Source organism: Paenibacillus sp. PvR098, assembly GCF_017833255.1.
Taxonomy (GTDB): Bacteria; Bacillota; Bacilli; order Paenibacillales; family NBRC-103111; genus Paenibacillus_G.
In genome coordinates, this window is sequence record NZ_JAFIBU010000001.1 from 3,548,357 (window position 1) to 3,606,027 (window position 57,671).

The 57,671-nt window shown below is 49.5% G+C and carries 53 protein-coding genes and 1 riboswitch (2 of these 54 running past the window's edge); of the genes, 36 read left to right on the forward strand and 17 right to left on the reverse strand.

Features of this window, described 5'->3' with window-relative positions; genetic code table 11:
• Together JOE45_RS17615 and JOE45_RS17620 are read right to left on the reverse strand one after the other, a co-directional pair.
• A protein-coding gene (locus JOE45_RS17615; RefSeq protein WP_210023072.1) for a spore germination protein crosses the window boundary here: on the reverse strand, nt 1–11 show its 5' portion. Its footprint begins 232 nt before the window's first position; the window shows 11 of its 243 coding nt (coding positions 1–11); its start codon is at nt 9–11; its stop codon lies off the left edge, out of view.
• Nucleotides 12–24: 13 nt separating this feature from the next.
• The gene (locus tag JOE45_RS17620; protein ID WP_461479682.1) at nt 25–267 is read right to left on the reverse strand and encodes a spore germination protein; all 243 of its coding nucleotides are present in this window, start codon (nt 265–267) and stop codon (nt 25–27) included.
• Between the two features lie 139 nt (nt 268–406).
• Between JOE45_RS17620 and JOE45_RS17625 the strand changes: the two genes are divergently transcribed.
• From JOE45_RS17625 to hprK, 11 genes are all read left to right on the forward strand, one after another.
• Nucleotides 407–1,918, forward strand: coding sequence for an ATP-binding protein (locus JOE45_RS17625; protein ID WP_210023070.1), 1,512 nt, complete (start codon nt 407–409; stop codon nt 1,916–1,918).
• 175 nt (nt 1,919–2,093) lie between these two features.
• Nucleotides 2,094–3,854: a LytS/YhcK type 5TM receptor domain-containing protein gene (locus JOE45_RS17630; RefSeq protein ID WP_245247054.1), complete on the forward strand. Its 1,761-nt coding sequence runs from the start codon at nt 2,094–2,096 to the stop codon at nt 3,852–3,854.
• On the forward strand, nt 3,851–4,612 hold the full coding sequence (locus tag JOE45_RS17635) for a LytR/AlgR family response regulator transcription factor (RefSeq protein ID WP_210023068.1): 762 nt from the start codon (nt 3,851–3,853) through the stop codon (nt 4,610–4,612). The genes JOE45_RS17630 and JOE45_RS17635 overlap by 4 nt, the downstream gene beginning before the upstream one ends.
• Nucleotides 4,613–4,799: 187 nt before the next feature.
• Nucleotides 4,800–5,123, forward strand: a complete 324-nt coding sequence (locus JOE45_RS17640; protein ID WP_210023067.1) for a DUF485 domain-containing protein — start codon at nt 4,800–4,802, stop codon at nt 5,121–5,123.
• 3 nt (nt 5,124–5,126) lie between these two features.
• The gene (locus tag JOE45_RS17645; protein WP_210023066.1) at nt 5,127–6,671 is read left to right on the forward strand and encodes a solute symporter family protein; all 1,545 of its coding nucleotides are present in this window, start codon (nt 5,127–5,129) and stop codon (nt 6,669–6,671) included.
• A 264-nt stretch (nt 6,672–6,935) separates the two neighbouring features.
• Nucleotides 6,936–7,328 (forward strand): S-layer homology domain-containing protein, encoded by a 393-nt coding sequence (locus tag JOE45_RS17650; protein ID WP_210023065.1) that lies wholly within the window; start codon nt 6,936–6,938, stop codon nt 7,326–7,328.
• 129 nt (nt 7,329–7,457) lie between these two features.
• Nucleotides 7,458–7,541, forward strand: a riboswitch (cyclic di-GMP riboswitch).
• 92 nt (nt 7,542–7,633) lie between these two features.
• Entirely contained in the window at nt 7,634–9,409 is a 1,776-nt protein-coding gene (locus JOE45_RS17655; RefSeq protein ID WP_210023064.1) for an S-layer homology domain-containing protein, read from the forward strand.
• A gap of 230 nt (nt 9,410–9,639) precedes the next feature.
• A complete protein-coding gene (locus JOE45_RS17660) occupies nt 9,640–10,683 on the forward strand; it encodes an inorganic phosphate transporter (RefSeq protein ID WP_245247368.1) in 1,044 nt (347 codons plus the stop codon).
• Between the two features lie 167 nt (nt 10,684–10,850).
• Entirely contained in the window at nt 10,851–11,837 is a 987-nt protein-coding gene (locus JOE45_RS17665) for an oxidoreductase (RefSeq protein WP_210023594.1), read from the forward strand.
• Between the two features lie 215 nt (nt 11,838–12,052).
• Complete coding sequence (locus JOE45_RS17670) at nt 12,053–16,267, forward strand: AAA family ATPase (RefSeq protein WP_210023063.1); 4,215 nt, start codon at nt 12,053–12,055, stop codon at nt 16,265–16,267.
• Between the two features lie 452 nt (nt 16,268–16,719).
• Nucleotides 16,720–17,628 (forward strand): HPr(Ser) kinase/phosphatase, encoded by a 909-nt coding sequence (gene hprK / locus JOE45_RS17675; protein WP_210023062.1) that lies wholly within the window; start codon nt 16,720–16,722, stop codon nt 17,626–17,628.
• A 65-nt stretch (nt 17,629–17,693) separates the two neighbouring features.
• Here hprK and JOE45_RS17680 read toward each other — a convergent pair whose 3' ends face one another.
• Entirely contained in the window at nt 17,694–17,891 is a 198-nt protein-coding gene (locus tag JOE45_RS17680; protein WP_210023061.1) for a cold-shock protein, read from the reverse strand.
• Nucleotides 17,892–18,160: 269 nt separating this feature from the next.
• Here JOE45_RS17680 and JOE45_RS17685 point away from each other — a divergent pair, with 269 nt between their 5' ends.
• Nucleotides 18,161–19,072, forward strand: coding sequence for an acyl-ACP desaturase (locus tag JOE45_RS17685; RefSeq protein WP_210023060.1), 912 nt, complete (start codon nt 18,161–18,163; stop codon nt 19,070–19,072).
• Between the two features lie 72 nt (nt 19,073–19,144).
• Here the strand turns inward: JOE45_RS17685 and JOE45_RS17690 are convergent, their stop codons facing one another.
• Nucleotides 19,145–20,206, reverse strand: coding sequence for an FUSC family protein (locus JOE45_RS17690; protein ID WP_210023059.1), 1,062 nt, complete (start codon nt 20,204–20,206; stop codon nt 19,145–19,147).
• Between the two features lie 134 nt (nt 20,207–20,340).
• On the opposite strand from JOE45_RS17690, the gene JOE45_RS17695 reads away from it, so the two are divergent.
• The gene (locus JOE45_RS17695) at nt 20,341–21,012 is read left to right on the forward strand and encodes a GTP pyrophosphokinase (RefSeq protein WP_210023058.1); all 672 of its coding nucleotides are present in this window, start codon (nt 20,341–20,343) and stop codon (nt 21,010–21,012) included.
• A gap of 27 nt (nt 21,013–21,039) precedes the next feature.
• Here the strand turns inward: JOE45_RS17695 and JOE45_RS17700 are convergent, their stop codons facing one another.
• The gene (locus tag JOE45_RS17700) at nt 21,040–21,855 is read right to left on the reverse strand and encodes a phosphatase PAP2 family protein (RefSeq protein WP_210023057.1); all 816 of its coding nucleotides are present in this window, start codon (nt 21,853–21,855) and stop codon (nt 21,040–21,042) included.
• Between the two features lie 172 nt (nt 21,856–22,027).
• Between JOE45_RS17700 and JOE45_RS17705 the strand changes: the two genes are divergently transcribed.
• The 8 genes from JOE45_RS17705 (at nt 22,028) to JOE45_RS17740 (ending at nt 31,830) form a co-directional block, all read left to right on the forward strand.
• Nucleotides 22,028–22,201 (forward strand): hypothetical protein, encoded by a 174-nt coding sequence (locus JOE45_RS17705; protein WP_210023056.1) that lies wholly within the window; start codon nt 22,028–22,030, stop codon nt 22,199–22,201.
• Nucleotides 22,202–22,377: 176 nt separating this feature from the next.
• Complete coding sequence (locus JOE45_RS17710; protein WP_210023055.1) at nt 22,378–23,313, forward strand: TRM11 family SAM-dependent methyltransferase; 936 nt, start codon at nt 22,378–22,380, stop codon at nt 23,311–23,313.
• Between the two features lie 81 nt (nt 23,314–23,394).
• Nucleotides 23,395–24,201: a serine/threonine protein kinase gene (locus JOE45_RS17715; protein WP_210023054.1), complete on the forward strand. Its 807-nt coding sequence runs from the start codon at nt 23,395–23,397 to the stop codon at nt 24,199–24,201.
• Between the two features lie 454 nt (nt 24,202–24,655).
• Nucleotides 24,656–26,611 (forward strand): LTA synthase family protein, encoded by a 1,956-nt coding sequence (locus JOE45_RS17720; RefSeq protein ID WP_210023053.1) that lies wholly within the window; start codon nt 24,656–24,658, stop codon nt 26,609–26,611.
• Between the two features lie 172 nt (nt 26,612–26,783).
• Entirely contained in the window at nt 26,784–28,103 is a 1,320-nt protein-coding gene (locus JOE45_RS17725; RefSeq protein WP_210023052.1) for a deoxyguanosinetriphosphate triphosphohydrolase family protein, read from the forward strand.
• Between the two features lie 84 nt (nt 28,104–28,187).
• Nucleotides 28,188–29,066 (forward strand): protein-glutamine gamma-glutamyltransferase, encoded by an 879-nt coding sequence (locus JOE45_RS17730; protein ID WP_210023051.1) that lies wholly within the window; start codon nt 28,188–28,190, stop codon nt 29,064–29,066.
• Nucleotides 29,067–29,235: 169 nt separating this feature from the next.
• Nucleotides 29,236–30,486, forward strand: a complete 1,251-nt coding sequence (gene nagZ, locus JOE45_RS17735; protein WP_210023050.1) for a beta-N-acetylhexosaminidase — start codon at nt 29,236–29,238, stop codon at nt 30,484–30,486.
• A 129-nt stretch (nt 30,487–30,615) separates the two neighbouring features.
• On the forward strand, nt 30,616–31,830 hold the full coding sequence (locus JOE45_RS17740; protein WP_210023049.1) for an MGDG synthase family glycosyltransferase: 1,215 nt from the start codon (nt 30,616–30,618) through the stop codon (nt 31,828–31,830).
• A gap of 49 nt (nt 31,831–31,879) precedes the next feature.
• On the opposite strand, the gene yhfH is transcribed toward JOE45_RS17740, so the two are convergent.
• Complete coding sequence (yhfH, locus tag JOE45_RS23885; RefSeq protein ID WP_210023048.1) at nt 31,880–32,068, reverse strand: protein YhfH; 189 nt, start codon at nt 32,066–32,068, stop codon at nt 31,880–31,882.
• 207 nt (nt 32,069–32,275) lie between these two features.
• Here yhfH and JOE45_RS17750 point away from each other — a divergent pair, with 207 nt between their 5' ends.
• From JOE45_RS17750 to JOE45_RS17760, 3 genes are all read left to right on the forward strand, one after another.
• Complete coding sequence (locus tag JOE45_RS17750) at nt 32,276–33,694, forward strand: ATP-binding protein (protein WP_210023047.1); 1,419 nt, start codon at nt 32,276–32,278, stop codon at nt 33,692–33,694.
• Between the two features lie 203 nt (nt 33,695–33,897).
• Nucleotides 33,898–34,515, forward strand: coding sequence for a nitroreductase family protein (locus JOE45_RS17755; RefSeq protein ID WP_210023593.1), 618 nt, complete (start codon nt 33,898–33,900; stop codon nt 34,513–34,515).
• A gap of 230 nt (nt 34,516–34,745) precedes the next feature.
• A complete protein-coding gene (locus JOE45_RS17760) occupies nt 34,746–35,420 on the forward strand; it encodes a GNAT family N-acetyltransferase (protein WP_210023046.1) in 675 nt (224 codons plus the stop codon).
• Between the two features lie 64 nt (nt 35,421–35,484).
• Here the strand turns inward: JOE45_RS17760 and JOE45_RS23615 are convergent, their stop codons facing one another.
• The 4 genes from JOE45_RS23615 to JOE45_RS17780 form a co-directional block, all read right to left on the reverse strand.
• On the reverse strand, nt 35,485–36,027 hold the full coding sequence (locus JOE45_RS23615) for a hypothetical protein (RefSeq protein ID WP_245247056.1): 543 nt from the start codon (nt 36,025–36,027) through the stop codon (nt 35,485–35,487).
• 119 nt (nt 36,028–36,146) lie between these two features.
• Nucleotides 36,147–36,710, reverse strand: a complete 564-nt coding sequence (locus JOE45_RS17770; protein ID WP_210023045.1) for a small multi-drug export protein — start codon at nt 36,708–36,710, stop codon at nt 36,147–36,149.
• Between the two features lie 26 nt (nt 36,711–36,736).
• Nucleotides 36,737–37,078: a hypothetical protein gene (locus JOE45_RS17775; RefSeq protein WP_210023044.1), complete on the reverse strand. Its 342-nt coding sequence runs from the start codon at nt 37,076–37,078 to the stop codon at nt 36,737–36,739.
• A gap of 103 nt (nt 37,079–37,181) precedes the next feature.
• Nucleotides 37,182–37,421 (reverse strand): helix-turn-helix transcriptional regulator, encoded by a 240-nt coding sequence (locus tag JOE45_RS17780; RefSeq protein ID WP_210023043.1) that lies wholly within the window; start codon nt 37,419–37,421, stop codon nt 37,182–37,184.
• 178 nt (nt 37,422–37,599) lie between these two features.
• Here JOE45_RS17780 and JOE45_RS17785 point away from each other — a divergent pair, with 178 nt between their 5' ends.
• From JOE45_RS17785 to rnhA, 3 genes are read left to right on the forward strand one after another with little or no spacing between them, the layout of a single operon-like run.
• Nucleotides 37,600–38,430 (forward strand): glycosyltransferase family 2 protein, encoded by an 831-nt coding sequence (locus tag JOE45_RS17785; protein WP_210023042.1) that lies wholly within the window; start codon nt 37,600–37,602, stop codon nt 38,428–38,430.
• 6 nt (nt 38,431–38,436) lie between these two features.
• A complete protein-coding gene (gene recQ / locus JOE45_RS17790; protein WP_245247057.1) occupies nt 38,437–40,260 on the forward strand; it encodes a DNA helicase RecQ in 1,824 nt (607 codons plus the stop codon).
• Nucleotides 40,261–40,315: 55 nt separating this feature from the next.
• Nucleotides 40,316–40,972 carry a ribonuclease H gene (gene rnhA, locus JOE45_RS17795; protein WP_210023041.1) on the forward strand — a complete coding sequence of 219 codons (657 nt, stop codon included), beginning with the start codon at nt 40,316–40,318 and terminating at the stop codon, nt 40,970–40,972.
• Nucleotides 40,973–41,042: 70 nt separating this feature from the next.
• Here the strand turns inward: rnhA and JOE45_RS17800 are convergent, their stop codons facing one another.
• Entirely contained in the window at nt 41,043–41,288 is a 246-nt protein-coding gene (locus JOE45_RS17800) for a hypothetical protein (RefSeq protein ID WP_210023040.1), read from the reverse strand.
• A gap of 175 nt (nt 41,289–41,463) precedes the next feature.
• On the opposite strand from JOE45_RS17800, the gene JOE45_RS17805 reads away from it, so the two are divergent.
• Together JOE45_RS17805 and JOE45_RS17810 are read left to right on the forward strand one after the other, a co-directional pair.
• Entirely contained in the window at nt 41,464–43,215 is a 1,752-nt protein-coding gene (locus JOE45_RS17805; protein WP_210023039.1) for an ABC transporter ATP-binding protein, read from the forward strand.
• Between the two features lie 31 nt (nt 43,216–43,246).
• The gene (locus tag JOE45_RS17810; RefSeq protein ID WP_210023038.1) at nt 43,247–45,325 is read left to right on the forward strand and encodes an ABC transporter ATP-binding protein; all 2,079 of its coding nucleotides are present in this window, start codon (nt 43,247–43,249) and stop codon (nt 45,323–45,325) included.
• A 115-nt stretch (nt 45,326–45,440) separates the two neighbouring features.
• Here the strand turns inward: JOE45_RS17810 and JOE45_RS17815 are convergent, their stop codons facing one another.
• On the reverse strand, nt 45,441–45,602 hold the full coding sequence (locus tag JOE45_RS17815) for a hypothetical protein (protein ID WP_210023037.1): 162 nt from the start codon (nt 45,600–45,602) through the stop codon (nt 45,441–45,443).
• 201 nt (nt 45,603–45,803) lie between these two features.
• On the opposite strand from JOE45_RS17815, the gene JOE45_RS17820 reads away from it, so the two are divergent.
• Nucleotides 45,804–46,748: an MBL fold metallo-hydrolase gene (locus tag JOE45_RS17820; protein WP_210023036.1), complete on the forward strand. Its 945-nt coding sequence runs from the start codon at nt 45,804–45,806 to the stop codon at nt 46,746–46,748.
• A gap of 18 nt (nt 46,749–46,766) precedes the next feature.
• On the opposite strand, the gene JOE45_RS17825 is transcribed toward JOE45_RS17820, so the two are convergent.
• The 4 genes from JOE45_RS17825 to JOE45_RS17840 all read right to left on the reverse strand — a co-directional run bounded on the left by JOE45_RS17825 (nt 46,767) and on the right by JOE45_RS17840 (nt 51,528).
• Nucleotides 46,767–47,960, reverse strand: a complete 1,194-nt coding sequence (locus JOE45_RS17825) for a conserved virulence factor C family protein (protein WP_210023035.1) — start codon at nt 47,958–47,960, stop codon at nt 46,767–46,769.
• Nucleotides 47,961–48,067: 107 nt separating this feature from the next.
• Nucleotides 48,068–48,658, reverse strand: a complete 591-nt coding sequence (locus JOE45_RS17830) for a guanylate kinase (RefSeq protein WP_210023034.1) — start codon at nt 48,656–48,658, stop codon at nt 48,068–48,070.
• A 115-nt stretch (nt 48,659–48,773) separates the two neighbouring features.
• Nucleotides 48,774–50,423: a DEAD/DEAH box helicase gene (locus JOE45_RS17835; RefSeq protein ID WP_210023033.1), complete on the reverse strand. Its 1,650-nt coding sequence runs from the start codon at nt 50,421–50,423 to the stop codon at nt 48,774–48,776.
• A 391-nt stretch (nt 50,424–50,814) separates the two neighbouring features.
• Entirely contained in the window at nt 50,815–51,528 is a 714-nt protein-coding gene (locus JOE45_RS17840) for a hypothetical protein (protein WP_210023032.1), read from the reverse strand.
• Between the two features lie 335 nt (nt 51,529–51,863).
• On the opposite strand from JOE45_RS17840, the gene coxB reads away from it, so the two are divergent.
• The 6 genes from coxB (at nt 51,864) to JOE45_RS17870 (ending at nt 57,224) form a co-directional block, all read left to right on the forward strand.
• Nucleotides 51,864–52,892: a cytochrome c oxidase subunit II gene (coxB, locus tag JOE45_RS17845; RefSeq protein ID WP_210023031.1), complete on the forward strand. Its 1,029-nt coding sequence runs from the start codon at nt 51,864–51,866 to the stop codon at nt 52,890–52,892.
• 70 nt (nt 52,893–52,962) lie between these two features.
• Complete coding sequence (gene ctaD, locus JOE45_RS17850) at nt 52,963–54,774, forward strand: cytochrome c oxidase subunit I (protein ID WP_210023591.1); 1,812 nt, start codon at nt 52,963–52,965, stop codon at nt 54,772–54,774.
• Complete coding sequence (locus JOE45_RS17855; protein ID WP_210023030.1) at nt 54,771–55,394, forward strand: cytochrome (ubi)quinol oxidase subunit III; 624 nt, start codon at nt 54,771–54,773, stop codon at nt 55,392–55,394. The genes ctaD and JOE45_RS17855 overlap by 4 nt, the downstream gene beginning before the upstream one ends.
• Nucleotide 55,395: 1 nt before the next feature.
• Entirely contained in the window at nt 55,396–55,710 is a 315-nt protein-coding gene (locus JOE45_RS17860; RefSeq protein ID WP_210023029.1) for a cytochrome C oxidase subunit IV family protein, read from the forward strand.
• A 123-nt stretch (nt 55,711–55,833) separates the two neighbouring features.
• Entirely contained in the window at nt 55,834–56,709 is an 876-nt protein-coding gene (locus JOE45_RS17865; protein ID WP_210023028.1) for a cytochrome c oxidase assembly protein, read from the forward strand.
• 53 nt (nt 56,710–56,762) lie between these two features.
• On the forward strand, nt 56,763–57,224 hold the full coding sequence (locus JOE45_RS17870; protein ID WP_210023027.1) for a DUF420 domain-containing protein: 462 nt from the start codon (nt 56,763–56,765) through the stop codon (nt 57,222–57,224).
• 82 nt (nt 57,225–57,306) lie between these two features.
• On the opposite strand, the gene JOE45_RS17875 is transcribed toward JOE45_RS17870, so the two are convergent.
• Nucleotides 57,307–57,671 carry the 3' portion of a C40 family peptidase gene (locus tag JOE45_RS17875; RefSeq protein ID WP_210023026.1) on the reverse strand. Its footprint extends 409 nt past the window's final position, so only the last 365 of its 774 coding nucleotides appear in the window; its start codon lies beyond the right edge, outside the window — the gene reads right to left on this strand; it ends in the stop codon at nt 57,307–57,309.

Here is a 57,671-nt window from a genome sequence, read left to right on the forward strand (position 1 = left end):
AGAAAAGGCATGCATAAAATCCTCCTAAATTTGATTGGCGTTCACATTATCTACGTTCCCGACTTCATTCTGGTCATTGACATCGGGATCAATATAAATATTTTTCATCGTCGCAGTGGGCGGTGCATGGTCTCCATACGAGGAATTTTCGCCTGTTGTTTTTGAGTTGGCCGTATGGCTGTTGTGGAACGACTCACCGATATTGACGGATCCGTTGTTGGAGATGCTGTTGATTTTCATGGAGAAAATGTTAATGACCGTAGACAATGGCATCCCCCTCCCCGTCACCCGACTTGAGTTCCTTAACATTATATGCGGGTGTTGGCCCAGAGATTAAGATTTTTTCGAGAACGTCAGTATGCTATGATTATGAAATAAAACGTACCAGTTTAAGGAGCCGCTTTGGATGAATAAGAAATTTAAAGTGCCTGTGAATAAGAAGACTCTCTTCTTATATACTTTGATCGTGGTTCTGCCCTTGTGCATATATAGTTTGATTTATTTGCATTTTAAATCTAAGCAAGCTTACTCACTCCTGGAGGAAACGGCTCATAGGTACTCAAGCTTCCATGCCTTGTACATCGAAAATTTTATCGGAGAAACGATTGGCAGATTAGGGAGTTTGGCTGTGGTTCTGAACCAGCAGGAGGATCATGATGATTTGCTCCAAAATGTGTTAATGGAAACGCATGAAAAAGATCGTCGTTTCTCAGGGTTTTATTGGGTAAATACGAATGGGGAAATTATCAATGCTTCTAATCCGCTTACAGATCCGGTCAACGTATCGGATAGAAGCTATTTTCAACAGGCCATACGTACAGGGAAGACTCAAATTTCTGAAGCGCATATGGGAAGGGTTACGGCAAGATATGTTTTTTCTATTGCTACACCAGTTATTAATCATGCCGGTCAAATAAAGGGTGTCTTGGTTGGAAGTATTCAACTGCATGTCATGGAAGAGATTATCCGAGAATTGGTCAGGGATGAGACGATCCAGCTTCTAGATAAGAACGGACAAATCTTATTTCAGACCGGGGATTTTCCTGCCGGCAATCATTGGGTAGATTCTTCCATCAATCTTGAAGTGGTACCTTGGAAAGTCAATTCGATGATGGAGCTGGATTACAAAAATTCGATCTTGAAACCGTTTTTGCATAATCTGATTATGGCCTTCTTAGTGGCCCATGTCTTTTTTATGCTGGTTCAGTCGTTTCTGTTAAAGCGGCAAATGGCAAGAGAGCTAAGCCAGAATGAAGCGGATAAGCTTAAATTAATAGGAACCATCGCAGCAAGCACGGCACATGAGATTCGCAATCCTCTTACAGGGATTAAGGGGTTTATCTCATTACTTAGCAGGAAGTATACGGACGAGCAGGATCAATACTATCTCTCATTAATCCAAACCGAAGTGGACCGAATAAATACGATTGTAAGCGAACTGCTCATTGTTGGAAAACCGACGATAGCTTCGAAGGAGGTCAATCATGTCAATGAAATCCTTACGGAAATCATCCCTCTGATTGAATCAGAAGCGCATTTGCACAATGTTCAGTTATTCATTAACCTGACGAATGAACCGATTCATATTATGGTTTCTAAGGACCATCTTAAACAAATTGTACTGAATCTGACCAAAAATGCTTTAGAGTCCATGGAATCAGGTGGTCAGCTGTTCATTTCTTCAGGAAGGACAGAGGAGCATGTGTGGGTGAAGATTAAGGATACAGGCAAAGGGATGCCGCCAGAGGTTCTAAAAAATATATTTGTCCCTTTCTTTACGATGAAGGAGGATGGGACGGGGCTTGGACTCGTTGTGTGCAAGCGGATTCTGGATAGCTACGGAGGCACCCTGCTGTTAGACAGTCATGAAGGTGAAGGTACGGAGGCAACGATTCAGCTCCCGCTGGTCAATAAATAAAGGAAAGACACGGCATGGGGGTGTATGAATGGAAAAGGGGCAGTAGAGAGCTTGGCGCGAGCATCAAAATTGGATATACCGACTGCGTGAATGAAAACAAAAGATGATCCTCAAGGTGTGAGATCGATTGTTAACGCTTAACATAAAGGGGCTTTCTGTCTGAGCAACGGGAGGAATGCTTTTGGAACAGCTCTTACTGGTATTGTTCGAACGAATGGGGATGCTTCTGATCCTGATGTTTACCTTGACCCGAATTCCCCTCTTTCGGAATATACTGGATCGGGATATCGATGTACGAACGGGTACTGTGTTTGCTCTACTGTTTGGCTTGATCGGCATTGCGGGGACGTATTCGGGAGTCGTGGTGAGCCCGGGGGTGATCGATTCAACGTTTTGGGTGTCCGCGCTCGCATCAGATGAGATCATGGCTCATTCCGCGCTCATCGGCGTTGTGATGGCCGGCTTACTTGGAGGTGCTTACGTTGGTGCCGGAGCAGGACTGCTGGCTGGCCTCCATGCTTATTTGCTTGGAGGTCTTGCGGGTCCTTCCTATGCGGTTTCTACCCCTTTGATCGGGCTTCTGGCTGGCCTTGTTGCCCGGTTCTTTCATGAAGAGAGAATCATCGCTCCCATTAAGGCGATGTTTATCGGGGTGTTTGCCCCCATTCTGCAGATGGGTATTCTGTTGGTGTTTACCACCTCCTCACAAACCGCTATTGAGCTTGTCAATCAGATCGGCGTTCCGATGGTGATCGCCAATAGTATTGGGATCGCTATTTTCGTCGCGATGATCCAGGTCGCGCTCAATGAGGAGGAACGCGCGGCAGCGTTTGAGACGCAGCGGGCATTGACCATTGCGGAGATGGTTCTTCCCCATCTGAAGGAAGGTTTGACCTACACAACGGCAGAGGCGACTGCATCCATACTGATGCGGGAATTGCAAGCCGATGCGGTTGCCGTGACGGATACGCAGCGGATCCTTGCTCACGCGGGTATCGGCACATCCCGGCACGTTCCCGGGGAACCCTTGGCAACCGAGCTGTCCAAACGGGCTATCCGAACCGGTGAAATTCAAATGGCGATGCATCGGGATGAACTTCAGCCTCATCATGAAGCTTTGGGGGCGGCCCTCATCGTGCCGTTCAACCAATCGGGCCAGACGGCGGGATTGATCAAAATATATTTTCGCAGCTCCAAGCAGATTCGCAAGGTGGAGGAGGAGTTTGCGCACGGTTTTAGCAGGCTGATCTCCAGTCAGCTCACGATCGCGCTGGCGGAGAAGCTCGAGGCGCTGATGAAGGATGCTGAGCTGAGGGCTTTGCAGGCGCAAATTAATCCGCATTTTCTGTTCAACACGCTGAATTCGATCGTGACGCTCATCCGGATCGATCCGGACAATGCACGCCACGTCACAGTGCAGCTAGGGCAGTTTATGCGGACGAGCCTCAAGATTACCCAGTCGCCGCTCATTCCGCTCTATCAGGAAGTGGAGCATTTGAACACGTATTTGGCAATCATTCGGATTCGATTTGCCGATCAGCTCAAGGTGGAATGCTCAGCGGAACCGGGTCTGGAAATGGTGCAGATCCCGCCGTCAACGCTGCAGCCGCTCGTGGAGAACAGTATCCAGCACGGACTGAAGAAGAAGGCCAGCGGCGGCTGGGTAAGGATTGAACTGAAACGGGAAGGGGAAATGGTGCGGATCGTTGTCGAGGACAACGGCTCAGGGATTCGGGAGGATTTCCTGGACAAGCTGGGTACAGCGCCGATGAGCGGGAGTGGAAGCACCGGTCTTGGCGTGCACAATGTGAATCAACGTTTAATCAGCTTGCTCGGCCCTGACTCTTCGCTTACGTTTGGGAACCGGTCGGAGGGCGGGGTGCGAGTCACGTTAGCGATACCTTATCGGAACGGGAAAGGAGGGACACACGAATGAAGCTTCGCATCATGATCGCGGAAGATGAACGGCTGGCAAGAGAAGAACTCATCTATTTGCTGTCCAAAGAGCCGGACATTGCGCTGCTCCCATCGGCCGCAAGCGGAGTCGAGGCCGTGGAGATGGCACAAAAGCATAAACCAGACGCTGTCTTTCTGGATATCGAAATGCCGGAAATGAATGGCATCCAAGCGGCTCATCTTCTGCATGAGATGGACCCGCGTCCGTTTATTATATTTACGACGGCCTATGATCAATACGCGCTGGAGGCGTTTCAGCTGGAGGCGGTGGATTATCTGCTCAAGCCTTATGATGAGGAGCGTTTTAGGCGGACGCTGGACCGCGTCCGTGCGAGAAATGCTGAATCCGGGGGCAATTCGGGAGTCCATAAGCAGACAGAAGCGCCGGCAGCTCCAGCTCATAAAAAGAACAAGCTTCTGGTAGATGACGGCGACCGTATGGTCGTGCTGGAGGCGGACCTTTTCCTGTATGCGGTTAAGGAAGAGAAGGTAACCCACATTCATATGGCGGACGGCCGCTCCTATGCAACGAAGCAGACGCTGCAGGAGCTTGAGGAGAGGCTTGGGGCCATGTTCTTTCGGCCTCACCGGAGCTATCTGGTGAATCTGGATTATATTCAAGAAATCGAGCCTTGGTTTAACGGCGCCTACAACGTCATTCTGAAGGATACAAACCGAACGAATGTTCCGGTTTCCCGGACTGCGGCGAAAGATTTGCTTCGGCTATTGCAGGGGTAATAAGAGCATCAACCTGATGAACAGTCCGCTCAGGACTGTTTTTCTGCAATTAAGGAGCGGATTTCGACGTTTCACACCGAAATCGGACTGGATCTAAGAAGAGACGCTATAATAGAATTGAAGCGCTTACAAAAACTTGCTGTACCTGATTTCATTAGGTGCGGCGCATAATGTGGAGGGATTCGCGATGAAAAAGAACCAGTTAACGTACAGCGATATTGCCCGTTCTGAGCTTTTTCGCAAGCTGATGAATAAGAAGAAACGGTTTATCATTCCGATGACGCTCTTCTTTCTTGCTTTTTATTTTACCCTTCCGGTTCTTACCTCTTTCTCCAACGTGTTGAATACACCTGCCGTCGGCTCGATTACTTGGGCGTGGGTGTTTGCTTTTGCCCAGTTCATTATGACGTGGGTTTTGTGCTCCCTCTATTCCAAGCAATCTGTAACCTTCGACGCGATTTGTGAAGAAATTAAAAAGCAAGTGCATTCTGTGGAAAGAAGGGCGGGATAATCCATGAATACAGCCTTCTTGCTGTTTCTCGTTATCGTTCTCGGCACGCTCGTGATTACTTATTACGCCTCCAAAAAAACAAAAACAACAAGCGAGTTTTATACGGCCGGCGGAGGCTTGACCGGCTGGCAGAACGGGCTTGCCATAGCGGGTGACTACATGTCCGCCGCCTCCTTCCTGGGTATTGCGGGAATGGTTGCGCTGTTCGGCTTTGACGGATTTTTCTACAGCATCGGGTTCCTGGTTGCTTATCTGGTTGTGCTGTATCTCGTAGCCGAGCCGCTTCGAAATTTAGGGAAGTATACGATGGCCGATATGATTGCCGCCCGTTTCGATCATAAGAAGATTCGTGGCGTAGCTGCGATCAATTCCATCGTCATTTCCATCTTCTACATGATCGCACAGCTGGTCGGTGCCGGCGGCCTTATCGCTCTTCTGATCCCAAGCCTCGATTACACAACCTCAGTGCTCATCGTGGGTGTCCTCATGACCGTGTATGTTGTTTTCGGCGGTATGACGGCAACGAGCTGGGTGCAAATTATCAAATGCGTATTGCTTGTCGCCGGTACGTTTATTATTTCGCTCATTGTTTTCGCCAAATTCAATTTCAGCATCGGGCATATGTTCGACGAGATGCGAAATGCTACCGCGCTGAAAGAAGCTTTTTTGAATCCCGGCAACAAATTCGGGAATGGACTCGATACGATTTCTCTAAACCTTGCCCTCGTGTTGGGGACGGCCGGACTGCCGCATATATTGATCCGTTTCTTCACGGTTAAAGACGCGCCTACGGCACGCAAATCGGTAGTCGTCGCCACTTGGGTTATAGGCCTGTTCTACGTGATGACCGTGTTCCTCGGCTTCGGCGCAGCGGCTTTCGTAGGTAAGGATGCCATTGTGAGCGCAAATGCCGCAGGCAATATGGCTGCTCCTCTCCTGGCTAGAGCCCTTGGCGGAGAATTTTTGTTCGCCTTTGTATCGGCCGTAGCTTTTGCAACGATTCTGGCTGTTGTCGCTGGTCTTGTGCTTTCTGCCGCTTCCGCCTTCGCCCACGATTTCTACAATCATATTGTTCGCAATGGAAAGGCGAACGAGAAGGAGCAAATCAAAGCGGCGAAACTAGCTTCCGTCGGCGTAGCGATCATATCGATCATTCTTGCACTGTTTGCGCAGAAGCTGAATGTCGCGTTCCTTGTAGCCTTAGCTTTTGCTGTGGCAGCCAGTGCCAATCTGCCGGTTCTTTTGTTCACGGTATACTGGAAAAGGTTCAATACAGCGGGAGCGGTTACAGGCATGATTGTCGGCGTACTCAGCGCACTCATTCTGGTAGGCATCAGTCCTAACGTCTGGGATCCGGTAGAAGGTAAAGCGATTTTCGTCGGCACACCGCTCATTTCGCTTACGAATCCGGGGATCATCTCGATTCCGCTAGGTTTTTTGGCCGCTTTCCTCGGAACCTTCCTTTCCGCGAAGCGGGATGATGTGAAGTACGATGAGATATTGGTCAAAGCGAATACGGGAATACAGGATTTGGCTCAGGCCAAATAAGGGTTGAGTTTTAGCAAGTTCTGTTCAAATACAGCAGCTTTGAGCAGCCATTGCCGTTCGATTGAACGGTGATGGCTGCTTTTTCTTTTCTTATCTTCAGTAACCTATGAGAGAGCCCCGACTCCCTGTTCCAACCTTGACTATTTTTCAAAAGAAAAAATATAGGACAACGGACGGGTATCGAATTTTAACGGCGTATTTACTAATTATATGGATATATAAAGTTAGTCCTATATTCCTGTTTTTATGATGGGGGGCAATGATATGCTGTCAAAGATTAAGGAGTGGATAGGTAATAAGGATCATCGAGAGACAAGGGGAATCCGGAAATATGTCCTGCCGCAAATCGACAAGCATGTTCAATGGATTCAACATACAAGCGATTTGAATAAAGTAAGCAGCGAACTGCAGATGAGGGTTCAGCAAGGCCAGGATGATACGATGATGATTGCCGTACTTCAAATGGAATTGGTTGCAGATGGCGAGGTCTATAGTGATAACTCGGACATTTCTGAATGGGCAAAGGCTGTAGTTTCTACCGCTACTTCAGCAGGACTAATGAATGGTTATGAGGACGGTACACTAAAGCCAAAAGGGAATACAACCCGTGCCGAAACCGTAACCGTAATGCTTAGAGCATTGAAGTTTAAAATATAGTGTAAAATCAGCCGGCCCCTCTAGGTCGGCTTTTTGCATAACCGCCTAATCGACATTTCAAAAAAATGTCGACACTTGTCAGATAACGGAAAACTGTTATAATGAGCTTGAAGCTATTTTTATAAAAAAACTTGATAAAGGCAAAATCATTGAAAGGTGATGACGCAAAGCTACAGGGGCTAAGGTTTTGAACTATGCCAGCCAGTTGCCGAGAAAGCTAGTAAAACACACAAGCTTATCTTTGCGCAGCGCAGATAAGCTTTTTTTGTGTTTTATAAGAGGTGTTTAGTCCAAGGAGGCGTATGATGAGAAAGCTTCGTTATGTAATGCAGGTATTCATGATTTCATTATTGGTGTTGAGTTTGGCAGGACAAAGCTTTGCGGCTGAACCGGAAACAACGGATTCAAGTGCAAATCGTAGTGCATTAAACCTTGGTTTTAATGACTCGGCAGAAGCAGCCTGGGCAGCGGAATCTATTGGGAAGATGAAATCCAAGAATGTATTGTCCGGTTATGAAGACGGCACTTTTCGTCCTAATCAGCCTGTTAGTCGTATTGAAGCCGTAGTTACGGCTGTTCGGCTCATGGGACTGGAAGAGCAGGCCAAAGCAAAGCCGGGTGATAGCAAGCTCCACTTCAAAGATGCTTCGATCATCGATAGCAATTACAGCTGGGCCAAAGGATACGTTATCATCGCTTTGGAGCAAGGCCTTTTCGATACTTCAGAAGAAAGGCTTCAACCGAATACACCAGCAAGCCGGGTTTGGGTAGCGGGCCTACTAGTAAAAGCTCTGGGGCTACAAAAAGAGGCGCTTAGTCAAATGACGGCCGTTCCGGATTTTAAAGATGCTGGAGATATTCCGGCCGGAGCGGTTGGATATGTAAACATAGCTGTTCAACAAGGCATTGTTAGCGGTTATCCTGATGAGACGTTCAAGCCCAATAATAACGTTACACGCGCTGAGATGGCTGCACTGCTCGTAAGAACCAATGACAACTTACTTGAGCAATCCGGAGCGGTCACCATCAAAGGAACAATAACTGCGTTGAATTTTGACCGTAATGTGACGGACAGTGTCTATTCCAGTACGTATGGTTCCATCGCAGTTCAAAGCTTTAATCAAGATTCATTTACCTATAAAATTTCGCCGGACCTTGCAGTTCCGTACAATCAGCGGTTTATTCCGGCATCCCAGCTCCTTGTAGGCGATGTGGTGTCACTGACCGTTGAGAATGATGTCGTGCTGGAAGCAAGCTTCATCAATAAAGAGACGGTTGATGAGAAGACAGCCGGAATCAACGAATTTAAAACGGATATCGAATTAACGTCAGGCAGTGAGATTGAATTAAAGTATAAGAATAACGATGGAAAGATACGTGCCGAGGTTGAAAAGAAAACCAAAGGTGAAAAAGGCAAGGAAAAACTGAAGGGAGACGAAGCGGTTCAAGCCGTAGAAGATTTCCTTAAACAGGCTGCGTTTACACCTCAAATGACGAAGCAAGAGATCGTCAATCAAATCTTAACAGCGCTGGAAGCGGAGATTAGCGAGGTTAAAGAGCTGGAAATCGAAATCAAGTTCTCGAACGGCAGTAAAGTTGAAATTGAATGGGAAAATGAAGACGAGAAGTCTGAAGAAAAGTCTCGCAAAGACAACAGAGATAACAGAGATAACAGAGATAATAGAGACAATAGAGACAATAGAGACAAGGAGCAACGGCCAGAAAAAGAAGCCAATGCTCACGGGATCGAAAAGTTTGAGTTAGAGATCGAGCTGTCCGATAAGCAGAAATTAAAACTCGAATATAAAGATGATGATGGAAAAGTCGAAGCTAAAGTGGAAAAAGATAAAGAGAAAGTATCCGGAGATAAAGCAATCCAAGCAGTAAATGAGCTTTTCGAACAAATGAAACTGTCTGAAACTATGGACAGAAGCGAAATTCAAAAAAGCATATTCACTTACCTTCAAACAGAGGAAAGTGATGTGGAAAAATTCGAATTGGAAATCGAGTTTTCAAGCGGTAAAAAAGTTAAAGTAGAATTTGAAAACGACAATGACGATGACGACAACGACGAAGATTAAGAACGATTCTCCCTAATACAAAGCACCTTAATCCATTTTGGTGGGTTGAGGTGCTTTTTTATTTGTATCCCATTCTTTGGTTAAATTTGATTGACGGATATACCAGGTTGAGCTAAAATGAGCACATAACCTATAAAACATACCAAAATAGTTGGATATAATTCAGGGAGAAATGTGGGATTACCTTGTCGATTTTAATTGTGGCTATAGCGATTGCATTGTTTTTTGCAATGAACATTGGGGCAAGTGGTGCGGCGGCTACGATGGGAGTAGCTTACGGCAGTGGCGCGATCAAGCGGAAATACCTCGCGCTTAGTTTGGTTGCCGTCGGCGTATTCCTCGGTGCGTATCTCGGCGGTGGAGAAGTCGTGAAGACGTTGGGCTCGGGAATTATTCCATCGGATTTACTGAATGTACATTTGGTCATTATCATTTTACTGGCAGCTACCGTTACTTTATTTAGCGCAAACCTGATGGGGATTCCGTTATCTACAAGCGAGGTAACCGTGGGTTCGGTCGTAGGAGTGGGTGTTGCCTACGAGGTCTTGTATGTTAAGAACATTTTAGTCATTGTTTCGTTCTGGATCATTATTCCGATTGTAGCCTTTCTCTTGGCCTGGGGCCTGGGGTATGTCATTCGGGGACTGGAGCGCCGCGATGCCAGGTGGAAAGGCGAAGGGGATGGCTGGTGGAGGAAGGGCCTGATAGTGCTTGTTCTAGCCGCCGGATTCATTGAGGCTTTTTCTGCCGGTATGAACAATGTCGCGAATGCGGTAGGTCCTCTTGTAGGCGCAGGCTTGATGAGCGTAGGTAATGGGGTATTCTGGGGAGGCCTATTCGTTGCGGCAGGAGCGCTTCTTCTCGGAGGAAAAGTGCTGGAAACCAACGGGAAAAAGATCACGAAGATGTCCTTGCTTCAAGGAACGGTCATTTCTGGAACGGGTGGCACGCTGGTTATTATCGCATCTCTTTTTGGCCTTCCCGTACCGCTCACACAAATTACAACAACGGCCATTCTGGGCATTGGTACGGCTGATCATGGCTTTAGTTTGTGGCAGAAGGGCATTGTCGTAAAAATATTAAAGGTATGGCTGGTCTCTCCGCTCCTTTCCCTAGTGGTCTCCTTTACTTTGGTAAAGTTGTTTATGGAGCCGGAACCGTTTTTGTTAGTGGTCATGGTTGCCGTATTTATTTCCATGCTGGGAATCAAAAGCCTTTACGATACCATGCAGGCCGAAAGACGTGCGATGAATGATGAAGGCGGAGGCATTTAATAACGAGTCATAGGAAAGGAGCCTGGCCGATGTGGCAGGGCTCCTTTCTGCATAGGGTCTGCTCTTTAACCGTTACTCCCTGCCTTCAATAGGCTAAAAGTTTAGTTTTTCTCTTAAGGCGATAGGATTATAATAAAGGTACATTCGTCGTCTAAGGAGTGATTACTATTAAAGCGTTCAAGGCATTGGTTGTGGATCAATCGGGCAACGATGTAATAAGCGGCATACGTGAACTGACTTTTGAGGATTTGCCGTCAGGCGAACTATTGATTCAAGTCGTCTACTCCAGTGTAAACTATAAGGATGCATTGGCCTGCATTCCGAATGGAAACGTTATTAAAAGCTACCCCTTTATTCCCGGTATCGACCTTGCCGGGATTGTTAAGGCCAGCACAGATGATCAGTTTCAAGAGGGAGACGAGGTATTGATCACGGGATATGAGCTTGGCGTGAGCCATTTTGGCGGTTTTAGCGAATATGCCAGAGTCTCCTCCAAGTGGGCGGTCAAATTACCGCAGGGTCTTTCTGCAAAAGAAGCGATGATATTCGGGACCGCAGGATTTACGGCGGCTTTATCGGTGCAGGAATTACAAGACGGTAATGTGTCCGCTGATCAAGGGCCGATTCTGGTGACAGGAGCTACAGGAGGAGTGGGAAGTATGGCTGTGGCTATGCTTGCCAAATTGGGTTACGAAGTCGTGGCCAGTACAGGGAAAGCCGATCAGAAGGAACATTTGATGAAATTGGGAGCCGCGCGGGTTATTTCCCGGGAAGAGCTTGTCCCTGAGAAGATCAGGTCTTTGGACAAACAACTATGGGCTGGCGCCATCGATTGTGTTGGCGGGAAATCGCTATCGTATATTCTAAGCAGCACACGTTATGGCGGGGCGGTAGCCGTCAGCGGCTTAACGGGAGGCACAGAACTGGCTACGACCGTGTTTCCCTTTATTCTCCGCGGAATACGACTGGTAGGAATCGATTCTGTCATGGCTTCTATGGAAAAGCGGGTCCGGATATGGGGCCGGTTGGCCTCGGAATTAAAGCCTGTTATGTTAGACAGCATGTACACGGAAATCGCTTTGGAGCAAATTCCTGACGTCGTTCAGAGCATCCTCAAAGGCCAGTCTCAAGGCAGAACACTAGTTAAGATATAGTCTAGTGAGGATGCTAAAATCTACAACTATGTAAAGCAGTGATCGCAGAAAACGCTCTGTGATGACTGCTTTTTTCTTTTGCAGCTGAACCTATTTTTGGATCAAGTGTTAACTTAAATAAATAATAAGTAATACGATGAAATATTAATTTCAATTTATGTTATTTAAGAGTATGATATGGGTAGAAATGATTTTGTTTTGGGGGATCTGCTGCTATGACTAATATGCAACTGAGACACTACCTAACATTAAACGAAATCGATACTCGGTTTTTTTTAAAAGCAGCCATAAGGTTGACTACGCTGATAGGTGAACTCCATCAACAAGGGATCAATCAACTCAACGTAAGTCCTGACAATATATCTTATGATCCTGAAAGCGGCCAGCTGGATTTCATCGATTTGAGTTCAACAAGCTCAGATGCTTATATGTCGCCAGAGCAGACGGGAAGGATCGGTCGTAACGTCGATCACCGGAGCGGGTTGTATAGATTAGGTATCACTTTCTATGAGATGCTCGCAGGACATCTCCCTTTTGAAGCTGAGAACAATAATGAATGGGTATATTTTCATTTAGCCGTTCGCCCTAAGCCGCTGTGGGAACTGCGTCCTGAAATTCCGCGGGCAGTGTGTGAATTGGTGATGAAATTACTTTCCAAGAATGCGGAGGAGCGTTATCAGAGCGCATATAGTCTCCAATTTGATCTAGAACGATGCAGTAAGGAATGGGAAGAGTCTGAAGCCATTGGTCTTTTCACGCTAGGAGAATGGGACAAGAAAAGTCGGTTTCAACTGCCGCCGGCTTTGTACGAAAGGGAGAAGGAGCTGAGGGTGCTTCTTGCCATGTTTGAGAGGACCTCCAACGGTTCTAAGGAATTGTTTTATATCAGCGGTCGATCCGGCAGCGGAAAAACGGCACTTATCAAGGAATTTCAATCTAGAATTGTCCATCATAAGGGCTATTTCATATCGGGCAAATTCGATCAGATGAAAAAAGAGATTCCATATACTCCAATTATTCAAGTGTTACGTGAATTGGTGCGGCACGTGTTAAGTGAAGATCCGAGACGGATCTCCATATGGAGAATGAAGCTGATAGAGACGCTGGGTCGAAGTGGAAGGGTCATTACAGAGGTTATTCCTGAAGCAGCTTTCCTGCTAGGCGAACAAAAACCGTTAGAGGCCTTGCCGTCCGCGGATGCGATTAACCGGTTTAAATTTCTCTTTATGAGGTTTATCAAAGTATTCGTGGATAAGGAACGTCCGTTGGTGCTTTTCTTTGACGACGTTCAGTGGGCGGATCAAGCGTCGCTCGATTTCATTAAACTGCTGGCGGCAGACCCGACTAACCATTATATGGCCATTATTGGAGCTGGTCGGCTCAACGCTTGGGAAGAAGGTCCTCCAATAGAGGAAGCGATATCCAAGTTTCAAAAGGAAATTCATTCCGATATTCAAACGCTGCATCTTGAACCGCTGCACTTATCCAGTATTGCCCAAATTTTGGCCGATAGCTTGCAGGAAAGCCGGGAAAGGGTAAAAGCTCTGGCGGAAATTATTTTTCAAAAAACGGGTGGAAACCCATTTTATATAAAGCAATATCTCCATTCGATTCATAGCGAAAAGCTTCTTCGTTTCCATATGGAAACAGGGGAATGGGAATGGGATCTCGATCAGATTAAGGGACGGGAAGTGAGGAATGATGTCATTGGGCTGATCTTGGAGAGGCTCAATAAACTGCCGGAAGACACGCTCTATGTGTTGAATGTGGCGGGAACGATAGGGAATACATTTGATTTGAAAACGCTATCTATCGTGACTGCTCAAAAAACTGCACAGATAGCAGGTAATGTATTGCCGGCATTAAGGGAAGGATTGCTCTTGGCGTGCAAGGATCCCGGTCCATCCGGGCAAGAAACGGATAATCAAGCATGGGAAGAACCTGTCGAAACGTATACATTTCTGCACGATAAGGTACATGAGGCTGTGTATAACCTGATGCCTGAGGAGCAGCAAAAACAACTCCATTTGCATATCGGCCGCACGTTGTTGGAAAACTGGAGCACAGAGCAGAAAGCGGAGCGAATTTTCGAACTCGTGTATCATCTAAATAAGGGGAGCGGACTCATCCGCGATCCGGCGGAACAAGTTGATCTTGCGAAGCTCAACCTTCAGGCCGGCATCAAGGCCAAAGCCTCCATCGCCTTTGCTTCAGCGCTAGGTTATTTCAATATGGGCATTGAACTTATTCAAAGAGAATCTGTTTTATCCGACGATGCCTTATTTTTCCGGCTGTTGATTGAAAGACCGGAATGCGAATACTTTTGCGGGTATTTGGAACAGGCGGATGCGACGATTGCCGAGCTTTTTGAACGGGCAGACGATCCTTTGGATCGGGCTAGAATAGCTCTGATTCAAGTCGAAATGTATGCGTACCTGAAGAATAAAAAAGCCTTATCGGTGGGCTTGAAAGCGATGAGGGAGCTTGGACTGCATATTCCAACCCGAGTGACCAAGCCCACTATGCTTTGGAAGGTCGTGCAATCGAATTTTATATTGAACAAGACATTGGACCAACTGCCTCACTTACATGAAAGCAGGGACCCCTATGAGCAAGTATTAGCTGACATCACCATGGCTGTAGCAGCGTCAGCAGTGATTGAAGATCCAGAGTTGTCCGTCATGTTGTTTGCAACTTATGTCATGCATGGATTAAAATACGGCAAAACACAAGCGTTCCCTTTTATCCTCGGCTCTTATGCTACCGTGCTCTGTCTTGGATTCGGGAGATATCGAACGGGCTTCCGGTTGGCGCAGATTGCGCTTCAGCTTGCCGAAAACTATGATAACCCTAAGATGAAAGGCAGAATTCATTTTATTTTCGGTCTGATTTTACAATATCAACACCCGAATGATTCTGTCGCCCATTTTCAGAAGTCCAGCCAATTCGGCTTACAGTCCGGTGATATGAATTATGTCGGGTTCTCCATGGCACTTCTAGCTAATAACTCTACTGGAGATTTGAATCAATTAGATGTATTATGTAACGAATATTTTGAGGCGGCATCTCGGTTTCTGGATTCCATGATCATGAGGCATCTTCAAATCGTAGCCCAGTATATCGCGGCGCTGCGGGGGTTAACCCTGCATCGAGCGAGCTTTAGCAACGAAAACTTCGATGAAACGTCGTTATTTAAGGAAACGGAAAGCGTAACCCAAAAAAAGCAGTATTTTTATTACTATGCTTGCAAGATTGAGGTTTGCTATTTATTTGGCTATTACGAGGAAGCGCTGGCATGGGCCAAGGAAACGGAGACCAAGAGTGAACGAACGTATTCTCCCGTCATGGTTCATAAACACAGGCTCTATCATTACCTGAGTATCGTAGCTAAGTATCCTTCTGCTTCATTAAAAGATAAACGTATTTATTTAAAGCTGCTTACAAAGCAGCTTCGTGAGATGAAACGATGGGCCCGCAGCTGCCCCCAAAGCGCATTGCACAAATATTATTTGATGGATGCGGAAATGCAGCGCTTAAAAGGAAATGAGCCTAAGGCGCTTAATCAGTACAACCTTGCGATAGCCTCTGCCAAGGAGGAAAGCCTGATTCAATATGAAGCGCTGGGCAATGAGCTCACGGCTGCGTATTATTTGGCGGCGGGCAATCCTACGCTTGCTAAAGCCTACATGATGGATGCTGCCCAGAAATACCGTCTATGGGGTGCCACAGAGAAGGTTAAGGCTTTATGTGAAGCGTATCCTGATTTAGTGCCGGGAGCATACCTGGAGGATGAACCCGCTGAGCAAGTCATCCCCGCGGGAAGTGCCGCAGCTCCTTCTTTGAAGGAGCTCATCGAAACCAATGAATTAAGCGATACCTCCATCATGAATCGAAATTTCGATTTAAACACGATTCTTCAAGCAAGAAATATTGCTCCGAATGCAAAGATCAGCATTCTGGAACAATTTTTGAATTTAGCTATCGTTCATGCGGGTGCTGAAAGAGGATATATTGTTCAGGAAATCAACGGGGAAATGATCGTGGAGGCGGAGCTGGATAAGAAATTGGACAGGGAGGGACGAGCCCATGTTGTTACGGACTTTGACAAGGGGCGTCATTATTCCAAAGCCGTTGTTCAATATGTGATCCGAACACAAGAATCCGTGGTTCTCGGCGAATCGTCGTATGGTTTGTTTACGGCTGACCCATATGTGGAAAGAAAACAACCGAAGTCCATACTGTGCATGCCTATCCATTATCCTGGAAATTTTAGGGGGGCGCTCTATTTGGAGAATAATTTGATTTCGGATGTTTTCACTGCCGACCAAACCGAAATATTAGATATTGTGCTAACCAGGATGCTCTATTTGAACACCGTCCGCATAGAAGCGGAGCATCAAGCACCGAAAGCAGGCAGAAGAGAGCGCTGACGATCGCGTGTTTTCATGATGTAATTACTTTTCAAGAAGGTCCCCTTTCACTCTTCCTTCATCAGTGTCAAATTGAACCTTAACCACGTCAAAGATCTCCTCCCAGCGATCTTTGACGCGGTTCCACTCCTGTAACGGCTCTGGTCGCCTGGTATTGATATGCCCGATAAATTTTAGACTATAGCGTTTGCAGGCTCCGATAGAAGTCCGATGAGAGTACCACCTGCGGGTCATAAAATCGTTTTTTCCTTGAATAAATCCATAACCGGTCTCCCGTAATTTAGTCCAAGTTATGTTTACCAAATCCGTCACTTCTATACCTTCATTGGCAGCTGTTATCAGAAGGGAAACGAGTCATCATGTAGAATTAATATGGCATAGCCTCAAATATCGAAGAGTTCAGCTGCTAACCGGGTAAAGTAGAAGTAGGGGTTGAGAGGAGAGATTCAAGGATGAAGTCTGTAACAGTAAAAGATTTGGTGGATCGCTTCTCATTAGAAGTTCTTGCTGGGGAGTCACACATGCATCGGACGATACCCAAACCGCGGGCATACCGTCCGGGACTTGAATTTGTTGGATACTTCGAATTCTTTTCTCATGCCCACGTGCAGGTACTGGGTAGAAAAGAAATCAATTATTTACATACGCTGAGTGAAGAAGAACGAAACCATCGCATCGGAAACATCGTGAAATACCATCCGCCTTGCTTTGTGGTCACCCGCAATCAGGAAGGGCTGAAGTATTTGCTGAAATATTGTGAGGAAGAGGGAATCCCTCTGCTGCGAACGCATGAACCCACCTTCAAATTTCTGGAGCTGGTGGACACTTATTTGGCCAAAGCCATGGCCCCGCAAATCGCTGTGCATGGGGTTTGTGTCAATGTATCCGGCATTGGGGTTTTGCTTCGCGGTAAATCCGGCGTCGGCAAAAGCGAGACCGCTCATACGCTGATTCGACGCGGGCACCGGCTGGTGGCCGATGACATCGTGGTTTTGCAAAAAATCGGTCCAGAGACCATACTGGGAACCCATGATGGCAAAACGAGAGAGCTTCTAGCGCTTCGGAGCATCGGACTGATCAATGTTTCACGTCTTTACGGCAGGAAAGCGTTTCAGGATGAAACTCGTATTGTTCTTGATATCGAACTAACCAAATGGCAGGAGCATGCTTTGAATAATGAGCTGGAGCTGGAGCCGAAATTTACCGAGTATATGGACATTAAAATTCCGCATATTGAAATTCAACTTCAGCCCGGAAGAGATGTGGCGGGACTGGTGGAGGCGGCAGCCAATAACTGGTACCTCCGTCAACAGGGGTACAGCGCGGCGGAGGAATTCATTAAACGGCTGGAAAAAGGATAGGAAAGTTAAGTGTACCCAGAAAAAAACAGCTTCCAGGTTGTTCTCCTGGGAGCTGTTTTTTATTCTTACTTTTTATAGGTATTGACGAGGACCGGAAGCATCCTGGTATCGCGAACCATAGAGGAAGCGCAAATTGGGCAAGCGGGCTGCTCCTCGAAGGAGAAATCATCTCTCATCCAACAACTGCAATCTTCTTTGCTGCAGGTCCAAACCGCCGTTTCATCCTGTTGTGGAGGCTCAGAGCCCCGTTTGGAAAAATACATGATCGTTCCTCCTTAGTTTTTCGGGCTTGAACTGAAAAGAACTGCCCTGCAGGACAGTTCTCTATGAAGGGAATTCGTTTACACATATTTCACAAGTGAGGTTGCAGGATGGTCCTCGTTTCCTTTATTATAATATGAGATATAAAGTCATTTTATATACGAATATTTATTATATCATAAAAAAAGTGATGATAATAGAGGGTAGGACATCGTTGACAATGACTTTATAAGCAATTGCACGTCCATTTACGGATGCATAGGAGGTTATTATGCCAGCAGAAAACTATACACTGAATGTGTTCGATCCAAAATTAGAACCTTATTTGTTGGACTTATACAAGCAGCATCGAGAGCGTGCAGCGTCTATCGATTGGAGCTATCACGAATATATTCCCTGGGAGCAAGGCCGCAGCTTCAAAGAGCTGCCGTGGTCCATTGAGCAAAGGAAGCTGCCAGACCCCATCTACACAGCAGTGGAGACCTCGCTTTTGACAGAAGTAAATCTGCCTTTTTTCTACCACCATCTGGCGGTTACATTTAGGGGCTCTTTACAGGTACTGCAGGATTTTGTACACACTTGGGTTTCGGAGGAAGACCAGCACTCATCCTTATTAGAAACCTATTTGATCATTACAAGAAACGCAGATCCGAACGAACTGCACCGTTTGCGCAAAATGGTTGTTGAAGGCGGTTTCGTGCCTGATTTTGATACGGCTATGGAAACCATGGTCTATACGGCGGTTCAAGAGCTCGCAACGATGGTCTTTTATTATAATGTGGCCAAGGCGGCAAGCCCTTACGATAAGGATTTGGCTAGGCTTCTCCGAAGGATAGCTAAGGATGAGACACTTCATTTTGCTTTTTATCGCGATGTGGTGAAAGCCTATTTGGGCGTAGACCATAACTTTGTGTATTATATCCATAAGGCGATGACCAGCTTTGCCATGCCGGGCAAGCATATGCCCTTATTTAAGGACCGGATGGATACGATTGCCCAGGACGCGGGTTATGGCCCCGTAGCTTACTTCAATCAAGTGTTCGATCATTTGATCCAAGTGTGGGGGATCGATCAACTGCAGCCAAGCCGAAGCGATGCGGAGAGAGCCAGGCAGGATTTGCTGGGATATCACGTGAAATTGAAACGAATCAGCGAACGATTGGCGGCCAAAGGTTTTAATTAAGCTGGTAACACATGAAAAGACACCCTGATGACAGGGTGTCTTTTTTGAACGATCAGGGCAAAGCTTGTAGTGCTACCTTTTGATCCAGCCGGTTAATGCCTCCAAAGGCTCCTTATCGTCCGTCCCCCGGTTATACTGCTCTACCAGCTTATTCAGCCTTCCCGTCTGATAGCCATAATCGTACATAGCTCCTGCCACAACGAACAATCGCAGCTTACCTTCCCAATGCTCCACGTAGCGCTCCAACAGCACATTCATAAAGCTATCGTTTTCTTCCTCGAACAGGCAGCCCTCAGAGCTTTCGGGCTTCAGCTTATCGTCGAACTTCAGCAGCACGTGCTCATGATATTTAGTCAGACGTTCCATATGCTGATCGAAGGCTTGGTCGGTCTCCGCCGTGCGGGTAGCTGGAAAATAGTGCACTTCTACGGCATTCAATACTTCCATACCTTTATGTAGGGTATACAGCATCTGTTTGTAAATAACCAGATTGCGAGTCTGACTGTATTTTGCGCGCCGCAGTTTCTTCAGCTCTTCCTCAAACAGCTGATACTTGTCCGATAACGATTTCATGGCTTTTTCCAGCTCTTGTTTCTCATCGCGGAACACATTCTCCTTGATCTCATCGGAGATGGCGGTTCGCAGAAGAAGCGACATTTTCGTAAATACAGATTGAATTTGATTCAGGAACTGCTCTTTGGGCTTGGGCGGAAAAAACATGATATTGATCAATGAAGCCGAGCCGATTCCGATTAAGATAAGCAAGAACCGGTTGAGAGCGAAGTTCCACTGTCCTGAAGCCTCCATGACTGCGACGACGGTGACCAGGGTCAGCCCGATGGTTTCTTCCATTTTCATTTTTAAGCAAATCATGATGACCAGGATGCAGACGAGTCCGATAGCAATCGGCTCGCTGGAGAAGAACATCCCTGCCATTAGGGCTAGTGCCGCTCCGAGCGTATTGGTCTGGAGCTGCTCCAATAAGTGGCGCCATGACCGATAGATAGAGGGCTGCATGGCAAAAATAGCCGCTACTGCGGCAATGACCGAAGGTGTAATTTCAAACAGACCGCTAAGAAATAAAGATAGGGTAACGGCGATACCCGTTTTTAAGACTCGAGCGCCGAAGGCCACAGCAACCCCTCCAACAAGTAATGTACGTTCAAGATACTCTCCCATTTGAAGTTTATTCTGCCTTAACAAACTATGCTATACTGTAACCGGAAAGAATCGACTCGAAACTTTAAATGCTGACGGGGGACACCGTAATGGAACAAAGATTAAAGCTGATAAACCAATTCAAAGAATTGTTCTTACCCTATAAATTTGCACTAGATTATTTAAGCACGACGATCGAGCACATTAATGAAGAGGCCATGCACGTTTATGATTATAATCCCATCGAACATATCAAGACAAGATTGAAGTCGCCGGAGAGCGTCATAAGCAAGCTGCAGCGCAAAGGACTGCCGATTGAATTCGCCTCGGCCAAGCAGCATTTATCCGATATCGTAGGGGTTCGCATTATCTGTTCCTTTGTGAGCGATATTTATGATCTTTATGAGATCCTCCGATCTCGCCATGATATCAAGATTATAGAATGCAAGGATTATATAAAAAGTCCCAAGCCCAACGGATATCAAAGCCTGCATCTGATCGTCGAGGTTCCCATTCTGCTGTCGAAGGGGACCGAGCGCGTGCTTGCGGAGATTCAGCTTCGCACATTGGGGATGGATTTTTGGGCCAGCCTGGAACATAAAATATTTTATAAGTATAACAAGGATATTCCCGAGAGGCTGAAGCGTGAATTATATGAAGCCGCTAATATGACAGTGCAGCTGGATGCCAAAATGAAAGCCATCAGCGATGAAGTCGGACACTTGTCGTCACCGTATGCCATGCGCACGGTGTCCATGAAACAGAATGTGAACAGGGGATAGCGGCAAGCCGGCCGGGCACATCGTGCCTTAGGCCGGCTTGTTCTGCTGTGATGGAGAGTACAACCACCGGTGCAAAATATAAAACAGGCTGAGGGTTAAACAGCTTCCAAAGAGGACGTCGGAAGCATAATGAGCCCCGATCACGATCCGGCTGTAGGCGGTCAGAACTCCCCAGGCTATCGCAAAAGTCAGCACGGCAGCCCTCCAACGCTTTTGATGCAGCGGAACAAAGAATAGGAGGGACAGCATAACCCATCCGTTGGCGGCATGCCCCGAGGGGAACGACCGGTGTCCCTCAGCGCCTTGCGGAGCATACCATGCCATGAAGTTCGAATAATCAGGGAGTAAATCCCGGAACCGGATTCGGCCCCACGAGAGCTTCAGCGTATGAACGAGAAGCAGCTCACATGCGATGAGCGCCAGGGTAACCCAGACGGCTTTGTGATGCTTCAGCAGTATTTGGTGCGGTACTTGCCGGAGCAGAAGCTGAATGACGGCAGCTATCAGACTGACAATAAGCAGAATCGTCAAGGATGAAAAAAAGGAGAGCTCCATTTCCATCCATCGATGAGCCGTCAAATAGGCGATCAGGTAACCCGCCAAGATGGCGGCTGCCACGCTGAAGCCCCGCAGAACGAACCGGATCGCAGGTGAATATATTCGGGCCGTTTGACATAAAACATTTGCTCCTATAAATACGAAGAACAGGGCGGGATGCTCACCGAACGCTTCGAAAAAATAAGCCCAGCCTGATCGCGGATCTACTAACGCTTTTGAAATCTCCAGATCGGTATAAGCGAACACGATCGCGAAAAGTCCCCAGCCCACAATAAACAGACTCACATATAACATTTCTCTTGAGGTCATGGTATTCCTACTTTCAATAGCAATCTCCCATTCATTGTACACTATACGGCCATTCGGATGTATAGAGGAAAGGAAAGTAACCTCTCATAGTTCATGCAATAGAAGGAAATAGTAAAATCAATCAACCGGAGGGGAGGGGAGAGGCATCATGTCTTCAAGCCGAAATCATCAAGGTGCACACGGCATTGGGCAGACCGAAGAACAATTGAATAACCAGGCACAAGCGGCCGAGGCCATGCAGGGGCCAAGCGAATTGGATCGCAGCATCATCGAAGCGGCGAATAGGGAAGATTCCGAATTGGATGAAATCATCGAGTCTTGATAAGCTCGGGCAAGCCAAAACACTGACTTCGGTCGGTGTTTTTTCTATGGGGGAACACATTGCTTAGCGAAGCCAATCTTTTAAGAATCTGCTATAATTAGCTCCAACGGATAACCTGTAGGATTCTACGGGCGATGACAATAACAACTCCATTGTGGATTTGGGGAGCTTGAGGAATGATAAGCAGGGTGATAGCGAAGCACTTATATACGTATGCATGCCATGAAGACGAACGGACGCTGTGCCGGATGGAGCTGAGTGCGCTGTTTGGTACGGAACTGCGGGAGGGGTGGCTTGAGAGTCCGCTAGACATTAACGTCAGCCGGAGCCCATTCGTCAAAGTGCGCATAAACATCCTTTACGAAGGTCACAGCCCCCAAGAGATTGCGGAGCGGGTAGGGGAGCTGGAGCTGAACGGAGCCACGTTCAAGATCATATTCGTCGAAACCGACGGTCGTTTGGAATACAGCGGGCGGCGTGCAGTGGAGCGGGAGGTAGGCGCAAGGGTTCGCGGTAGGGCTGATGTGCGCAACCCGGAGGTCGTGTTCGCTCTGGCGAATCCGGGCGGCCGCTGGCTGTTCGGGATATATGCCAAGAATGAAGCGGTTTGGCTTAAGCACAACGACAAGCCGCAGCATTACTCCACCGCGCTTAGCACCCGCGTAGCCAGAGCGGTTGCCAACATTGCGGTCCCGCATCCGGAAGGACGGAAGGCCATTGACCCTTGCTGCGGCATTGGAACGGTGCTGGTTGAGGCCCTATCGATGGGAATCGATATTGTTGGGTTCGATATCAACCCGCTTGCCGTCAGAGGCGCTCGTGTGAATCTAGCCCACTTCGGGATGCCGAATATTGTAGGGCTGAGCGGCATTGGCGACGTGAGTGGCAGCTACGACGCGGCCATTGTCGATCTTCCTTATAATCTGTGCTCCCGCATCTCGGAGGAGGAGCAGCTTGCCCTGCTTGGGCATGCCCGAAGGCTTGCGGGCACAGCGGTGCTGATCACTACGGAGACAGTAGATCATCTGATCGGACAAGCAGGGTTTACGATCGCAGACCGGTGCTTCATAAAGAAAGGCTCCTTCGTAAGGCAGGTTATGGTGTGCCGTTGATGGGGTAAGAACGGATAGACCGGGAAGAGAAGACGCATTTCGTATGAACGGTATCATTCGGAATCGTGGAAGGAGTACATCATGCTGGGGCTGGGCTACGTGAAACAGGTGTACCAAGCTTGGATTGATTATCCGTGGAAGGAAGGCCTGCTGCTGGCGGATAGGTATAAAATTATTCACTATCTTGGGGAAGGAAGCTATGGGTTGACCTATCTGTGCTTGGATACTGCCTGCGGTGATAAAGTGGTTGTGAAGCAGGCGAAGCCGAGTAAAGGAAGGCTGAGCAGACGGCTCCTTGAGCGGGAGATGAATATACTGGAGCAGCTCCGTCATCCGAATATCCCGGGCTGCCGCGGCTCGTTTTTCCAACATAAGCACTTATGTATGGCTATCGATTGGGTGGAAGGTCATACGGTGGAGGACTTGATCTTTGAGCAGCATCGCGGATTTTCCGAAAGGGAAAGTCTGGGGTGGATTCTTCGCTTGATGAAGATCGTCAGCTTTGTCCATGAACAGGGCTTCGTTCATCTGGACCTTCGGATACCGAATGTGATCATCCGAAGCGGTGAGCCCGTATTGATCGATTTTGGTTTGGCGAGACGAATTGGAGATGTGGAAGGCGCGGATGCGGCCTTGGATGAAGAAACCAGACTGTGGAGAACCCCGGAAGTAACCAGCGATCTGTATTCGGCTGGTCATTTCCTGCTGTTTCTGTTGTACTCGTCTTACGAAGAGCAGCCCGGCAAGCCGGAGAAGGACTGGCAGGAGGAGCTCGCCATGTCTTTACATACGAGAAATATATTACGGCGGCTGCTGCAGATCGAGCCGCCGTACGAAGATTCGTCATCGTGTATTCGGGACTTGAACCAAGCGCTTCAGGCATTATGAGCTGGAGCGGCGTTTGTTTTTGTAGTACTTATGCCCGTATCGAGAATTGCTGTAGCCGGAACGGGATGGCGATGAAGAGTATTTGCGAGGACGATGATATGGGTCTGAGTTGTTTCGATAGCCGTATCCGCCGCGCTTCGGCTTTTGGAACGAGTAAAGGATTTTCCTCAGTAAATTTTTGAACATAGTGGATACCTCCCTTGGTTTAGTGGGTATTACGGAAAAGTATACAGAAGGTTTCGTGAGGTTATAAAGAGTAAGGGGATCGATTCATGATCTCTTTAGTCTTTTTTTGTCGTTATCAAGGGTTTTTGAATGCGGCCAAGGTTCCAGTTAATGACTTTCATGTTTTTTTCATATTAAATTAAGGTTTCCTCTTTACAATAGCTTAATACTAAACCATGAGATGCCGCTGTAGAGAAAAAGAAGCGGGCTGATAGGAGTGTGAGAAACGATGCGTCCCTTGGCAACTAGAGGGCAGCCGAAGTCATCACGGTCAGCGCAAGCCCGCGCGGTACAAAAAAGAGTGATCGTATTCACTTTACTGATCGTCCCTTTCCTGCTTGTGTTTGGAATGGAACTCATCCAGAGAGGTACCGTGCAAGATACTTGGACTTGGCTCACGGCCAATCCAATGCTATTCGCTGTGAATGCTTTGCTTACCTTTTTCGTGTTTTTGTTCATCTACTGTTTGATTGGATCGCTTATTATTTCGATTGGATTCAGCACGCTGCTGCTGATGTTGATGTCACTGGTCAGTTTCTTTAAGCAGAAGCTAATTGGGGAGCCTTTTTTTCCATGGGATATTTTCCTGAAGAAAGAGAGTATGAACATTATTCCCATGGTCGCAAGCCCAGAGGCACTGCTTCGCCTTGCGATCGTCTTCGGGCTGGTGCTTGGCATCTTTCTGCTCAGGATCTGGCTGCCGCGGCTGTCAATGAAACCTTGGGTACGGATGACGCTGGGTCTGATGTGTGTTTTGGCTCTGTATTCCTTTGGGGTGAGGGCGCCATGGGCTGAGAAGGTCATGGCCCAGGCCGGAGCCAATGAAATTGTGTGGGACCAACAGCAAAATTACGGGAGCAACGGAATCTCCTTGGCCTTTACGATGAATGTGAAAAATACGATCGTTCCCAAACCTCCAGGCTATAGCGAACTCTCCATAGCTAGCTTGGCGGAGGGTCTGAATGATCTGGTCGGCACGACCAAAGCTGCCGCTTCGAACGAGCAAAAGCCGAACGTGATCTTCATCATGAATGAAGCGTTCTGGGATCCAGCATTGCTTCCGGGAGTAAAGTTCAGTGAGGATCCTATCCCGACGGTGCGCCGTCTGCAGAAGGAATCGACGTCCGGCTATCTCTTGTCTCCTCAGTTCGGGGGAGGCACCAGCAATGTGGAATTCGAGGTGCTGACTGGACAATCGATGAGTTTCTTGCCCGCAGGATCGGTACCTTATCAGCAGTATATCGGCAAGTCGATTCCGAGTATGGCCAGCTATTTCAAAAACCAAGGCTACACAAGCAAGGCCATTCATTCTTACGACGGCTGGTTCTGGAACAGGGAACAAGTGTATAAGCATATGGGCTTTGACGATTTCAAGAGCAAGGAAGATTTCGAGAATCCCGAGTACCGGGGCCCTTTCATCTCCGACGATGAGGTATCGCGTAGTATTATCAACGAGGTGGAAGCAAACGACGAGCCGACGTTTATATACGCCGTGACGATGGAGAACCACGGGCCGTACGACGACGGCCGATACGGAGAGACAGAGATTAAAGCGGAAGGAAACCTGACTGAAGGAGCGCGAAGCGCGCTTGAAACGTTTGCTCAGGGAGCCCGCTATGCGGATCGCAGCTTGCAGAAGCTGATCGACCATTTTGAGCAATCGGATGAACCGACAGTCATTGTCTTCTACGGCGACCATCTTCCGATGCTCGGCTATGACTACGATGTGTACGCTCAATCCGGCTTTGTGCATACAGGAAGCTCCGAGCAGTGGTCGCTCGAAGAACAGCTTAGGATCCACAGCGTGCCGTTCGTTATGTGGTCCAATAGAGACTTGCCGAAGGAGCATGTTCCGATTCTCAGCTACTCTTTCTTGAACGCATATGTGCTTGACCGGCTGCAGATGGAGAAGCCGGCGTCCTGGGCGTATAACTTCGAGCTTTCGAAGAAGGTGCCCGGCTTGCTGCGCGGTCTGGTGGTCGATTCCAGTCAAGGGATGCACTTGACACCACCGCCTTCGGTGGCGGACGACGTGGAGAAGTACCGTGAGCTGCAGTATGACGAGATGTTCGGTGGGCAGTATCTTGCCAAATACCTGGACTCGAATTTATTTACCCGCAGAGAAGAACAGTTTCACGACTTAGACCATGTGAATATGGCAGGTGAACAGGACGTCGCTCGATGAGTGGCGTCTATCTTTTATCCAGACAGTAAACGGAACGAAAGCGGCCGGTCGCCAGCGTTCTCTTATCCCTTTCCTTTGGCGAAAAAAATATGCTACAATTTCCTGAATACAATACATGGTTGATGTCAGAATGGATAATATACGGTAATCAGGATGCCAAGGAGGGAAAGGTATGGATCTGCGAAAGCTTCGATTGGATGAACCGGCGCACGGCACTTTCAGCGAGGAACGGGACGAGTATGAACGGGATTATGCCAGGTTGATCCAGTCTCCTGCTTTCCGCCGCTTGCAGGGTAAATCGCAGGTGTTCGGTGCAGGCTCGGGCGACTACTATCGTACCCGGCTTACACATTCTCTGGAGGTGTCGCAAATTGCGCGTGAGACGGCTCGCCGAATGAGCAAGCAGTACCCCTTCTTGGCTCGGAAAGAGCATCCGGGGCTGATGCTGGATCCGGCGGTAGTGGAGTGCGCTTCGCTTGGACATGATTTGGGACATCCGCCGTTCGGACACAAGGGTGAAGAGGTGCTGAACCTGCTGCTCTCGGAGGAGCACGGGTTGGCTTATGAAGGGAATGCGCAAAATTTCCGTATCCTTATGTTTTTGGAGAAGCGGGCAGGAAGCGACAGCGGACTGGACTTAACCGCGGCTGTGCTGCTAGCCATAAATAAATACCCGTACAGTCTGGAGGAGCACGGCCGGCATAAGGGCGTATACTCGATGGAATGGGATGGGGGAATCGAGGAGCTTCGAAACCGGTGGGAGATGCCTAAGGGCTGCTCTACTTTGGAGGCTCAGCTTATGGACTTGTCCGACGATATCGCGTATTCCACCCATGACATCGAGGACGGCATTCGCGCGGGAAAGATTCAAATGAACCGCACCTTCTTCGATGATGACAGGCTCGTCGATCATCTCATTCAGGAAATCGTCAATGACCAAGGCAATCTGGAGGTCGGCTGGGATCAGGTGGACATCGGCGCGATGGTCAGACGCGTGCTGGACGAGTATCTTGAGCAGTGGGAAACGATTTATGCCGAATGCGGTAAGGAAGCGTCCCGGACCCGCAGAGAGATGAAGGCCCGTTGGGTCAGTACGTTCGCGGGCCGCGTCGGCATCATTGAGGATCCGAAGAAGGATTGGAAGCGAGTCACGTTCGTGCGTGACGGACAGCAGGATCTGGAGCTGCTGAGGACGATGGAAATATTGAAGAAGCTGGCGTGGGTTACGCTAATTAAAGACTTTCGCGTACAGCGGCTGCAAAAGCGCAGCGAGATTATGATCCGGCGCCTGTGGGAGACCTTTAAGATCCCGGATCACGGCCGGCTCATTATTCCGGCGGATTGGGTTGCCAGCTACGAGCAGCATCGGGGTCAGTGGCCATGGCCGCGGTTTGTGGCCGATTACATCTCCGGTATGACGGATGCTTACGCCGAGAAGGTGTATATCGAGCTGTTCGCAAGCAAATCCGGTTCGATATACGAGATGGATTGATCACGTCGGTCTGTATTAGGAGATCCTCGGCATATAATGGATGGAGCGAAGTTTTCGCGAGATTGGGCCGGGGAGGAAAGCGACATGATCATCGTGGCAGGGGGGAGCGTCCCTTTAGACTTATTGGGAATGGCTCCGCTTGAGTTGATTATCTTTGAGCAAAAGAACCGAAGCGGGACACCATTTCATTACGAATCCATGGAATCGCTGCGGTTCGAGCTCAGGCTGAGAGCGGCGATTGTCGATTCGTCTGTATCCATGCAGAAAAGCGAAGTAACCTTCCGATCGTTTAAAAAATCATACTGTAATGAAGCTTATTGGACCCGAAACGAGAACGGCGGATTCCAGCAAAAGCCTTTCGTGAGGCCTTCCGATGCCGTAAGGGATATTTATGTGAACGGGCATTTGTACGGTTTTGAGTGCGCAACGGCGGTGATCATTGTTTTATATAAAGCGGTACTCGAAACGATTGGAACGGGTGCCTTCGATCGGCTGTTTGCCAATTTATATTTGTATTCATGGCGCCATGACAGCGATCTGAGGCTGATCACGACCTATGGAGAGCAGGATTCTTTTCCCGGGGATATCTTGTATTTCAAGAACCCCGATGTCGATCCGGAAATGATGGAGTGGCAGGGGGAGAACGCTATCAAGCTGCAAACCGACCTCTATTTCGGTCATGGAATCGGAATTAAGAATGCAGAGGGCATCATCACGAAGCTGAACCGGCATCGGAAGCCCGGCAGCACGGAGTCGGCCTACTTACTGCCTGAGGCGACATACCCGAATTTTTTCTATTTGGAGCAAGCGGCGTTTTTACGGGATACCGAGAGCGCCGCGGCATTATCGCTAGGACCCTCGACAGGCGCTGCGGGGCGCATCGTGGCGCGTATCGGTTGGCGAACCGGTATTTATGCCGTAACATTCTTCTCTAGTGAGGATTGTTGCCAGGACGGGGGTTGAAAGAAGGAGCGCATCCTTGGGGCTGCGGCCTTTTTTTGTGTACGCCATAGGTTCCATGTGCTAGGGCCGCTAAAGGGAAGCAACCCCCTCCTGGTTTACTATCCTCTCTTTTGGGGTAATGATAGTTTTATGGTGATTTTTAAGCCAAAAGAGGAGGCGATGGAGGACTGTGCGTTATACAGTGAATAAGAGCTTTAGGGCACTCTGCCTCACTGTATGGTGTGCGCTCTTGCTTGCAGGGCTGACAAGCTGCATAGGCTCCAAGCAAGAGAGCGGACCCCCTGCCGCCGTGAGCGAGGAGCCGCAGAAGGAGGTCAAGGACCCAATTCAAGAGCGGATCGAGCGAATGTCGCAGAGTGAGAAGATCGGACAGATGATGCTTGTCGGATTGGACGGCTACGAATTGGGAGAAAACGCCAGAGCTTTGATCGATACGTACCGTGTGGGCGGCTTTATTTTTTATAAAAGGAATATTAATGACGGCCTTCAGCTGGTGGAGCTGGTCAATACCTTAAAAGCAGTGAATCATGAGCGGGGCGCGCCGCCACTATGGCTAAGTGTGGATGAGGAGGGGGGCCGTGTAACCCGCATGCCGGCGGAGCTTGCGAAAGTGCCCTCAGCGGAGAAGGTCGGGAAAGCAGGCAAGCCTGAGCTTGCTCTGCATATCGGACAGGCGCTTGGGGAGGGCTTGTCCGCATTCGGACTGAATATGAATTTCGCGCCAGTGCTCGATGTCAACAGCAATCCGGGCAACCCGGTCATCGGAAATAGGTCCTATGATTCCAATGCTGAGCGGGTAGGGATGATGGGTGTCCAAATGATGATGGGTCTGCAGTCGAGTCAGGTGGTCCCGGTGGTGAAGCATTTTCCGGGCCACGGGGATACGTCGGTCGATTCGCACATCGGCCTGCCGGTGGTGAATCATGATCTGGACCGACTGAGATCGCTGGAGCTAAAGCCTTTTGCTGAGGCGGTCCGCAGCGGTGCGGATGCGGTGATGGTGGCGCATATTTTGCTGCCAAAGCTTGACCCTGAGGCACCCGCGACCTTCTCCAAACCGGTCATTACGGAATTGCTGCGCAAGGAGCTGGGCTTCACAGGAGTAGTCATCACGGATGACTTGACGATGGGTGCCATTGTCAAGCATTATGATATCGGTCAGGCGGCTGTCCGGTCAGTGGAGGCGGGAAGCGATGTATTGCTTGTAGGCCACGGCTTTGATGAGGCCGTGAGCGTATTTTACGCCTTACAGCAGGCAGTTAGTGACGGGGTACTGACAGTGGAACAGCTTGACCAAAGCGTCGATCGAATTCTTCGTCTGAAGGAAAAGTATAAGTTAGACGATGAGAATAAAGCCGTTCCTGATCTGATCCGAATCAACAGTGCTATACGGAGCGCCGTTACGTCTTTAGATCCATAGTTAAGCTTGCTGTTGCTTGCGACTTAAGAAAATTTTAAGCTGATGATAAAGGATTTCTTACGGCTTTTTGATTAATATAGTAAATAGAGAGAAAGAATGAAACAAAATCCTCAAATGGGGGGGCTCAAGATGTTTGTGAAGGACAATCTGAACTCAGGGGCCCGTGCGTTGGTGCTTTCAGGTGATCTGGGGGACGGCCATCGTCAGGCGGCTCGTGCACTTGCGGAAGCATGCAGTACGGGGGCGGTACCTTGGGTTCAGGCGGAAACGGTCGATTTTTTGCAGCAGATTCATCCGCATCTTCATCCGTTTATAAGATACGGGTTTCTCCAAGGAGTGGAGAAAGCGCCGTTTGTCTACGGATACTTATACAGAAAGACCAGGTCGAGCGAAGGCCTGTCATTCCCTTTTCAATGCTTTCTGACGATGGGGCTGCGGCGGCTTGCGGCATTAGTGGAGGAGAAGCGGCCCGATGTCATCGTATGTACTTTTCCATTGGCTGCAGCGGCAGTGTCGTTGTTGAAGTCGAGAACGGGACTCGGGACTCCGCTCGTGACAGTAATAACGGATCATACCGATCACAGCCTGTGGTTAAACCCAAATACGGACTTGTATTTGGTCGGATCCGAGCATGTATCCGCCGCTTTGCGGCTTCGGGGAATCCCACAAACAAGCGTGTGTGTAACTGGAATCCCGGTTCGCCCATGTTTTTCCGAGGTCCCGGACCAAGCTGAGTTGAGGCGAAAGCTTGGACTTAAGCCGGATCTGCCGGTTGTCTTGGTTATGGGGGGCGGCTGCGGCTTGCTTAGTGAAGAAACGAGGGAACTGATCCGTTCGTCTGTTGTGCGGCGGCATATACAGCTTATCTTCATCTGCGGCAGTAATGATGCGGCCCGGACTCAATTGGAGAAGGATTTGCAGCAGAGCCCCACGCCCAACATCCGGATTACCGGCTTTATCGATAATATTCATGAGTGGATGGGGTCAGCCGACTTGCTGGTCACCAAGCCTGGCGGCTTAACGACATCGGAGGCAGCAGCAGCTGGACTGCCGATGCTGCTGTATAAGCCCATTCCTGGTCAAGAGGAAGACAATGCCTCCGTACTGGAAAGGGCCGGGTTAGCCGTCATTGCTGCGAAGGAACGGATGCTTCGGGATCAACTGCTGGAGCTGGTGGAGAACCGTGCCGCACTATACGTCATGAGAACGAGTGCTATGCGGTTTCGCCGTAAACGATCTGTAGAAACGGCGTGGGAAGCAATTATGAAGCTGCAGCCCGCAAACTGTTTGAATATAGAAGCCCGAAAGGCGCTTACCGTTCGCGGGGCTCAAGCCGGGACATAACAAAAAACGCCCCTGCTCAGGGGCGTTAACTATGTTTCATGTTTGTGAACTAATCGCTTGATGTTCCTGCCGATCCTGTGATGGAGCGTTTAACAGGGCTGAGCGGGTAGAACGTAACACCCTGGCATTTAGGGCACGTACAGCTGTAGCAGTCGGCCATTTCTTCCAGTGCGTCTCCGCAAGTATCGCAGCATTTCAAGGGCAAGCTTTCATAAAACTCGGTAGTACGCATCAGCATGCGGATCACTTCCTTTGTTCATGATATCTCTATCATACAGTAAATGAGATCAAAATGTAAGCGCTTTTCAAAACATGATGCATTAGTCCCAATTCGCAGAACCGGTTCGTGTCTTCTTTTCATCCATTGCTATTTTATGGTTGATCCAGCTTGAGTTATAATAGGATGAGACGCGTATAATGGTCAGCGCGTTAATCGGAGGATGATATGCAATTTTTGAAGGTTTTTTTCACAAATATCAGCCTGCTAATCACATTGGCCTTTCTGATCAATCTAGGCTACAAGTATGTGTTCAAGTATTTTACGTTCAGTAAGCCGATTAACTCGCGGATGAAGACAGTCGCACTCTTTGCGGTGCTGGTGTTTGCAGGTTGGCTGACGATGATGTTCGGACTTCGCATTAACGAAACCATTATTTACGATCTTCGCTACATGCCTCTTATTATCGGGATTTTTTTGTTTACAAAACCGTTCCCTCTATTTATGGTTGGATTAGGCATCGGACTTGCACGGTTTGCTTTTGGCATCAATGAAGCGGCGATTGCAGGCTTTTACAATATGATTCTTCTCGGCGTTACAGCGGCGGTGCTCAAAGCGTGGTTTCGAAAGACATCAAGCTCCCAAATTAGCCAAATGATTGCAGCCGCTCTGATCATTAACGTACAGAGCGCCATCCATTCTTTGGTGTGGGGCGTGATCCCTTTTTGGACTTCTCTGACCACCATCCTTCCGATTACCCTTCCTTTGGGTTTAATGTTGAGCGGCTTTTTCTTATTCATTCTTCGCGACTTTTATTTGGAGCTCAAGCGAACAGAAGAGCTGGAAAACACCAATGCGCTGCTGCGTGAGCAAACCAAAGAGCTTCAGCTAGCCAAGGCGGCACTGGAGGAAAAAGCCCGGCAGGTGGTGATGGCTTCTCAGATAAAATCCGAGTTTTTAGCCAATATGTCGCATGAGCTCAAAACGCCGCTGAACGGCATCATTTTGTTATCACAGCTGCTTGGTGATCAGCATGAAGGGCGTTTTACCGAAGAGGAGCTTGAATATTTGGGCATCATCCATACGTCCGGGGAAGAACTGCTGAGGCAAATTAATGATATTCTCGATTTGTCCAAAGTGGAAGCGGGTAAAATGGAAATTTACAAAGAGGAAGTCAGCGTTCAAGAAATTCCGCAAATCCTGCAGCATCAATTCCATTGGGTCGCTGAGCAAAAGGCCATCGAATTTCAAATCCGAATGGGTGACAATCTGCCGGATTTAATCGAGACAGATGGCATGCGAGTGCATCAAATCATTAAAAATTTGCTATCCAACGCATTCAAATTTACTTCAAAGGGGCAAGTGACTTTGGAGATTCGCAGAGCCGCAGAAGGCTTTGACGGACGGCTGGGGGAGTGGATCGCTTTTGCCGTATCGGATACGGGCATCGGTGTTGCTCAAGAAAAGCACCGCCTGATCTTTGAAGCTTTCCGTCAGGCCGACGGGTCAATTAGTCGCAAATACGGAGGAACAGGTCTTGGATTGTCCATAAGCCTGGAGCTTACCAAGCTGCTCGGAGGACACCTCACTTTAGCAAGCCATGAAGGCAAGGGAAGCACATTTACCCTGTATTTGCCTGTCGACTGAAGCAAATCATAAATATTGTTAATGTAAAGGGATGCCGTTCGTGGCATCCCTTTACGTTTGCCTCTACGTTGAATGTTCGAAGGCTTGATCGGGAAAATTAAGCTTAGAGTACTCCTGCATTCACTCTTTTCAACAAGCTTTACAAAAGTAAGTTAGTTGTTATAATATATAAAATATAAAAAGATAATAATGAGTGTGGCATGATGAACCAACTGGAACGAAAACAGGATGCGCTGCAAGTGATGTTGTCTCGCCATTCTGTTCGCAAATATGAGAGAGGCTTCATTATTCCAGAGGCCGAGCTGAACGAAATTCTTGAGGCTGCCGCCAGCGCTCCTTCCTCTTGGAACCTACAGCATTGGCGCTTCCTGGTGATCCAAGAGCAAGCGAATAAAGACCGGCTGCTTCCGATCACCTTCGGGCAGCAGCAAGTGTCAGACGCCTCCGTTGTCGTTGTGGTGCTTGGGGATCTACAGGCCAACTTGATCGCACCCACCGTCTATGAGAAGGCCGCTCCGGAAATTCGCGAAATGATGGTGAAGCAAATCGAAGGAGCTTATGCCGCTAATCCGGCATTGGGGAGAGATGAAGCGCTCCGTAACGCTTCGTTTGCTGCCATGCAGCTGATGCTGGCTGCCAAGACGAAAGGCTATGATACCGTGCCTATGGGAGGGTACAACCAAGCTGCACTGATTACGGAATTTAATATTCCTGAACGGTATGTGCCCGTTGTGATGATTCCAATCGGCAAAGCCGCCACTCCGGCTCGTCCTACAGAGCGTCTGCCGCTCGCAAGCCAAGTTATTCATGAGAGCTTCTAGGCCATCTGTATTCAACATGAGGCCCCGGCCTTCAGGCAAGCTGCCATGAAGACCGGGGCTTTTCTTAGATACGATTGTCCGCCCAGCGTTCATACTGTTCCTTGAAATTGGCGCGAGTGACCTTTTTGCGGCGCAGACCATTACGTGCAATTTGGAGAGAAACGGCTCATCTTGTTATAATATTAAGGCTGGCATATCATGCCAGCGACTGTTCCTATAGGAGGTATATTATGCAGTATCATCGTATAACCGAAATCGAAGATCCTTACTTCCGTCAAATGCATCAGCTGATGCAAAACGTGTTTCCGCCGGAAGAGGTTCTCGAATATGAGCTTTGGGCCGAACCGCTTCGCGATCCAGGAATCCGAGTATTTGTCGCCATTCTGGACGGCGAAGTCGTGGGCGCTACGGAATACCGATATTATGAGGATCTTCAAGTGGCTATGACGGATTTCACGATCATCGGTAAGGAAGGGCTTGGCATCGGTCCGTTCTTGGCTAACCGCCGGATGGAGGATTTGCGCGCTGTAGTGGCGGAGTGCAGAGGCACGCTGCTCGGCATGTTTGCCGAGATTTACAATCCGTATTTGTCCGATCAACTGGAGTTCGGGGGAGTCAAATCCATGAATCCGTTCGTGCGCCGTGAAGTGCTCGCGCATCTTGGTTACCGGAAGCTCGATTTTGACTACATACACCCTTCCTGGCATAATGACGGCGAAGCGGTTCACGGGCTCGACCTTTGCTTCATGGCGATTTCGGACGAAGCGGCGGAAAGTGTGCCGGCAGCTTTGGTTTCCAGATTCCTGGAAAAATATTACGCCGTCCTGCCGCAAAAACCCGATGCCTGGTACCAAATGGTACAGGGACTAAAGCAGCGTGAAATCGTGCGGCTGCTGCCGATTTAAATAAGATTGAAATAAGAAACAGCGGACTCCAAGCGAGTCCGCTGTTTACGTATGATCATTGGAACTATTCTTCGCTGCTTTGCGCTGCGGCTTCAGCCTGTTCGAGTTCATCCAGCGCTTTTTCTAGACCGTAGTTAATAAGCATGGTTTTGAAGCCTTTGCTCCGGTGCTCCGAGAGGGCGTCTAATCGGTCTTTTAGATCTTTGCGGACATAGACGCGGTCCCGTTCGTGGGTTTCGTTACGCTCTTTTTTCTTCAAGGGGCTTTCCAGCACCTGAAGCAATGCGTATTGAGTCTCAGCGGCTGTGGGCGGTTCCACGTCAACTGAAGCCTTCGGACCGCCGACCGGCTCTTGGGGCGGTACTGGGCCAGCCTCGCTGGCATTGGCTGCTTTGCGCGCATAGCGCCTACGCTGCTTTGCCGGAGTTTCCTTCGTCTCCGCTGCCGTTAGCGCCGCAGTAGCTTCAGCTTCTTCGAGCTTCAATTTACGGCGGGATCCCTTCTTCTTGGAGGCTTCCTCCTGCCCTGTGACCGGAACCTCCTGTATCACCGTTGTCTTTTCCGTAGAATCCATGCCTTCGAGCTGTTCTTTGTCTTTGGATGGCATAGAACATACCTCCTTTGATCAACTCATAGTAGGCGGAGCATTTTCTTATATTGTAACACAGGAGAGTCACAGAAACATAGGGTATTACGAAGGAGCTGTAGTCCTCATGAACCTGGTTATTACTCGAACCAGCCGATGAAGCCAAGGCCATAAACGGAGCCCACGGCCATGAGCACCGTCCACACCAACAAACTGACGGTCATCCATGACATCACCCAGCGGCGGGAGGAGCCGAACGAAAGGGCCAGCAAGGTGGCTATATCCGTGCCAACCAGAGCGGGGGCCAGCAGAGCGAGACCGGGAACGCCGTATTTCTCCCAGATTTGTTTGGCTCGGCGGTATTTTTTGGGGCTGCCGGCAAGGTCTGTCGAAGCGGCTCCACCAGCACCCTCATTCACAACAGTGCTTTCGCCGTCCATTGCCGAGGCCAATTGCCGCTTCAAAGCTTTGCGTTCTTTCCTGCGGGTTCTCCATGCCGTAAATTCCCGGAAAAACAGGGCCAGCAGCAAAAGGGGGATCCAGTTACCGAAAAAAGCCACGATCGATACCCCGAATGGATTCAGCCCCCAAGCCACCCCGAGCGGTACGACTACAAACACATCCAGCCATGGAGTAGCGGCCATCAGAAAGATGACGACAAATTGCCAGGCTGCACCCCAATCGTTCTGCATTATATCTATCATTCTTTATCCTTCTTCCTCAACGTAATTTATTCGTTGCCCTTATGCCATTTGCGCAGCTCCCACCAATAAAACAGCAGAGGAACGACACCGATCAGTGTCAGCATTGCGATCGGAACGATCGGAATCGACCGGCCGAAGGCGATTAAAACGAGCCCAACCGGAACGGCACTGTATAAGAAAATGTACGTTTTTCTGCACGCGCGATATGTCACCCACTGCAGCCCTTCGTCCTCCTCACGGAACTCCACGGGAATATAGTGAAAGAACGGTATTTTTCGCGCCGGATGCCGCAGATTATGATAGATGAGAAGTGCAACCAAGCAAAAAGCGAGACCAGAATAAGCCCGACGCTTATATTTACAAGCCATACCGGCAGGTATTCGGGAGCCGTCACAATCGTCATCGTGTAGCCGACCAGCAGTAGTAACATCGCTGAGGTAAGCGGGGAGCGGAGTCCTTTTTCAATCGTTGTCATCGATGATCCCTTCCTTTCGTTCTGTCTCCATCTGCTTCGGCATCCTCCAAATAAAACACTTCTTCTACGGGCATTCCAAAAGCGGAGGCAATCTTCAGCGCCAGAACGACGGAAGGGGCATAATCGCCCTTCTCGATCATGCCGATCGTTTGCCGGGTTGCCCCAACCTTGCGGCCAAGATCGTCCTGAGACCAATCGAATCGTGCCCGCAGCTCTTTGACTCTGGTTCGCAGCATATGGTTCTTCCTCTCGAGTCAGCCGTAATATTACTGTTAACTTCACATGACATATTGTAAAGTATACTTAACATTTTGGCAAGTTAGTTTAACAATGGTTCCTTATGGACGGTTTCCCTTTGCCTGATTTTTCGGTATAGTGTCAGTAGGAAGAAATGGGAGAGCGAGGCGAGCAAGGATGGATCGGCAGCCGTTGATATCCGTGATTATACCGACCTATAACCGGACGGATTTTTTGTGTGAGCTGATCGAATCGCTGTGGCGACAGACGTACCGGCATTTGCAGATCATTATCGTGAACGACTGCGGTGAATCTGTCGATTTCGTAAAAGATCTATACCCGGAGCTGGATATTACGGTTGTGAACATGGAGAGCAACCAAAAGCATGTGCACGCTCGAAACAAAGGGCTCGGATTCGTAAGCGGCGAGTACATTATGCTGTGTGATGACGACGATTTGCTGCTGCCGGGGCATGTGGAACGGATGCTGAGAGAGCTTGAAGACAGCGATATGGTGTACTCCGATGTTGAAATATTCGATTACGAGCTGGAAGCGGGCGTACGGCGGGCGACGAAGCGGTTTGTGTTTGCCTACGAGTACAATCTTGCCGCGATGCGCCGCTTTTCGACGTTCTTTTCATCCGGCTGCGTGTATCGGAGGGCGCTGCATGAGCGCCTGGGTCTATTTGATGTGAAGATGCATCATTATTGGGATTGGGACTTTTTTCTGCGAACGGCGGAGCAATATCGGGTCAAAAGGGTTCCGGTGGCCAGCGCATTGTATGCTTTCGCACAGAGCGGCAGCAGTAATATGTCGGGGGATTTGGAGGACATGAGACCCTTTTTGGACAAGCTGGCGGCCAAGCACGGACTTGGGGAGCTGCCGACCAAAAACTTTTTCCTGCTGTTGGAGGAGCCGGAGGTTAAAGCGCGCGAGGCGCAAACAGAGCTGCTGTGGGACGGAGAGCCGATCGTGTCGCGTCTGGCTGTCAGGAAGAAGGAGGCATAAAAATTCATGCTGGATATAAACGAAAATAGACAGCGGTCAGTGCCCTTTGCCACGATGGCAGAGGCGCAGGAGCTGCTGCGGAAATATTACGGATATCCCGATTTTCGCGAGGGGCAGAAGAACGTCATCGCCAGCGTCCTGAGAGGGAGCGATACGCTGGGCATCATGCCGACCGGAGGAGGGAAGTCGATCTGCTATCAAATTCCGGCGATGCTCATGAGCGGAACGACGATCGTCGTGTCTCCGCTGATCTCGCTAATGAAGGATCAGGTAGACGGACTCGATAGCATCGGCGTGCCGGCTGCGTATATCAACAGCTCATTGTCGTATGCACAGGTAGAGCTTCGTATACGCAAAGCGGAACGTGGGGAGTATAAGCTGCTCTATGTAGCCCCGGAGCGTCTGGAGTCGGAGCGCTTCCTCGAGCTGCTATCTGGCTTGGTTATCCCCATGGTGGCGGTCGATGAAGCGCACTGCGTATCGCAGTGGGGTCACGATTTCCGTCCGAGCTATATGCGGATCAACCAGCTTGTGGCGCACCTGCCGGAGAGGCCGCTGCTCGCTGCCTTCACAGCGACGGCGACCGACCAAGTGCAAGAGGATATTGTCAAGCACTTGAAGCTGCAGGTGCCCCAGGTATTCGTCACCGGGTTTGCGCGGGAGAACTTGTCATTCTCGGTTGTGAAGGGCGAGAACAAGCGGGATGTGCTGATGAATCATATCCGCCAGCACGCCGGGGAAGCGGGCATTGTCTATGCTGCCACGCGCAAGGAGGTTGACCAGCTGTGCGAATATTTGACCCGTCAGGGAGTAGCCGCGGGTAAATATCATGCGGGCATGACGGATAAGGAGCGCGCGGAAGCCCAGGAGCAATTCCTTTATGACGAGGTGCGCGTGATGGTGGCAAGCAATGCGTTCGGTATGGGCATCGATAAATCGAACGTGCGCTATGTTGTGCACTACAACATGCCGAAAAACATGGAAGCCTATTATCAGGAAGCGGGTCGTGCGGGCCGAGACGGCGAGCCGAGCGATTGCCTGCTGTTGTTCAGCCCGCAGGATATTCATATTCAGAAGTTTCTCATTGAGCAATCCGTAGGAGACCCTGAGCGGCAGTCGAAGGAGTACCGCCGGCTGCAGCAGATAGCGGACTACTGCCATACCCCGCAGTGCTTACAGCGGTACATCGTCCGCTATTTCGGAGGCGAGACGGGAGAAGATTGCGGCCAGTGCAGCAACTGCGTTAGCCCAGACCTGGAGCTTTCGGATATTACGCTGGAGGCGCAGCAAATATTCTCCTGTGTACGACGGATGCGCGAACGGTTCGGTATGACGCTGGTCGCCTCGGTGCTGAAAGGGTCGAAAAACAAAAAGGTGCTGGAGCTCGGGTTCGATAGTCTGAGCACATACGGGCTGATGAAGAGCCGGACGGAGAAGGAGATCATTGATCTGATCCAACTGCTGACCGCAGAAGGCTACTTGCAGCTGACCGAGGGCAAATATCCGGTGCTGAAGCTGACGGCGAAGGCATCCAGCGTCCTTGCTGGAGCGGACCGGGTCGTGCAGCGCGTTCGGATGAAGCCTGCGGCGCCGACGGTCAAAGATGTGGAGACGGAGCTGTTCGACGAGCTGCGGCGGCTGCGCACGGAGATTGCGAAGCGGGAGGGCATTCCTCCATATATCGTGTTCCCGGACAGCACACTGCGCGAAATGTGCGGGGTGAAGCCGACCAACCCGGCGGCAATGCTGAAGATCAAAGGTGTCGGAGAAGCGAAATTTTTCAAATACGGGGCCTATTTTATCGAATTTTTCAAGCAGCAGCAGGGGTAATCACACGGAGAAGCGATAGAACAGATGATTTTTGAAGGAATCAAGGAGGAGCGGCGTGGCGAAATCGAAGTATTATGTAGTTTGGGAAGGGCGACAGCCCGGTATTTATAAGACATGGGCTGAATGTCAGGCACAGACGAACGGATATCCGCAGGCGAAGTTTAAGTCCTATGAAAGCGAAGCGGAGGCAACCCGTTCGTTTGCGGCCGGATGGAAAAAAGCGTTCGGCGCTGCTGCGCGTGCTTCATCTGGCGGTACGACCAAGAGCAGCGGCGGAAGTTCAGTTTCGGGCGAGCTGCCGACCGAAGTGGAGCTAGACAGCCTCTCAGTGGACGTTGGCTGCAGCGGTAACCCCGGTATCGTCGAATACAAAGGGGTATTAACGCGGACGGGCGAGGTCGTGTTCGAGCATCCGCCCATTTCCAAAGGGACGAACAACATGGGGGAGTTTCTCGCGATCGTACACGGGCTGGCCTACCTGAAGAAACAAGGGAGCGTCATGACCATTTACAGTGATTCGATGACCGCGATCAGCTGGGTGAGAAAGAAGACGGTCGCCTCTACTTTGGTTCGCGATGCTTCGACCAAAGAAATCTGGACGCTTGTCGACCGCGCGGAAGCGTGGTTGCGGCAGAACAGCTACCCGAACAAAATCGTGAAGTGGAATACGAAGGCTTGGGGCGAGATTAAGGCCGATTATGGGAGAAAGTAACAACACCATAGACGTGTAGCCATCAAGAGCGCCTGCTCCTTCAAAAGGAATGGGCGCTCTTGTTTCCATCTTACTTATCCTGGCGATCAAAGTGCAAGCGTGGCTTCGTATTATCAGAGGTATCCTTGTATATTTCTTGCTCCTGAGTTTCGAGCGGAAGGCTCACCAGCTCCCATTCCGTTTGTCCCATGACGGGATCATACGGAAATTCGTCTCCGCGTTTGAGTGTTTCCTCGCGTCCCCATTCATTCTCGTAAATCCCGTCGGTTTCGACTTCGTCGCTCGATACCGGGTTCATACGCTTGTCTTCTGCCATGATTGCCAAAACCCTCCCTCTTGTTCGTTTCAAACGTTAGTATGCCCGTATTGTCTCGTTATAATGAAAAAAATCCCGATACGTACTAACCAGATTATGGTATGGTGAGAATGAAAAGAAAACCGCTTTATGACAAAAAATAAAGACCTGAACCATTCACCGGAGGTGAAGCGCGTTGTCGTTTGTCGGGAGACTATCCTGGTTTTTCCGCGAACGCTGGGGCAGGTATGTCTTGGCTATCGTGTTAATGGCTTTGGTCAATGTGCTGAACATGATCCCTCCCCAAATGATTGGCGGGATCATTGATCAAATTCGAACGGGGACTCTGACCGAGGCAGGGCTGCGGCAAAGCGTGCTGCTGCTGGTCGGGCTGGCTTTGCTGCTTTACGTCATGATTTACGTGTGGATTACAACACTGTTCAGCAACTCAATACTCCTTGAAAAATGGCTGCGCAGCCGATTGATCAAGCATTTGACGCGAATGTCGCCTTCTTTCTTCCAAAGAAACAGTACGGGAGAGCTGATGGCGCTGGCGACTAACGATATCACCGCAATCGGTCAGACAGCCGGGTACGGTGTCATGACATTGGTCAATACGATCGTTGGTACCACTGTTGTGCTCATCGCCATGGTATCGCTCATCAGTTGGAAGCTCATGCTGGCAGCGCTCATTCCTCTTCCGCTGCTAACGCTTGTCATTAGTATACTGGGCAAGCAGACGCGTATGCGCTTCGCTGAGGCACAAAATGCCTTTGCACGCATGAACGATCAGGCGCTCGAATCGATCTCCGGCATGCGCGTCATTCGTTCTTATGTCCAGGAGGAGCATGATCTTCAGGCGTTTGACCGGATCACCAGCGACGTCATGGAGAAAAATAGGCGCGTGGCGGCGATTAACGCTCTGTTCCACCCGACCATTACATTGATTGTCGGGATAAGCTATGTGATCGGCATAGGGTACGGCGCTTACCTGGTATTTCATAACGAAATTACATTGGGACAGCTCGTGTCGTTCAATATTTATTTGGGGATGCTCATCTGGCCGATGATCTCGTTCGGTGAGTTCATCAATGTGCTGCAGCGCGGCACCGCTTCCGTAGACCGGTTGACCCGGAGCTTTGACCAGAAGCCGGAGGTTCAGAATACACCCCATCCGGAGCAGGTCGCTAGGCCAGAGGCGATTGAGTTTCATGATCTCACGTTTCGTTACCCTGGCGCAGCTTACGACAGCCTCTCGGGAATATCTTTGCAGCTGGAGCGTGGACAGACGCTGGGCATCGTCGGCAGAACGGGCAGTGGCAAAAGCACACTTTTGAAACAGCTGCTTCGCTTCTATCCGGCCCCGCCCGGCAGCGTGAGGATTTCTGGAATACCGTTGGAGCAGCTGCCGATCGAGCGCGTACGGGAATGGATCGGCTACGTGCCGCAGGAGCATTTGCTGCTTTCCAAATCCGTGAGGGATAATATCGCTTTAGGGCGGCCTGAGGCTTCACCGGAGGACATCCACCGGGCCATTAAGCTTGCCTCATTCACGCAGGATGTGGAGCAGCTGCCGAAAGGGCTTCAGACCATTGTGGGAGAGAATGGCGTCATGCTCTCCGGGGGCCAGAAGCAGCGTGTGAGTATCGCCCGGGCGCTTCTTGGCGATCCCGAAATCCTGATCTTGGACGATTCGTTGTCCGCAGTCGATGCTCGAACGGAGAGCGCCATTCTGCAAGCAATAAGGACCGAACGGGAAGGGAAAACGACGCTGATCGCGACGCATCGTCTTTCCGCGGTCATGCATGCGGATCGGATCATCGTGCTCGAAGACGGACACATCACCGAAGAAGGGTCGCATGAGCATCTGATGAGACAGGGTGGATGGTATAAGAATCAATATGAACGGCAGCAATTGGAGGCCAAGCTGCTCGATTCATCAGAATAGCAGCTGACAGGAAGGAAGTGCGATGGCCTGAATGGATGGGAGTGAACAAACACCCGTATTTCGCAGGCTTTTCGGTTATGCGATGCTCTTCAAATATCGTATTGCCGCGGCGCTGCTCGTACTTTGCTGTGCAGTAGGCGCAGAGCTAGCTGGGCCTTTCATAGCGAAAACCATCATTGACCGTCATATCGGCAGCATCCAGCTTCCGTGGTATGAGACTGCAGCTCCAATCAGCGGTTCGATTCGTCAGGTCGAGCTGGAGGGCCGCAGCTATGTGCGCGAAGACTGGTTGGAGGCAGCCACCTTAGATCAGGGCATGTGGAAAGAAGCTCGCATCCTCCAGCTGGAGCGCGGCTTATACCTTGTGCGGGACGTGCCTAGTGCCCAAGGAAGCTGGACACTGATGGCGGGAGGCGGCGACTCAGGAGCGCAGGTAAAGTTGACCAAAGAGAGCGGTGAGTTGAAATTGTTCCCCGCGCGCAAGCTCTCTGCAGCGGAAGCAGCAAGCTTTTATCAGCATGACATCATGCCCGTGATTCGTTGGCTTCTGCTGTTTGTCGGCCTGCTCGCGCTGGGAAGCATACTGCATTACATACAGGGATATACCTTACAAGTTACTGCGCTGCGGATCATTCAGCGGATGCGAATGGATCTGATGAGGCATATTCAAAATATTCCGATCCGCTACTTCGATAATACGCCCATTGGTCAAGTGGTGTCTCGGATCGCTAACGATACGGAAGCCATACGGGATTTGTTTATGAGCTTTATGGCGACGTTTGTGGTCAGCATGATCAGCATTATTGGAATTTACATCGCCTTATTTTTACTAGATACTCGTCTGGCCTTGGTGACACTGCTGTTTATGCCGTTGTTTACGGCTGTGATGCTTGTGCACCTGAAATTTTCAAAAAAATATATCTCCATCATGAGAGCCAGACTCAGTGACATGAATGCCATGATCAGCGAATCGATCGCCGTTATGCCGATACTGCAGGCATTCCGGCAGGAAGCGAACCGTCTCCGTGAATTTGATGAGCTGAACGAAGACAGGTACCGCAACAATATCAAGCAGCACCGTGTGTTTTCACTGTCCTCACGGAATTTTACCGGTCTTGTTGGCTCGTTATTTACTGCGGGGGCCATCTGGTATTTCGGCGGGCAGTCGCTGCACACTTCGATTTCTTTCGGAGTATTTTATGCTTTCATCGACTACACGGGTCGGTTCTTTCAGCCGATTATCGGGATTTTCGATCAATTGTTGAATGCCCAGCGCGCGGTTGTGTCGGCAGAGAAGGTGTTCGCTTTGATGGATATCGAAGGGAAGCAGGTGGAGAAAGCCGATGAGGTTCCCCGGCCGCAAGGGAATGTGGTTTTCGACCATGTCTCCTTCGCTTATCATGAGGGCGAGCCCGTCCTGCGCGGAATTTCCTTTGAGGCGAGAAAAGGGGAGACCATAGCGCTCGTTGGTCATACCGGTTCCGGCAAAAGCTCGATCATGAACCTGCTGCTCGGCTTCTACGAGCCGACGGCGGGGGAGATTCGCATCGATGGCAGTGATATTACCTCTATGTCCAAGCAGACGCTGCGCAAGCATATGGGGATCGTGCTGCAGGATCCTTTCTTGTTTGCGGGCGATATCAAGTTTAACGTAAGCTTGTATAATGAGAACATTGGCCCCGAGCAGGTACGCAAGGCGCTCGCCGATGTCGGCGCGTCTATTTTCGTCGAGCAGCTGCCCGGAGGTTACAACGAAACGGTAGTGGAGAGAGGAAGCACGTTGTCCTCCGGCCAGCGTCAGTTGATTTCCTTCGCACGGGCACTTGCCTTCGATCCCGCTATTCTTATACTGGATGAAGCGACGGCGAGCATCGACAGCGAAACGGAAGGCTTAATCCAAGAGGCGCTGCGGATCGTCAGTGCAGGCCGGACCACCTTTGTTATCGCGCACCGGCTTTCCACAATCCGCGATGCAGATCAAATCTTGGTGCTGCATCGTGGTGAAATCGTCGAACGAGGCACCCACGAGCAGTTGATGCAGCGGGAGGGGCGTTATTACCGAATGTATCAGCTTCAATCCGGCGGCACAGCGCCGCCGACCACAGCTTAGAACGATGAGGTAAGGCTTCGAATGTCAAGCAGCGGGTATGGCTTGAATGACGATATGCGCTCTTTCGGGCACGGGTAAAACGCTGCGATGTCGAGTGACGAAAGTGACGATATGCTTACAGCATCCCGCCGCTGTCCACCTTCAACCATATGTATTTAAAGCGAATGCGGCGGGCTATGTCTGCCGTATTTGCTTTGTGCAAAGCTCTTGAAAGTTGGAGCACACGACAAAAAAACGAGCTCGTAAGCCCCAGCTCCAAGTCCCAAAATGTAGCCATAGCCAGCCAGCTTCGTATAGTAAAATCCTTCAAAATCAGGTCCACATCCAATGCTCTGTCTACTCATTTGATTATACTGCTTTTACAAAATTCCCGATAGATTTGCTGCCGCACGGGTAATAAGCTGCCGCACGGGTAATAATAGGTAACCTTTCTGTGGTGAAATCAGGTTGACATCGAATGAAGTAGGAGGCGGTATCTGTGAAAACTCGTCGGCGTTATGAAAATATGGATGGAATTCTAAATAAAAAAAAGCTGCTTCACATGCACAAATGGCGGAAAGAGCGTAGGGCGAAAGTCAAGGATCTATCCTATCGTGTTTCTCAATGTCCGGACAAACAGTTGGACTTTCTGAGAAATAATCGAACAGAGCCATCGATCACTTGGATCGGGCATTCAACCTTTGTACTGCAGATGGGAGGGATCAATCTGATCACTGATCCAGTGTGGGCTGAACGGATAGGGATTGAAAAGCGACTTGCCCCCCCGGGACTAGCTCTTGATGAGCTGCCCTCAATCCATGCGGTGCTTCTTTCCCACAGCCATTACGATCACATGCATCTCCCAACCTTACGAGCTATTGCCAGAGCGAACAGGGGTCTGCAGTTTTTTGTGCCTGAGGGATTGGGGCGGAAGCTTAGGGCTGGCGGTTTTGAACGCGTAACGGAGATGGAATGGTGGGGCACGTCGAACTTAGAAGGGGTGGAGCTTCACTTCGTGCCGTCGCAGCATGGGACCCGTCGCACTTTGTTTGATATCAACAGTTCGCATTGGGGCGGCTGGGTAGTCCGTCCTTCCACACCTGGAGGAGAGCGGGACGCGATGTATTTTGCAGGGGATACCGCTTACTTTAACGGGTTTCAGTTAATAGGAGAACGTTATCCGATCAAGTGGGCGCTCATGCCTATTGGCGCTTACGAGCCGGAGTGGCATATGTCCAAACAGCATGTGAATCCTGAGCAGGCGGTACAAGCATTCATCGATTGCGGTGCTGAGTTCTTCATCCCGATGCATTACGGTGCATTCCGTATATCGGATGATACGCCTCGCGAAGCGCTGGATCGGCTTCAAGAGGAATGGGGGAGACGGGAGCTTGCGCCGGAACGTCTCCGGATTCCTTGTCACGGAGAAACGTTCCGGGCATGATGATGATCCCAACGCGGGCTATGAGCGGTTTCGACGAGCCATCTGCTGCCATACGGAGCCTTCTGCGGCTTGGCCGCCTTCAATGCGCTCGAGCGCCATGCGTACCTGCATTCGCACCTCGAATTCCGGATCATCTTGGGCCGCATGCAGCGCCTGAAGGGAGAGATCATCCCCGACTTCGTACAGGAAGCGGGCCGCTCGCCAACGTACAAGCTTGTTGGAATCCTGCAGCGCTCCAATCATCGCTTCCTGTGCTGCGGGGTCTCCCAGATCGGACAGCGTATCTCCTGCCGTTCGGCGTACGGACGCAGAAGAATCCTGCAGGGCGCGATACAGATAAGGAAGTACTTCCGGATTCTTCAGATCACCCAAGTAAACTGCGGCCAAGCGGCGGACATTGGCCTGCTCGTCTTCCAGCGCCTTCAGCAGCAGCTGCAGCGTGGCTTCCGAGGGTTTGATCTGCTGCAGCGCTGCGTAACGCTGCTTCCAATCTGGCGCATTCAGCTGCTGTTCCGTTTCTTCATAACTCAGCGCTTTACGACCGGTTTCAGCCAGCTTCCGGGCTTCGCCTTGGGCTGGCCCTTCTTGAGCCTGGGCTATCAGTTGTTCAAGCTGCTCGTTGCTGTAAGCGGCGTCCAGCTCTTGAAGGACTTCGTCCAGCACCTCTCGAAGCTCCCCATAACGGGTATCCCAATCATCAAGCGACCGTTCCTTAATCAGATTCGGTGATGCCGCCGCGGCACGAATGGCAGCGTCACTGAAGCGCTTAGGCAGGGCATCACGAAGTTCTTCCGTGCCATTCGTCACTCTCACCTGAAGCGGGATGCCGCGAAAATGCTGGAGTCGTACCATCACTTCACCGAAAGCGGCGCCTTCGGCAGCTTCTGAAGGCGCAATGCCGTTAGGTTGGTCCATACCGGATTGTACTGGAGCAGATGGCGCATCGGTTACCGCTTCGCCCAAAATGGCTCTCGCTTCCGCCAAAATGCTTGACCAATCACCTTTGGGAGTTCGGTCAAGAGCGATAAAATCCGCTGCGCGATATAATGCTTTGACGCCCTCAATGGCAAGCAGCTGCCGCAGGTTCGGATCAGGAGCCTCCGCGGCCTGGTCCCGGGTAAATGTTTGACGCATACCGTTTGGGAGCTTTTCGGTCAGGTTGATTTTCATCGTGTTCGGACTGGGCGTGGGTTCGATGGATATAATTTTCATAACGGGTTCCCTCCTGTCTGGTATAGCCTCGACTAGCAAAAAGGACCGCCAGCCCTGAGGGAGCAAATCGGTCCTTTTATTGTTATTCGTTTCTGCCGGACCGTCTTTTAGTCCAGATCGAGCAAATTACGGTGAAGGTAGTTCTCATCAAGCGTTTTCGTCAAATCAAAAACGGTGTGCGCCAGGTCAGTGTTTTCGAATGCGTGCTCACAGGAATCTTTATATGCCATCTCTTCATCATAATGCGACATGTATCGGTTAATCAGCTCCGGCGAATCACCGCGTTCCTGCTCTCTTCGCATAACGGTATCGCGGTCGGCATAAATAAAGATGCGGATGGCGCGGTCCCCATAAACTTTCTTTAAAGCTTCCGCACCGTATCGGTTTAGAATGAGATAAACAGCCCCGTGCTTTTGCAACATTTGAGCGACATCGGTATCCTTGATGCCATAACGGTTGCCGTCAATTTCCACGACTTCAGTGAACTCTTTGTTTGCTTCGGCTGCTGCGAACTGTTCCAGGGAGACGAAATGATAATCTTGTCCGTCAACCTCAGAAGAGCGGGGAGGGCGAGTCGTGTACGAGAGCACCTGCCTCATGCCAAGTGTATTGCCGGACATTTGGGCTACGGTTCTTCTTCCTGCACCGTTAGGGCCGGTAAAAACAAAAATAAGTTCTTTATCTTTCAACTCGTACATGGAAACCCTCCTTTGTTTAAAAAGTAGTTTCTTGCCTAAGTGGATCACCCTTTATTTTACATGTTCTGTTATACAAGGTAAAGCTCCAAGCCGGGAGGCCTGCCTTACAACCTTCTCAGCGCTCCCGACGTCTGCCGCCGTTTCGAGGTTTCTGCTGCGGTGCTTGCCCCCGCTGTGCCGCGCTGCGCTCGCGTCCTTGCTGAGAGCGCTCACCCGGCGCTGCATTACGTCCGCGCCCCTGCTGAGAGCGTTCGCCCGGCGCTGCATTACGCCCGCGCCCCTGCTGAGAGCGCTCGCTTGGCGCTGCATTACGCTCACGTCCTTGGTAAGAGCGTTCACCTGAAGCCTCATTACGCCCGCGCCCCTGCTGAGAGCGCTCGCCTGGCGCTGCATTACGCTCACGTCCTTGGTAAGAGCGTTCACCTGAAGCCTCATTACGCCCGCGCCCTTGCTGGGTGCGCTCACCCGGCGCTGCATTACGCCCACGTCCTTGCTGGGTGCGCTCACCCGGCGCTGCATTACGCCCGCGCCCTTGCTGGGTGCGCTCACCCGGCGCTGCATTACGCCCACGCCTTTGCTGAGAGCGCTCGCCCGGCGCTGCATTGCGCCGTTGGTTCTGAGAGCTGCGCTCGTCCGGCTCGTGCTCCTGGTCTTTGCCAGACCGTTTCGTCAGCGTGCTTTTAATCCCTTTCTCGATCAGCTCGAGATAGTTAGCATCCCGGGGAGCGGCGAATGTGATTGCTTTGCCTGTCTGGCCCGCCCGACCCGTTCTTCCAATTCGGTGGATGTAGCTTTCCGCATCGTGCGGAATGTCATAGTTGAACACATGGGTTATGCCTTCGACATCGAGACCTCTTGCAGCCACATCAGTAGCTACCAAATACTGTATCTTCGCTTCCCGGAACCGTTTCATGACCTGTTCACGTTTGGCTTGAGTCAGGTCGCCATGCAGCTCGTCTGATGCATATCCGCGTTCATTGAGCTCATTGTTCAGTTTACTTGCCCGAAGCTTCGTACGGCAAAAAATCATTGCCAAATAAGGATTTTCTTCATCGATGATCTTACATAACGCCTCAAGTTTGCCGCGATCCGTCGTCCGGAGAACCACTTGTTCGATTTCGTCTAACGTGACTCGCTTGGCTTTCACTTCAATCTCCGCAGGCTGACGCATATATTCCTTGCCCAGCTCACGGATGCGCGGAGGCATGGTTGCAGAGAACAGTAGTGTTTGCCGCCTGGTCGGAGTGGCCGAGATGATTTCCTCGACATCCGGGAAAAAGCCCATGTGCAGCATCTGGTCGGCTTCATCAAGAACCAAAATGGAAAGCTTGTGCAGTTGAACCGTTCCCCGACGCAAATGATCCAGCAGGCGTCCGGGTGTTGCTACAATGATATGTATGCTTCCTTCGAGCTTCCGGATTTGCCGCTCAACGTCCTGCCCGCCATATGCTGAAAGCACGCGAACACCCTTGAGCGGAGCCCAACGCTTGACTTCCTCTGTAATCTGTATGGCGAGCTCTCGGGTAGGTGTAACGATCAAGGCCTGAACATGTGACCGTCCAGGGTCAATGGTTTCCAATATCGGCAGTACAAAAGCAAGTGTCTTCCCCGTACCCGTTTGCGCTTGTGCAATGATATCTTTCCCGGATAGGGCAGAAGGTATGGCTTCCCGTTGCACAGGGGTTGGTTCCGTAAGCCCGTGCTTATGTAGCGCTTCTGCCAAATCATCACTTACGCCTAGCAGAGCAAACTCATTTTTCTTCATTATAATATCTCCTCAATGGTTGAATTATTCTTCTTATTATTATGTTGCATTTATTCTACAGGAACAGGGAGGAAAAAGAAACCAAGGCCTCGAAAGATGCAGTATTTTGTCTAAAATAGTCAACAACACATAAATGGAAGAAAACCCGGCGTCACACAGCCGGGTAAATACCCTACTCTCAGAAGAACCTATAGTTATCCTTGGCATGAGTATGCTAGCCCAAGGGCACCAGCGCCCGTAAACTTTGCGACATTCACCTGGTATCAAAATAAAGGCCGCAGAGTCTCTTAGAGAGTTTATCAAAGCTTTTCTTGTAATCTTAGACTTCATCAATTACTCATCCGTCTGACGGAAAGTGTTCCCGAGCCTTGGGCTTCCTATGCCTGTATACTCAGTACTCTCGTCCATTGCTTTCCGCCTGATTTGGAATCGTTGGAGAAGTTCCGAACGTCATCTCCATCAAAGCTGCAAAATGCCCCCGGTAGGGCTCAAGTGAACGGCCGTTCCAGCTTTCTATTGCCAACCGGTTAAACTGATTTACGATATCCCGGTTCGCCGTAATGTACACGTCAGTAACGGATGGCTGCAGTGAGCGAATTTTTTCGGCGATCTTTTGCTTGAACAAATGGGATAGATGCTCGTGATGCATTTCCGTTTCGGCAACAGAGGTTATGGAGATGCGCTCATCCGGATTGGCATAGTCGCTTTGGTGCGTATACGTACTGTATAAACTATTGGCTAGTCCGTAGTTGTTTGTTTCTGGAGCACGAATTTCCCGCTTGCCGCGTGTTCCTGTTGCCGTACCGTCGATTGTAATAGCCGTGTAGGCAACATTATCGCCCATCAGAATAATGGCGCTGTTTACGCCGTTCATTGCCGCTACTTGATCGGAAAGAAATTGATTCATTTCCAGCTTGGTTATTTTATGGGAGACAGGGGCATACTGCTGTTGGGTCTGATAAGCGCGAGACGTATCCTGTCTGGGCATATCCCTTTTGCTTCCATAATTACTGGCGCTGTTGTAATCGTACCATGCAAAACAGCCGGTTAGCGCCGTAACAACGCTAATGGTCAGCACACCTGCTATGAATCGAAATGTACGCATTCATGATTCCCTCCTTTGTGATTCAAGCTCCGGTTATACTTCCCGGTTAAGGGGTCCCTTCATACCCTTAGGATTGATCTTAAAGAGGGAATTATACGTCCTTAGATGTGGTCCAATACCTGCATAAAGTCTCCTGAAAATGGAAATAACCTAATAGGGAATACATGAGGAAACCTTTGAAAATCCTTGAGTTCCGAACAATTTGTGAACTTCCTGAGATTCATTGACAAAAAACAGGTCCGAATTTATAGTTAATATGGTGATTAGGTTCATTGACAAGAAATGACCTTTTTTTTGATCGAAAAATATTTGCTTTATAAGGTGGGATTGATAAGATGATTCGATGGCAAAATCTGTGGCGTTTCATCCCTCTCTTCGGGTTGATGGCACTGTTAACGGGGTGTGGAGACGATACAATTTCCACCTTGAGACCAAGAGGTCCGGTAGCCAGTGATCAGATGTTCCTGATGAAGCTCAGCTTCGGAATTATGCTGCTGGTTGTTGTGGTCGTTTTTGTTCTTTATTTGTATGTCTTGGTTCGCTTTAGAAAGAAAAAAGGTGATAAGGACATCATTCCGAAGCAAGTCGAAGGCAGTCATACGCTGGAGATCATTTGGACGGTTATTCCAATTATTTTGCTTCTGATCTTGGCGGTGCCAACAGTGCAGTACACCTTTAAGGTGTTGGAAGACCATAGACAAAATGAAGACGCGCTTCATGTCAAAGTTACGGCTCATGCATTCTGGTGGCAGTTCGAATATCCGACCTTGGGGATCTCTACGGCCCAGGATTTGGTCATTCCTACCGGGAAAAAGATTGCTTTTGAATTAACCGCTTCCGATGTGAAGCACTCCTTCTGGGTACCATCGCTGGGCGGTAAGATGGATACCAACGTGGGCACGACGAACGTTTTCTACCTGGAAGCTTCTGATGTAGATGTATTTAAAGGGAAGTGTGCGGAGCTTTGCGGCGCATCTCACTCCTTGATGGACTTTAAAGTAGTATCTATGGAACAAGGCGATTTCGATCAATGGGTAACCAAAATTAAAACGCCAGCTGTTATTCCTGCAGAAGCGCAACGTGGCGAGGAACTGTTCAAAAATAACTGCTTGTCCTGTCACGCTGTTAACGCACAGGGGCTTGGCGCAGGTCCGAACTTGAACGGTTTTGCATCCCGTGAGCTTGTTGCCGGAATTCTGCCTCATAACGATGAGAGTTTAAAACAGTGGATTTCCGATCCGCAGTCCGTCAAGCCGGGTAATAAAATGCCTGCGTTCGGCGAGAATGTGCCGAATTCGACCCCGCTGAAGGATCAGGATATCGACGACATCATCAAATACTTGAACTCGTTGGAACTAAAGTAACGAGCATCAGGGAATAGGGAGGTTAAATACGGTGGCTCACGCACACACGGTAAAACGGCACACCGGGCTCATGGATTGGCTAACCACGGTGGACCATAAAAAGATCGGTATTTTATATATGATCGCAGGCGGTCTGTTCTTCTTAATAGGCGGACTCGAAGCGATTCTGATTCGGATTCAACTGGCCTATCCCGACCAAAAAATATTTATCGGGGATACGTTTAACCAATTGACTACGATGCATGGTACGACCATGATTTTCTTTGCGGTAATGCCTGTCATCTTTGCCTTTATGAATGCGATCGTGCCGCTCCAGATCGGGGCGCGCGACGTAGCGTTCCCGTTTGTGAACGCGCTCGGCTTTTGGTTGTTTTTCTTCGGAGGCGTTCTTCTGAACACTTCTTGGTTTTTGGGAGGCGCACCAGCGGCAGGGTGGACGGCATATCCGCCGCTTTCCGCGCTCGTAGATTCTACCGGAACGTTTAAAGGTGTCGACTTCTACGTACTAGGGATACAAATTTCCGGTATAGGGACGCTGATCGGGGGGATTAACTTCCTCGTAACGATCATCAACATGCGTGCGCCGGGAATGACTTATATGAGAATGCCCATGTTTACTTGGTCGGCTTTTATCACATCCTTACTGATTTTGTTTGCTTTCCCTGTCATTACAGTTGGTCTGGTCCAATTGATGTTTGATCGTCTTTTTGGAGGAGCATTCTTCGATGTCAGCGGCGGCGGTAATCCCGTCCTTTGGGAGCATATTTTCTGGATTTTTGGTCATCCTGAAGTATATATCTTGATTTTGCCGGCTTTCGGTATTATCTCTGATATTGTCGCCACATTCTCGAGAAAACGTTTGTTCGGATACAGCTCCATGGTATTTGCAACGGCGCTGATCGGATTTTTAGGCTTCATGGTTTGGGCTCACCATATGTTTGCAACAGGAATTGGTCCCGTTGGTAACGCGATCTTCGGGGTCGCAACGATGGCGATTGCCGTCCCGACCGGAGTTAAAATCTTCAACTGGCTGTTCACTTTGTGGGGCGGACAAATTCGCTTTACTACGGCTAACATCTTTGCAACTTCGTTCATTCCGACGTTCGTCATGGGTGGGGTAACAGGAGTTATGCTTGCGGTTCCTGCAGCTGACCTTCAGTACCACGATACGTACTTCGTTGTAGCGCATTTCCACTACGTTATCGTAGGCGGTCTCGTGCTTGGACTGTTCGCAGCTTCCTACTATTGGTGGCCGAAAATGTTTGGTCGCATGCTGAACGAAACGATGGGTAAAATCCATTTCTGGACTTTCTTTATCGGATTCCATATGACATTCTTCCCGCAGCACTTCCTTGGTCTTATGGGGATGCCGCGCCGTGTATTTACGTACCAACCGGGCGTAGGCCTTGAACAAGGGAACTTTATTAGTACCATTGGTGCTTTCTTAATGGGTATCGGTACGATCGTATTCATGATCAACATTATTACTACAGCTAGAAAACCGGCAACCGCTCCAGCTGACCCTTGGGATGGCCGGACACTCGAGTGGGCGATTCCTTCTCCACCGCCGGAATATAACTTTAAGCAAACTCCGCTAGTTCGCGGGTATGACGCTTTCTGGAAAGAAAAAATGGCAGGCAATAAAGAGATGACGCCGGCGGAACCGATCGGTTCGATTCACATGCCGTCGAATTCGATTCTGCCGTTTGTGATGTCCTTGGGATTATTCATTGCTGGCTACGGATTTATGTACCATCAATATGTGGGAGTTGCCATCGGTCTAGGTACTACCTTCATCGCTATGGCGTTAAGATCGGTGTTTGACGATCATGGCTACCATATTGAGCCCGAAGAGTTAAATGACAAGGGGGTTAAGGCATGAGTGCAGCACATCATGAAGTAGGCGGTGCCCTCCCACCTCACGCGGAAACAGCAACTTTAGAAGGTAAAAATAAAGTATTGGGATTCTGGTTATTCCTTGGCGGCGAATGCGTACTGTTTGGTACGCTCTTCGCTTCCTTCATCGCACTACGCAATCAAGTGCCGGATGGTCCTACAGCGCAGCAATTGTTCCAACTGGACCTTATTGCGATTTCTACCTTTATCCTGCTTACCAGCTCTCTGACCAGTGTATTCGCTACGATGGCTTTGCACCGCGGAGATTTTAAGAAGCTGCAAGCTTGGATGGCTGTAACGGTTTTGCTGGGTCTTACGTTTTTGGGGATTGAGATTTATGAGTTCATGCACTACGTGCATGAAGGACTTGGATTTACTGTTAGTGCATTTGCTACATCGTTCTACACGTTGGTCGGTTTCCATGGAGCGCACGTAGCATTCGGTGTAGTATGGATTACTCTGTTGATCATTATGGGCTTCAGAAAAGGTCTTACTACAGTTACAGCGCCTAAATACTATGTTGCCGGTTTGTATTGGCACTTTATCGACGTCGTGTGGGTATTCATCTTTACTGTAGTGTATCTGATGGGGAAGGTAGGTCCTTGATATGAGCAACCAACACCATACATCTTCCACAGGTGACCGACATCGTTTAGAAGGTCCTAAGAATCATTACTTGTCTTACATTATTTCGATTGTATTGACGATGCTAGCCTTTGCAATCGTGCTTTACGGCGGTTTGGATCGAACATTTATTTTATTCTTCATCATCGGCATAGCTGTAGTACAGGTGGTGTTCCAATTAGCGTATTGGATGCATATGAAGGATCGCGGACACTTGATTCCTATAGTCGGACTCGCGTTCGGCACCTTCGTTGCGATGACAGCCGTGGCGGCAGCAGTATACTGGACGTGGTGGTAAGTTTTGTAGAGAGGCGGCTTTGTACTTGAAAGCCCCTCTCTTTTGTATAAGTATGCGAAAGTTTTCACAAATTCGACACAACTCCCGGTATAGAACGGGATTAGAAAGGAGTCGTAATCCGAAATGGATACTACTGTCTCCCATGCAGGGCATGGAAACGTCCCTACGTTCGTTCAGTTGTGGAGTCCAGGTTTTTTGCTTGTCATGATCGTGCTCGGTGTTTTATACATGCTAGCCGTGGGACGTTGGCGGAGTGATTTTGCCAACAGTGAGCCCGTAACACTGAAGCAGAAGCTGTGGTTTTGGAGTGGTTTAGCCTTATGGTATGCCGCTGACGGAAGCCCGATGTCTTATTATGCGCATCATTATTTGTTCAGCATCCATATGTTTCAACAGTCGATTCTGTACTTGATCATGCCGCCGATGCTGCTTCTTGGGACACCAGGCTGGCTGCTAAGAGCCGCATTAAAAGGAGAAGGCGGCAAGAGGTTTATGCGTTGGTTCACCGCTCCGCTGTTCTCGCTGTTCTTCTTTAATTTCATCTTCTCTATGTACCATATTCCTATGGTCATGGATTGGCTGATGGCTCATGCTACTATTCTTGTCCTATATAAAGCTATCTTTTTGTTTGCCGCATTTCAAATGTGGTTCCCTGTTTTTTGCCCGTTACCTGAATACAACACGATGTCCGATTTGAAAAAGATGGCGTACATTTTCATAAATGGTATTCTGCTTACACCGGCATGTGCGCTGATCATCTTCGCAAGAGAGCCTTTGTATGATATGTATGCAACGATTTCTCTGTCTTATTGGTTGCTTCCTATGATTGACGATCAGCAATTGGGCGGGGTTATTATGAAAATCGTTCAAGAAGTCGTTTATGGATTGGCTCTAGGGTATGTTTTCTTCCACTGGTATCGGACAGAACGCAAACAAGATGATGAGGAAGAATTGATGGATAACTCCTATATTTCCTCGGGAAATCCAAACCGAGTATAGAGATAGATTCTTGAGTTGTTGATCAACTGAAATGCGAATAGGTGGGATGTAACGTGAAAGTGGCGATAATGCCGACGATCAGTACCAGTTTCATTGTCATCAGCGCCATATTTGTGGCTATTGGCTGGTATCACATCGTAAAAGGAAACCGTGAACAGCATCAGAAAATGATGCTATGGGGTGCTGGATTTGCGCTGGCCTTCTTTTTAGTCTATGTGAGCCGAACCATTTTTGTCGGAAATACGGCCTTTGGTGGACCTGAAGAGCTTAAGCAGGCGTATCATTTGTTTTTATTTTTTCATATTACTTTGGCCACAACGGCCGGCGTGTTCGGAATTGTCACCTTAATTCTGGCCTTCAAAAAAAACTTTGCCAAGCATAGAAAAATCGGTCGCTGGACTGCCGTTATGTGGCTGTTCACGGCTCCTACCGGTGTGGCGGTTTACGTGCTGTTATACCTTTTGTACCCTGGCGGTGAGACGAAGCCGATGATCGATGCCATCTTTGGCTTGTAAATCCCACTGTATTCAGAAGAAAAAAAGCAACAGCTGCTCTTCATCTGAGCAACCGTTGCTTTTTTTTACTTGGATGATGACACTAAAGGGCACTGCCGCCGAAGATAAAGCGCTTCTCCCAATGCTTACCAGCGATGGTATCGATTCGTACGCCACCGGATTCTTTGGAGTAGGTGTGAAGGATTTTACCGTCTCCCAAATAGATCCCTACATGTGTGACCCGCTGATTTGATTTGTTGCTAGGGTATGAGGACGAGCTGACACCGCGATAATTCATGAAGAACATCAGGTCGCCCGCCTTCAGATTACGCCAGTTGGATGTCGTTCCGCCTTTGGACTTGACGTAAGAGGCTTGTCCACGCGAATCGCTAGGCAAAGTAACGCCTACTCCGTCCTTGAAGGCTTGTCTTACAAAGTCGGAGCAATCGAACGTACGGGTGTTCGATC

Bases quoted from the DNA above. Each gene is read 5' to 3' on its own strand.
- JOE45_RS17730 (WP_210023051.1), top strand. From the start codon at position 28,188: ATGATCATCGTGGCAGGGGGGAGCGTCCCTTTAGACTTATTGGGAATG.
- JOE45_RS17810 (WP_210023038.1), top strand. From the start codon at position 43,247: ATGGATGGGAGTGAACAAACACCCGTATTTCGCAGGCTTTTCGGTTAT.
- JOE45_RS17635 (WP_210023068.1), top strand. From the start codon at position 3,851: ATGAAGCTTCGCATCATGATCGCGGAAGATGAACGGCTGGCAAGAGAA.
- JOE45_RS17625 (WP_210023070.1), top strand. From the start codon at position 407: ATGAATAAGAAATTTAAAGTGCCTGTGAATAAGAAGACTCTCTTCTTA.
- JOE45_RS17725 (WP_210023052.1), top strand. From the start codon at position 26,784: ATGGATCTGCGAAAGCTTCGATTGGATGAACCGGCGCACGGCACTTTC.
- JOE45_RS17770 (WP_210023045.1), bottom strand. From the start codon at position 36,710: ATGATAGATATAATGCAGAACGATTGGGGTGCAGCCTGGCAATTTGTC.
- JOE45_RS17775 (WP_210023044.1), bottom strand. From the start codon at position 37,078: ATGGCTTGTAAATATAAGCGTCGGGCTTATTCTGGTCTCGCTTTTTGC.
- JOE45_RS17800 (WP_210023040.1), bottom strand. From the start codon at position 41,288: ATGGCAGAAGACAAGCGTATGAACCCGGTATCGAGCGACGAAGTCGAA.
- JOE45_RS17705 (WP_210023056.1), top strand. From the start codon at position 22,028: ATGTCTTCAAGCCGAAATCATCAAGGTGCACACGGCATTGGGCAGACC.
- yhfH (WP_210023048.1), bottom strand. From the start codon at position 32,068: ATGCTGATGCGTACTACCGAGTTTTATGAAAGCTTGCCCTTGAAATGC.
- JOE45_RS17715 (WP_210023054.1), top strand. From the start codon at position 23,395: ATGCTGGGGCTGGGCTACGTGAAACAGGTGTACCAAGCTTGGATTGAT.
- JOE45_RS17640 (WP_210023067.1), top strand. From the start codon at position 4,800: ATGAAAAAGAACCAGTTAACGTACAGCGATATTGCCCGTTCTGAGCTT.
- JOE45_RS17755 (WP_210023593.1), top strand. From the start codon at position 33,898: ATGAACCAACTGGAACGAAAACAGGATGCGCTGCAAGTGATGTTGTCT.
- JOE45_RS17760 (WP_210023046.1), top strand. From the start codon at position 34,746: ATGCAGTATCATCGTATAACCGAAATCGAAGATCCTTACTTCCGTCAA.
- JOE45_RS17680 (WP_210023061.1), bottom strand. From the start codon at position 17,891: ATGTATTTTTCCAAACGGGGCTCTGAGCCTCCACAACAGGATGAAACG.
- hprK (WP_210023062.1), top strand. From the start codon at position 16,720: ATGAAGTCTGTAACAGTAAAAGATTTGGTGGATCGCTTCTCATTAGAA.
- JOE45_RS17670 (WP_210023063.1), top strand. From the start codon at position 12,053: ATGACTAATATGCAACTGAGACACTACCTAACATTAAACGAAATCGAT.
- JOE45_RS17660 (WP_245247368.1), top strand. From the start codon at position 9,640: ATGAACATTGGGGCAAGTGGTGCGGCGGCTACGATGGGAGTAGCTTAC.
- JOE45_RS17840 (WP_210023032.1), bottom strand. From the start codon at position 51,528: ATGCGTACATTTCGATTCATAGCAGGTGTGCTGACCATTAGCGTTGTT.
- JOE45_RS17865 (WP_210023028.1), top strand. From the start codon at position 55,834: ATGGATACTACTGTCTCCCATGCAGGGCATGGAAACGTCCCTACGTTC.
- JOE45_RS17780 (WP_210023043.1), bottom strand. From the start codon at position 37,421: ATGCTGCGAACCAGAGTCAAAGAGCTGCGGGCACGATTCGATTGGTCT.
- JOE45_RS17835 (WP_210023033.1), bottom strand. From the start codon at position 50,423: ATGAAGAAAAATGAGTTTGCTCTGCTAGGCGTAAGTGATGATTTGGCA.
- JOE45_RS17825 (WP_210023035.1), bottom strand. From the start codon at position 47,960: ATGAAAATTATATCCATCGAACCCACGCCCAGTCCGAACACGATGAAA.
- recQ (WP_245247057.1), top strand. From the start codon at position 38,437: ATGCTGGATATAAACGAAAATAGACAGCGGTCAGTGCCCTTTGCCACG.
- coxB (WP_210023031.1), top strand. From the start codon at position 51,864: ATGATTCGATGGCAAAATCTGTGGCGTTTCATCCCTCTCTTCGGGTTG.
- JOE45_RS17830 (WP_210023034.1), bottom strand. From the start codon at position 48,658: ATGTACGAGTTGAAAGATAAAGAACTTATTTTTGTTTTTACCGGCCCT.
- JOE45_RS17860 (WP_210023029.1), top strand. From the start codon at position 55,396: ATGAGCAACCAACACCATACATCTTCCACAGGTGACCGACATCGTTTA.
- JOE45_RS17655 (WP_210023064.1), top strand. From the start codon at position 7,634: ATGAGAAAGCTTCGTTATGTAATGCAGGTATTCATGATTTCATTATTG.
- JOE45_RS17815 (WP_210023037.1), bottom strand. From the start codon at position 45,602: ATGGCTACATTTTGGGACTTGGAGCTGGGGCTTACGAGCTCGTTTTTT.
- JOE45_RS17720 (WP_210023053.1), top strand. From the start codon at position 24,656: ATGCGTCCCTTGGCAACTAGAGGGCAGCCGAAGTCATCACGGTCAGCG.
- JOE45_RS17855 (WP_210023030.1), top strand. From the start codon at position 54,771: ATGAGTGCAGCACATCATGAAGTAGGCGGTGCCCTCCCACCTCACGCG.
- JOE45_RS17710 (WP_210023055.1), top strand. From the start codon at position 22,378: ATGATAAGCAGGGTGATAGCGAAGCACTTATATACGTATGCATGCCAT.
- JOE45_RS17630 (WP_245247054.1), top strand. From the start codon at position 2,094: ATGCTTTTGGAACAGCTCTTACTGGTATTGTTCGAACGAATGGGGATG.
- JOE45_RS17685 (WP_210023060.1), top strand. From the start codon at position 18,161: ATGCCAGCAGAAAACTATACACTGAATGTGTTCGATCCAAAATTAGAA.
- JOE45_RS17650 (WP_210023065.1), top strand. From the start codon at position 6,936: ATGCTGTCAAAGATTAAGGAGTGGATAGGTAATAAGGATCATCGAGAG.
- JOE45_RS17740 (WP_210023049.1), top strand. From the start codon at position 30,616: ATGTTTGTGAAGGACAATCTGAACTCAGGGGCCCGTGCGTTGGTGCTT.
- ctaD (WP_210023591.1), top strand. From the start codon at position 52,963: ATGGATTGGCTAACCACGGTGGACCATAAAAAGATCGGTATTTTATAT.
- JOE45_RS17750 (WP_210023047.1), top strand. From the start codon at position 32,276: ATGCAATTTTTGAAGGTTTTTTTCACAAATATCAGCCTGCTAATCACA.
- JOE45_RS17695 (WP_210023058.1), top strand. From the start codon at position 20,341: ATGGAACAAAGATTAAAGCTGATAAACCAATTCAAAGAATTGTTCTTA.
- JOE45_RS17645 (WP_210023066.1), top strand. From the start codon at position 5,127: ATGAATACAGCCTTCTTGCTGTTTCTCGTTATCGTTCTCGGCACGCTC.
- JOE45_RS17785 (WP_210023042.1), top strand. From the start codon at position 37,600: ATGGATCGGCAGCCGTTGATATCCGTGATTATACCGACCTATAACCGG.
- JOE45_RS23615 (WP_245247056.1), bottom strand. From the start codon at position 36,027: ATGCCATCCAAAGACAAAGAACAGCTCGAAGGCATGGATTCTACGGAA.